This window comes from Murimonas intestini (assembly GCF_024622195.1).
Taxonomy (GTDB): domain Bacteria; phylum Bacillota; class Clostridia; order Lachnospirales; family Lachnospiraceae; genus Murimonas; species Murimonas intestini.
The window spans coordinates 57,672-115,342 of the sequence record NZ_JANKBI010000016.1 but is presented as its reverse complement, the minus strand read 5'-3'; the positions used below and the strand labels follow the sequence as shown (position 1 = coordinate 115,342).

At 44.7% G+C, this 57,671-nt stretch carries 53 protein-coding genes (2 of these 53 cut by a window edge); 13 read left to right on the top strand and 40 right to left on the bottom strand.

Annotated features, from left to right (window positions below; translation table 11 throughout):
• From NSB28_RS19410 to NSB28_RS19390, 5 genes are all read right to left on the bottom strand, one after another.
• Nucleotides 1-83 carry the start of a carbohydrate ABC transporter permease gene (locus NSB28_RS19410; protein ID WP_109748179.1) on the bottom strand. The gene continues 775 nt to the left of window position 1, outside the view, so the window shows 83 of its 858 coding nt (coding positions 1-83); it begins with the start codon at nt 81-83; its stop codon lies beyond the left edge, outside the window.
• The gene (locus NSB28_RS19405; protein WP_109748180.1) at nt 76-978 is read right to left on the bottom strand and encodes a carbohydrate ABC transporter permease; all 903 of its coding nucleotides are present in this window, start codon (nt 976-978) and stop codon (nt 76-78) included. The genes NSB28_RS19410 and NSB28_RS19405 overlap by 8 nt, the downstream gene beginning before the upstream one ends.
• 102 nt (nt 979-1,080) lie before the next feature.
• On the bottom strand, nt 1,081-2,379 hold the full coding sequence (locus NSB28_RS19400) for an ABC transporter substrate-binding protein (RefSeq protein ID WP_109748181.1): 1,299 nt from the start codon (nt 2,377-2,379) through the stop codon (nt 1,081-1,083).
• Nucleotides 2,380-2,619: 240 nt separating this feature from the next.
• Nucleotides 2,620-3,522 (bottom strand): AraC family transcriptional regulator, encoded by a 903-nt coding sequence (locus NSB28_RS19395; protein WP_109748182.1) that lies wholly within the window; start codon nt 3,520-3,522, stop codon nt 2,620-2,622.
• 15 nt (nt 3,523-3,537) lie between these two features.
• Entirely contained in the window at nt 3,538-4,464 is a 927-nt protein-coding gene (locus NSB28_RS19390) for an AraC family transcriptional regulator (protein WP_257497895.1), read from the bottom strand.
• A 225-nt stretch (nt 4,465-4,689) separates the two neighbouring features.
• Between NSB28_RS19390 and guaA the strand changes: the two genes are divergently transcribed.
• From guaA to NSB28_RS19370, 4 genes are all read left to right on the top strand, one after another.
• Nucleotides 4,690-6,231, top strand: a complete 1,542-nt coding sequence (guaA, locus tag NSB28_RS19385; RefSeq protein ID WP_109748184.1) for a glutamine-hydrolyzing GMP synthase — start codon at nt 4,690-4,692, stop codon at nt 6,229-6,231.
• A 200-nt stretch (nt 6,232-6,431) separates the two neighbouring features.
• Nucleotides 6,432-6,704, top strand: a complete 273-nt coding sequence (locus NSB28_RS19380; RefSeq protein ID WP_257497894.1) for a type II toxin-antitoxin system RelB/DinJ family antitoxin — start codon at nt 6,432-6,434, stop codon at nt 6,702-6,704.
• The gene (locus tag NSB28_RS19375) at nt 6,701-6,982 is read left to right on the top strand and encodes a type II toxin-antitoxin system YafQ family toxin (protein ID WP_109748186.1); all 282 of its coding nucleotides are present in this window, start codon (nt 6,701-6,703) and stop codon (nt 6,980-6,982) included. Before NSB28_RS19380 ends, NSB28_RS19375 begins: the two co-directional genes overlap by 4 nt.
• Nucleotides 6,983-7,801: 819 nt before the next feature.
• Nucleotides 7,802-8,599 (top strand): hypothetical protein, encoded by a 798-nt coding sequence (locus NSB28_RS19370; protein ID WP_109748187.1) that lies wholly within the window; start codon nt 7,802-7,804, stop codon nt 8,597-8,599.
• Nucleotides 8,600-9,030: 431 nt separating this feature from the next.
• Here the strand turns inward: NSB28_RS19370 and NSB28_RS19365 are convergent, their stop codons facing one another.
• Nucleotides 9,031-10,674 (bottom strand): P-loop NTPase family protein, encoded by a 1,644-nt coding sequence (locus NSB28_RS19365; protein WP_109748188.1) that lies wholly within the window; start codon nt 10,672-10,674, stop codon nt 9,031-9,033.
• A 290-nt stretch (nt 10,675-10,964) separates the two neighbouring features.
• Between NSB28_RS19365 and NSB28_RS19360 the strand changes: the two genes are divergently transcribed.
• Complete coding sequence (locus NSB28_RS19360) at nt 10,965-11,489, top strand: histidine phosphatase family protein (protein ID WP_109748189.1); 525 nt, start codon at nt 10,965-10,967, stop codon at nt 11,487-11,489.
• Here the strand turns inward: NSB28_RS19360 and NSB28_RS19355 are convergent.
• Together NSB28_RS19355 and NSB28_RS19350 are read right to left on the bottom strand one after the other, a co-directional pair.
• Nucleotides 11,470-12,462 carry a serine hydrolase domain-containing protein gene (locus NSB28_RS19355; protein WP_109748190.1) on the bottom strand — a complete coding sequence of 331 codons (993 nt, stop codon included), beginning with the start codon at nt 12,460-12,462 and terminating at the stop codon, nt 11,470-11,472. The two genes, NSB28_RS19360 and NSB28_RS19355, sit on opposite strands and share 20 nt — an antisense overlap.
• A 497-nt stretch (nt 12,463-12,959) precedes the next feature.
• Nucleotides 12,960-13,502, bottom strand: coding sequence for a DUF3795 domain-containing protein (locus NSB28_RS19350; RefSeq protein ID WP_109748191.1), 543 nt, complete (start codon nt 13,500-13,502; stop codon nt 12,960-12,962).
• 201 nt (nt 13,503-13,703) lie between these two features.
• On the opposite strand from NSB28_RS19350, the gene NSB28_RS19345 reads away from it, so the two are divergent.
• From NSB28_RS19345 to NSB28_RS19335, 3 genes are all read left to right on the top strand, one after another.
• On the top strand, nt 13,704-14,021 hold the full coding sequence (locus NSB28_RS19345; RefSeq protein ID WP_109748192.1) for a DUF6442 family protein: 318 nt from the start codon (nt 13,704-13,706) through the stop codon (nt 14,019-14,021).
• A 12-nt stretch (nt 14,022-14,033) separates the two neighbouring features.
• The gene (locus NSB28_RS19340; RefSeq protein ID WP_109748193.1) at nt 14,034-14,243 is read left to right on the top strand and encodes a helix-turn-helix transcriptional regulator; all 210 of its coding nucleotides are present in this window, start codon (nt 14,034-14,036) and stop codon (nt 14,241-14,243) included.
• Between the two features lie 170 nt (nt 14,244-14,413).
• Nucleotides 14,414-15,472 (top strand): helix-turn-helix domain-containing protein, encoded by a 1,059-nt coding sequence (locus NSB28_RS19335; RefSeq protein ID WP_109748194.1) that lies wholly within the window; start codon nt 14,414-14,416, stop codon nt 15,470-15,472.
• A gap of 124 nt (nt 15,473-15,596) precedes the next feature.
• Here NSB28_RS19335 and NSB28_RS19330 read toward each other — a convergent pair whose 3' ends face one another.
• On the bottom strand, nt 15,597-15,863 hold the full coding sequence (locus NSB28_RS19330; protein ID WP_109748195.1) for a helix-turn-helix domain-containing protein: 267 nt from the start codon (nt 15,861-15,863) through the stop codon (nt 15,597-15,599).
• A gap of 196 nt (nt 15,864-16,059) precedes the next feature.
• Between NSB28_RS19330 and NSB28_RS19325 the strand changes: the two genes are divergently transcribed.
• From NSB28_RS19325 to NSB28_RS19305, 5 genes are all read left to right on the top strand, one after another.
• Nucleotides 16,060-16,440: a hypothetical protein gene (locus NSB28_RS19325; protein ID WP_109748196.1), complete on the top strand. Its 381-nt coding sequence runs from the start codon at nt 16,060-16,062 to the stop codon at nt 16,438-16,440.
• Between the two features lie 87 nt (nt 16,441-16,527).
• On the top strand, nt 16,528-16,899 hold the full coding sequence (locus NSB28_RS19320; protein WP_109748197.1) for a VOC family protein: 372 nt from the start codon (nt 16,528-16,530) through the stop codon (nt 16,897-16,899).
• The gene (locus tag NSB28_RS19315) at nt 16,900-17,280 is read left to right on the top strand and encodes a hypothetical protein (protein WP_109748198.1); all 381 of its coding nucleotides are present in this window, start codon (nt 16,900-16,902) and stop codon (nt 17,278-17,280) included.
• A gap of 165 nt (nt 17,281-17,445) precedes the next feature.
• Nucleotides 17,446-18,762 carry an MFS transporter gene (locus NSB28_RS19310; RefSeq protein ID WP_109748199.1) on the top strand — a complete coding sequence of 439 codons (1,317 nt, stop codon included), beginning with the start codon at nt 17,446-17,448 and terminating at the stop codon, nt 18,760-18,762.
• A gap of 47 nt (nt 18,763-18,809) precedes the next feature.
• Entirely contained in the window at nt 18,810-19,145 is a 336-nt protein-coding gene (locus NSB28_RS19305; protein ID WP_109748200.1) for a TIGR04076 family protein, read from the top strand.
• A gap of 23 nt (nt 19,146-19,168) precedes the next feature.
• On the opposite strand, the gene NSB28_RS19300 is transcribed toward NSB28_RS19305, so the two are convergent.
• From NSB28_RS19300 to NSB28_RS19150, 31 genes are all read right to left on the bottom strand, one after another.
• Complete coding sequence (locus tag NSB28_RS19300; protein ID WP_109748201.1) at nt 19,169-20,494, bottom strand: MATE family efflux transporter; 1,326 nt, start codon at nt 20,492-20,494, stop codon at nt 19,169-19,171.
• 30 nt (nt 20,495-20,524) lie between these two features.
• Nucleotides 20,525-21,061, bottom strand: a complete 537-nt coding sequence (locus NSB28_RS19295; RefSeq protein ID WP_109748202.1) for a DNA-deoxyinosine glycosylase — start codon at nt 21,059-21,061, stop codon at nt 20,525-20,527.
• A 126-nt stretch (nt 21,062-21,187) separates the two neighbouring features.
• Complete coding sequence (locus NSB28_RS19290; protein WP_109748203.1) at nt 21,188-21,418, bottom strand: HPr family phosphocarrier protein; 231 nt, start codon at nt 21,416-21,418, stop codon at nt 21,188-21,190.
• A 200-nt stretch (nt 21,419-21,618) separates the two neighbouring features.
• On the bottom strand, nt 21,619-23,148 hold the full coding sequence (locus NSB28_RS19285) for a response regulator transcription factor (protein WP_109748204.1): 1,530 nt from the start codon (nt 23,146-23,148) through the stop codon (nt 21,619-21,621).
• Nucleotides 23,123-24,847, bottom strand: a complete 1,725-nt coding sequence (locus NSB28_RS19280) for a sensor histidine kinase (protein ID WP_109748205.1) — start codon at nt 24,845-24,847, stop codon at nt 23,123-23,125. Before NSB28_RS19280 ends, NSB28_RS19285 begins: the two co-directional genes overlap by 26 nt.
• A complete protein-coding gene (locus tag NSB28_RS19275; RefSeq protein WP_109748206.1) occupies nt 24,844-26,103 on the bottom strand; it encodes an ABC transporter substrate-binding protein in 1,260 nt (419 codons plus the stop codon). The genes NSB28_RS19280 and NSB28_RS19275 overlap by 4 nt, the downstream gene beginning before the upstream one ends.
• Before the next feature lie 329 nt (nt 26,104-26,432).
• Nucleotides 26,433-26,684 (bottom strand): sporulation transcriptional regulator SpoIIID, encoded by a 252-nt coding sequence (spoIIID, locus tag NSB28_RS19270; protein WP_109748207.1) that lies wholly within the window; start codon nt 26,682-26,684, stop codon nt 26,433-26,435.
• Nucleotides 26,685-26,744: 60 nt separating this feature from the next.
• Entirely contained in the window at nt 26,745-27,776 is a 1,032-nt protein-coding gene (locus NSB28_RS19265; RefSeq protein ID WP_109748208.1) for a translation initiation factor 2, read from the bottom strand.
• A gap of 11 nt (nt 27,777-27,787) precedes the next feature.
• Nucleotides 27,788-28,225, bottom strand: a complete 438-nt coding sequence (locus NSB28_RS19260) for a DUF4869 domain-containing protein (RefSeq protein WP_109748209.1) — start codon at nt 28,223-28,225, stop codon at nt 27,788-27,790.
• A gap of 210 nt (nt 28,226-28,435) precedes the next feature.
• Nucleotides 28,436-30,853, bottom strand: a complete 2,418-nt coding sequence (locus NSB28_RS19255) for a glycoside hydrolase family 3 C-terminal domain-containing protein (protein WP_109748279.1) — start codon at nt 30,851-30,853, stop codon at nt 28,436-28,438.
• A 78-nt stretch (nt 30,854-30,931) separates the two neighbouring features.
• Nucleotides 30,932-32,251, bottom strand: a complete 1,320-nt coding sequence (locus tag NSB28_RS19250; protein ID WP_257497893.1) for an ATP-binding protein — start codon at nt 32,249-32,251, stop codon at nt 30,932-30,934.
• Nucleotides 32,251-32,961: a LytR/AlgR family response regulator transcription factor gene (locus tag NSB28_RS19245; protein WP_109748210.1), complete on the bottom strand. Its 711-nt coding sequence runs from the start codon at nt 32,959-32,961 to the stop codon at nt 32,251-32,253. The genes NSB28_RS19250 and NSB28_RS19245 overlap by 1 nt, the downstream gene beginning before the upstream one ends.
• A gap of 217 nt (nt 32,962-33,178) precedes the next feature.
• Nucleotides 33,179-34,645: an MFS transporter gene (locus tag NSB28_RS19240; RefSeq protein ID WP_109748211.1), complete on the bottom strand. Its 1,467-nt coding sequence runs from the start codon at nt 34,643-34,645 to the stop codon at nt 33,179-33,181.
• A 3-nt stretch (nt 34,646-34,648) separates the two neighbouring features.
• The gene (locus NSB28_RS19235; RefSeq protein WP_109748212.1) at nt 34,649-37,228 is read right to left on the bottom strand and encodes a family 78 glycoside hydrolase catalytic domain; all 2,580 of its coding nucleotides are present in this window, start codon (nt 37,226-37,228) and stop codon (nt 34,649-34,651) included.
• 8 nt (nt 37,229-37,236) lie between these two features.
• On the bottom strand, nt 37,237-39,633 hold the full coding sequence (locus tag NSB28_RS19230; protein ID WP_109748213.1) for a glycoside hydrolase family 2 TIM barrel-domain containing protein: 2,397 nt from the start codon (nt 39,631-39,633) through the stop codon (nt 37,237-37,239).
• Between the two features lie 45 nt (nt 39,634-39,678).
• Complete coding sequence (locus NSB28_RS19225; protein WP_109748214.1) at nt 39,679-40,158, bottom strand: hypothetical protein; 480 nt, start codon at nt 40,156-40,158, stop codon at nt 39,679-39,681.
• A gap of 50 nt (nt 40,159-40,208) precedes the next feature.
• Nucleotides 40,209-43,358, bottom strand: coding sequence for a glycoside hydrolase family 3 N-terminal domain-containing protein (locus NSB28_RS19220; protein WP_109748215.1), 3,150 nt, complete (start codon nt 43,356-43,358; stop codon nt 40,209-40,211).
• 337 nt (nt 43,359-43,695) lie between these two features.
• The gene (locus tag NSB28_RS19215) at nt 43,696-44,145 is read right to left on the bottom strand and encodes a YaiI/YqxD family protein (RefSeq protein WP_109748217.1); all 450 of its coding nucleotides are present in this window, start codon (nt 44,143-44,145) and stop codon (nt 43,696-43,698) included.
• 76 nt (nt 44,146-44,221) lie between these two features.
• Nucleotides 44,222-44,467 (bottom strand): hypothetical protein, encoded by a 246-nt coding sequence (locus tag NSB28_RS19210; protein WP_330581442.1) that lies wholly within the window; start codon nt 44,465-44,467, stop codon nt 44,222-44,224.
• Nucleotides 44,464-44,916 carry a hypothetical protein gene (locus NSB28_RS19205; protein WP_109748218.1) on the bottom strand — a complete coding sequence of 151 codons (453 nt, stop codon included), beginning with the start codon at nt 44,914-44,916 and terminating at the stop codon, nt 44,464-44,466. The genes NSB28_RS19210 and NSB28_RS19205 overlap by 4 nt, the downstream gene beginning before the upstream one ends.
• Entirely contained in the window at nt 44,913-45,536 is a 624-nt protein-coding gene (locus NSB28_RS19200) for a metallophosphoesterase (RefSeq protein ID WP_109748219.1), read from the bottom strand. Before NSB28_RS19200 ends, NSB28_RS19205 begins: the two co-directional genes overlap by 4 nt.
• Nucleotides 45,533-47,293 carry a cache domain-containing sensor histidine kinase gene (locus NSB28_RS19195; protein WP_109748220.1) on the bottom strand — a complete coding sequence of 587 codons (1,761 nt, stop codon included), beginning with the start codon at nt 47,291-47,293 and terminating at the stop codon, nt 45,533-45,535. The genes NSB28_RS19200 and NSB28_RS19195 overlap by 4 nt, the downstream gene beginning before the upstream one ends.
• Nucleotides 47,290-48,822 (bottom strand): response regulator transcription factor, encoded by a 1,533-nt coding sequence (locus tag NSB28_RS19190; RefSeq protein ID WP_109748221.1) that lies wholly within the window; start codon nt 48,820-48,822, stop codon nt 47,290-47,292. The genes NSB28_RS19195 and NSB28_RS19190 overlap by 4 nt, the downstream gene beginning before the upstream one ends.
• 150 nt (nt 48,823-48,972) lie before the next feature.
• Nucleotides 48,973-49,818 (bottom strand): carbohydrate ABC transporter permease, encoded by an 846-nt coding sequence (locus NSB28_RS19185; RefSeq protein WP_109748222.1) that lies wholly within the window; start codon nt 49,816-49,818, stop codon nt 48,973-48,975.
• A complete protein-coding gene (locus tag NSB28_RS19180) occupies nt 49,815-50,702 on the bottom strand; it encodes a carbohydrate ABC transporter permease (protein WP_109748223.1) in 888 nt (295 codons plus the stop codon). Before NSB28_RS19180 ends, NSB28_RS19185 begins: the two co-directional genes overlap by 4 nt.
• Before the next feature lie 112 nt (nt 50,703-50,814).
• Complete coding sequence (locus tag NSB28_RS19175; protein ID WP_109748224.1) at nt 50,815-52,119, bottom strand: ABC transporter substrate-binding protein; 1,305 nt, start codon at nt 52,117-52,119, stop codon at nt 50,815-50,817.
• Nucleotides 52,120-52,275: 156 nt separating this feature from the next.
• Entirely contained in the window at nt 52,276-53,643 is a 1,368-nt protein-coding gene (locus NSB28_RS19170; protein ID WP_109748225.1) for an ABC transporter substrate-binding protein, read from the bottom strand.
• Nucleotides 53,630-55,231, bottom strand: coding sequence for a DUF2961 domain-containing protein (locus tag NSB28_RS19165; RefSeq protein ID WP_109748226.1), 1,602 nt, complete (start codon nt 55,229-55,231; stop codon nt 53,630-53,632). The genes NSB28_RS19170 and NSB28_RS19165 overlap by 14 nt, the downstream gene beginning before the upstream one ends.
• A gap of 19 nt (nt 55,232-55,250) precedes the next feature.
• Nucleotides 55,251-56,612: a DNA repair protein RadA gene (gene radA / locus NSB28_RS19160; RefSeq protein ID WP_109748227.1), complete on the bottom strand. Its 1,362-nt coding sequence runs from the start codon at nt 56,610-56,612 to the stop codon at nt 55,251-55,253.
• Nucleotides 56,613-56,750: 138 nt separating this feature from the next.
• Nucleotides 56,751-57,167 carry an endosialidase gene (locus NSB28_RS19155; RefSeq protein WP_109748228.1) on the bottom strand — a complete coding sequence of 139 codons (417 nt, stop codon included), beginning with the start codon at nt 57,165-57,167 and terminating at the stop codon, nt 56,751-56,753.
• A 128-nt stretch (nt 57,168-57,295) separates the two neighbouring features.
• Nucleotides 57,296-57,671: the final stretch of an ATP-dependent Clp protease ATP-binding subunit gene (locus NSB28_RS19150; protein ID WP_109748229.1), read on the bottom strand. 2,081 nt of this gene lie beyond the right edge of the window; 376 of the gene's 2,457 nt are visible here — the last part of the coding sequence; its start codon lies off the right edge, out of view — the gene reads right to left on this strand; its stop codon occupies nt 57,296-57,298.

Here is a 57,671-nt window from a genome sequence, read left to right as displayed (position 1 = left end):
GCCAGTGTGATCAGGAGTATGTACCGCAGAGTGCTTCCGGCAATCCTTCTGCTCTTTTTTGATTTAAATAATGTTTTACTCATCCTTCAACACCATCCTATACACTTTGCTGATTAAATAGCAGATGACGAATACGATAATCCCCCAGGCGGCGGCTTTACCGAATCGCAGGTCATTAAATGCAGTGCCGTAGATATTCAGGCTGATCAGGTCTGTGGCTGTACCCGGCCCGCCTCCTGTCATTGTGTATACAAGTGTATACTGTTTGAACCACCATACACTGTCCAGGATGATGGTAGTGGTAAGTACAGGCTTCAGACCCGGCACTGTTACATTCAGAAACTGTTTCCATTTGTTTGCCCCATCTATCCTGGCAGCCTCATACAGGTCACTGGAAATCCCCTGAAGACCTGACAGTATCATTGTCATGACAAGCGGATACCCCTTCCAGATACAGACAGCCACGACGGACGGAAATGCAAGCTGGGCTGAACCCAGCCAGGATATATTTGACGAGATTATCCCCAATGACTTGAGGATACTGTTCAGGACACCGTACATTGGATTCATTATCCATGTAAACAGAAGGGCGATTACAGTCTCCGGAAACAGCCATGGGAGCATGAAAATAACCCTGAATATTGTTCGTCCCACAAATTTTTTATTCAGAACAGAGGCCAGGATAAAGCCTATGATGAAATGTCCTGCCACTACAAGAATCATGAACAGGAATGTGAGGAGGACTGAAGTGTAAAATTCTGATTGAGTGAAAGCCTGCAGATAATATTTCAGTCCGACAAATTTCCACTTATTTACAAGGTTCGTATTATAAAAACTCAGATAAACTCCGTATATCATAGGATAGATAATCAATGCCACCATCATGATCACAGCCGGTGATATGAAGCGATAGCCCCCAAGCTGATAACGCCTCAGTTTCCGGGAAGTCGCAGGTTTTTCTTTGGTTGCAGCAGCCATAGCAGAACACCTCTCTTATATTGAATAGCAAAAGGCTGAGGGGGGAACGAATCCCTTCCCTCAGCCCGTCACAGCTTATTATTTATTTGTTATAAATATTTTTTAGTTATAGTCTTCCAGGAGCTCATCCAGAGCTGCCTTGAAGTCTTCCACTGCCGCATCATTTGTTTTCTCACCGCTGAATACTGCAGAATATGCATCTCCGAGAATACTCTTTAATCCGCTGATACCTGCAAAGTTCATAGGCGGAATGCATCCGGCCTTAATAGTATCCAGATATCCTTTATAATCATCGCCTGTGATGTATTCTGCTTTCTGGCCTTCAATTGTAGACGGGATCTTTCCGCTGGACTGCCAGAACTTAAGGTCCTTATCATGTGTACTGAAGAATTTCAGGAAGTCAACTGCTGCTGCCTTCTCTTCATCAGAGGCATAGCTGCAGAGCGCGTAGCCTTCAGCATTGAGCATTGTGCCAGGATGTCCTCCTGGAATAGGGAAGGAACCGATATTTCCTTTCAGATCCGGGTTGCTGGCGTAAGCCACGCCAATAGCATTACTTCCTGAAAGCATCATGCTTGTATACCCCATTGCGAAGTAATTGGCTGCTGTAGCGTAATCTACTTCTGTGATACCTGTAGGAACTACTTTGTATTCATTATTCATGTCCGTCCAGAATGCGAAAGAATCGTTGAAATTATCTCCCAGATCAGGAACCCATGCTTCTTCGTCTTCATCATAGCTGATCATATTACAGCCTGTGCTCCACAGGTAAGACATAAAACGGCTCTGTCCTGAACTATTATTTGAGCCAACCATAGAGAATCCCCACTGGTCTACTTCGCCGTCGCCATCTGAATCTTTTGTCAGCGCTTTGGCACATTCCAGAAATTCATCCCACGTTGTAGGAACTTCAAGCCCTGCTTCTTTAAAACGGTCCGTCCTGTAAAGCATAGCAGACGGCTGCACATCAATCGGGTAAAATGCAAGGGATCCGTCCAGTGTACAGGCTTCTGTAATTCCCTCCGCAAACATAGATAAGGTCTCTTCATCCAGATAGCCGCTCAGATCTTCCATCAGCCCAAGGTCATACAGAGTGGGCGCCTGATCCACGCTTGTAAAGAACATGGTGGGCAGGTCATCCGGTGATGTCACCATAGCTGCCAGCTTCGTATAAATATCATTGCTGCTGATTGCCTGTACTTCAATATTTATGTTCGGATTTTCCTTCATAAAATCATCTGCATACTGGTATACATACTGTCCATGGGGATCTTCACTGGCATACGCACACATGATCGTTACATTTACTTTATCACCATTATCTGCCGCCATTACACCCATAGGCAGAACAGAAACAGCCATAACACTTGCTAACGCAACAGCCAAACTCTTTTTCAACATTTTTAAGCCCTCCTAATATCATCATTATTCACAAACAACAGACCTTTTTACATGTTTTACCAAGAAATTTGCTGCAGCATTTTTGGTTTTGATTTTTTTCTGTTGTTCAACTTGGTGACTTTAGTATAACACCGGCTCTATGATTTTTCTCACCATTTTTCTAACGAAAATCACCATTTTTTTGATAGGGCTGTCAAAAATGATTATGTAATAGATATTATATACACAATTATTGTAACTTTAAAACTGGCGCCTGCTGTCTGAATCAGCCAGATACTGTTCAAATCTTTTTTTATACTGAAGCGGAGAAACATTCATCTTTTCCCGAAACTGGCGCAGGAATGTGTTGACGCTGGTATATCCCACCATCTCTGAAAGACTCGTAATGCTGACATTAGATTTTTCCAGAATCCTCACTGCATTTGTTACACGCACTGAATTAATATAGGCGTTTACATTTTTCCCAAAGACTTTGCTGAAGTTTTTACTTATAGTATTGGGCTGCAGATAGAAAAGGCTGCTCAGGGCGTTCAGGCTCAGCTCCTCAGAATAATGAAAATCTATGTAGCTCTTAATATCACTCATGATTTTGTATGTCCCGCTCACATCCTGCCTTTCCAGGTTAAGAAGACGCTTCAGAGCGATCGTCAGCTCCAGCAGCAGGGCATACACCATGTCCCCTCTCCCTTCCTCATCGCCAGCAGTCTCATCCCGAAGCTGCCATATAATGCCTATCATCCTCTTAAATACAGCGTCATCTATATTCTTCAGCTTCAGGGCGTCTTCCTGGCTCTGTGTCCTGTATACATTCATATACCCGTTAATTATAGGGAGCGACTGCATAAAAGCCGGAATAACTGCCAGTCCGTACCGCAGACATGGAACTTTTGTAAATTTTCTGGAATGGGGGTCTGTGCCTCCCACTACCAGTACATCATTCTTCCCAATATGATAGTAATTTTTCCCAATTCTGTACTCTGCCTCCCCCTCCTCTATAAAAAGGAGCTCGCAGGAATTGTGGACATGATAGATGGGATTTTCTGAATAATCGCCTGAATAGCTCACATATACATTCTGGTTATTCAGGGCTATAAAATGATCCTCCTCATTATAAGAATTTAAAAACTTCTTTGTATCCTGCATACCTTCACCCCTTCCTTATCTCTCAACAGTATCTTCATTCTCAAACAACTGACGTGTGTCTATATCCGCCATTGCCTGCTTCATCCTCTTCTTATACTGAAGAGGTGAGACGTCCATCTTCTCCCTGAACTGCCGAAGGAATGTATTTACATTAGAATAGCCCACCATTTCTGAGAGCTCCGTGATGCCGATCTCCTCCGACTCCAGAATGCGGACCGCATTAGTGATGCGGACGGAATTTATATACTGGTTTATATTTTTCCCCCAGACCTTCCGGAAATTCTTACTGATAGTGTTGGGCTGGAGAAAAAATCTTCTGCTCAGCTCTCCCAGACTCAGGTCTCCGCCATAGCAGAGGTCAATATGATTTTTGATCTCATTCATAGACTTGTAGGCCTCGCTTGTATTCTGGCTCTCCAGGTTTAACAGACGTTTCAGTATGACAGTCAGCTCCAGCATAAGGGCATATACCATATCTCCTCTTCCCGCCCCTGTCTCCTGCGTCTCCTCTCTCAGCTGCCAGAGTATCTGGATCATTCTTCCAAAAATCACATCATCAATGCCAATGAGTTTATGATGGTTTCTCAGACTCTGTGTCCTGTATACATTCATGTATCCATTTATGATCGGCAGAGACTGCAAAAACGAAGGCATCACCGTCAGACCGTATCTGATGTAGGGAACTTCAGTAAAAGTAAACCTGTGCCTGTCTGTGGCGCCGATAATAAGAACAGTATTTTGCTCTACCTGATATACCTCATCATTAACCTGATACTCAGCCCTCCCCTTTTCCACAAACAACAGCTCACAAGAATTGTGTACCTGCGAAAGTACGCTCCTCCTGTAATTGCCGCTGTAGCTGACACAGACATCCTGCCTGTCAAATGCCGCAAGAAGTTCTTCTGTTTTATAGTTGTTCAAATACCATTCCGCTGACTTCACTGTCATCCCCCCTGTATACACCAGAACTATGATCTGGTATAAAATCCGCTGTTTACTGCCATCCTGTCTATATAATCCTATTCTATCAAACAGCTGCCTTAATAGCCAGAATTTCCTGTCAGGCTGTGTTTAAAAAATAATATCTTGTAAAACAAACTCTGCTCCATTATAATAGGTGAAGTAAAAAATAAATTTTAATTTGTTAACACTATAGGAGGAACGTCTGTGAACAAAGAAATGGTCATAGTCCTCGACTTCGGAGGACAATATAATCAGCTGATAGCAAGGCGCGTCAGAGAATGTAATGTATATTGTGAGGTACATCCCCACAGTATGAGTCTCGATGCCATCAAAGCGATGAACCCTAAGGGAATCATTTTTACCGGCGGTCCCAACAGCGTATATAAAGAAGATTCACCAACATGTTCTAAAGAGATCTTTGAAATGGGAATCCCCATCCTGGGTATCTGTTATGGTTCCCAGCTCATGTCACATCTGCTTGGGGGCAGTGTGGCAACAGCGCCTGTCAGTGAATATGGAAAAACAGAGGTGGATATCGAAGAAGGAAGCTGTATTTTCGAAGGCATCTCTAAGAAAACGATCTGCTGGATGAGCCACACTGACTATATCGAATCAGCTCCCGAAGGCTTCACAGTCACTGCACACACACCAGTCTGCCCTGTGGCGGCTATGGAATGCACTGACAAAAAACTCTATGCAGTCCAGTTCCACCCGGAAGTGATGCATACCCAGGAAGGCATGAAGATGCTCTCCAACTTTGTATATAATGTCTGCGGCTGCACAGGTGACTGGAAAATGGCTTCCTTTGCAGAGACGACGATCAGGGAACTGCGTGAAAAGATTGGAAATGGAAAAGTCCTCTGTGCTCTCTCCGGCGGTGTGGATTCCTCAGTCGCTGCAGTTATGCTCTCTAAGGCAATCGGCAAACAGCTCACATGTGTATTCGTAGACCACGGCCTGCTCCGGAAAAACGAGGGTGACGAGGTGGAGGAAGTCTTTGGCCCCAAAGGCTCATACGAATTAAACTTTATCAGGATAAATGCCCAGGAGCGCTTCTACAGTAAGCTGGCCGGCATCGAGGAGCCGGAACAGAAACGTAAGATCATCGGTGAAGAATTCATCCGCGTATTTGAGGAGGAAGCTCAAAAAATCGGGTCTGTAGATTTCCTGGTTCAGGGGACAATCTACCCGGATGTAATCGAGAGCGGCCTTGGTAAATCCGCAGTCATCAAATCCCACCACAATGTGGGAGGGCTGCCCGACTATGTGGATTTCAAGGAAATTATCGAGCCTCTCCGCCTTCTCTTTAAAGACGAGGTACGTAAGGTGGGACTCGAACTTGGTATTCCTGAATATCTTGTATTCCGCCAGCCGTTCCCCGGCCCGGGCCTGGGAATACGTATCATCGGTGATGTCACTGCCGAGAAGGTCCGCATTGTACAGGATGCAGACGCCATCTACAGGGAAGAGATAGCAAAAGCCGGCGTAGATAAGACGCTGGGCCAGTACTTCGCCGCACTCTCCAACATGAGATCCGTAGGTGTCATGGGCGATGAAAGGACTTACGACTATGCCGTAGTCCTTCGCGCTGTCAGCACTTCTGACTTCATGACAGCAGAAGCTGCCCCTATTCCATGGGATGTACTGCATCTGGTGGCCAGCAGAATCGTAAATGAGGTAAAGGGTGTCAACCGTGTACTGTATGATTGTACGGGGAAGCCTCCGGCTACGATAGAATTCGAGTAAAATTATTTTTGCATATATTATTCTGAATGGCAGGTATTTATTTTGAGTATCTGCCATTTCTTGTATTATATACAAATGGTCATAATAGGAGCATTTTTTGTTGCCAATAATATAATAAACATTATATTCATTAAAATATTACAAACGATTGACGATGTAAACCGAAACTGGTACAATAGTACTAAAGGAAGGTGATGATTATGGCAACAGTACCAACACAAATTAGGATTGATGAAGAGTTAAAAAAACAAGCAATAGAGTTATTTGGACAATTAGGAACAGATTTATCGAGTGCTACAAATATGTTTTTAAGGCAGTGTGTATTAAGAGGTGGTTTGCCTTTTAATGTAGAACTTCCCAAATATAAACCAGAAGTTATAGAGGCGATGGAAGAAGCTAAAAAAATTAATCGAGATCCGGACACTAAGAAATATAATAGTTTTTCCGAAGCTTTAAAGGATATGGAATTATGACCTATCAATTAGTACTAACTGGTAAGTTTAAAAAGGGCTTAAAACGAGCGAAGAAACGAGGATTAGATATAGAATTACTGGATACCGTAGTAGACAAATTGATTCATGGACTTTCATTGGATGATAAGTACAGGGATCATGAACTAAAAGGAAGGTACACAGGATTTAGGGAATGTCATATCCAACCAGATTGGCTTTTAATTTATTTAATTGAACATGATATTCTAACTTTGACTTTAGTTGACACTGGAAGCCATTCTGATTTAATCGATATGTAACAAGGTTTCTGGCAACATATTGGCAACAGAAAATCAGTAAACCAGAATAAATGATGTAATTGAAGTAAAAAGGGCGTGTATCTGCACAAAGCTTAAACAAATATAGTTAGAGATAACAAAGAACACCGAATTCGAATAATAATGAAAATCCCCGGAAGCCGTTTAAATACTGGATTCTTTGATCCATTTTTGAGACCGTGATATTATTTTGACATTATAAGCTACAATAAAATATTTAAATTAAAAATGCTCCGGCATCTCAACTCCCCTGCCCCTCACTCATGAGGGGCAGACTTTTCTTTTGCCGATTTTTGTTACATAATATTCTCATGAACGTTATCCAGAAAATATTAAAAGACCATTATGAGATCATTCAATTTGATTTATCTGTCATTCTAAGTTTTATCCAACCTGCGCCGCCAGGTATTCCGATGAAAAGGCCACTGCCATGTTCCTTAAACTGCTTAACTGTACCCACAGGAATCTATCTGACCCTGGATCCATTCATTGTACCCACTAAAAGCGGGCAATTTTAATCTGGGGGAATCTTCCTTCGGAAGACTTTTGTTTTATAACTATTTGTTGTATAATCAGATAAAAGGATTTTGCGGCTGCGCTAAAATATTTCAATCAATTTGTTGCAGCTAATTCAGTTGCTATGTCTTACACGCAACTAACATTCACCTTTACAACAAATGATGGAAGTATACTCTGGAATTATATCACTGAAGAACAGGATAATATAAATCTCTTTTTAAACCTCTTGCCAAAAGCTGCTGTGATAAAAAAATAATAAATAACATAAAGGAGTGTATTGTTATGAAACTTAAACATTTATTTACCCCCTCACGCACCAAAAGTACTGTTCTATTGGCCAGTACCATCTTGACATTAACACCTGTTACATTTATTACAAGTTCAATGCCAGTTTATGCTACTGAAGCGGATACTACTGAAGTGGATGCTACTGAAACGAAAGAAACGCAGTTTTTCTTCAGAAATATTCCATGGTATTCAACTAAAAAAGAAACGGAAAAAATTCTTACAGATGGAGGAGCCAAAATACAAACAGCTGTATTTAAAGACAACATTCTCAGGATGGACGGAATAAACTATACTAATATAATCTCTGGTACTGACCGTGTTGATGGTGGCGGAATTGTTGGACGATACTCTGGAATTAATGTTGCTGGTTACGATGTAAGTGATACCTGTGCTTGCTATATATACAGTATTGACGAAAACGGTATAATTGATAAATCAGAGGACAATGCACAATTCTATTTCGGGTGGTATACTTTTGATTCTAATGATTATGTAGATGTGGAAGCGGTCTATAACGATTTGCTTCAGAAGCTTTCTTCTTTATATGGTACTGGAACCAGTAATACAGAAGATGATTATTTTTCAACTACTACCTGGCATGATTCATCAGATAACCAAATACGCCTCCTCATTGGTGCAAAAAATGAGGATTACACATATGTTACACTTGGGTATATGGTCTCAGATGCAGATGAGCGCCTTGATGAAATGCAGGTCGCTCTCGATAATGAAGCTATCGCCAATGAAGCGGAAAAACGTAAATCAAGTAAAGATAACGTTTCTGGGTTGTGAATATTCTTCTCCTGAAAAATCCATCTTATTTAAAGAGCCACTAACTGTGGATAGTAACTCATAGCTAATGGCTCTTTGTAGTTATTTTGGGAAGGTGATTTTCTTTGTCATTGTCATCTGCTAAGAGCATTTCTTTTACACACTCATACGGCCGGCAATTCATAAGCAGCCGTGGTCATAAGCGCAATTGCGTAAGGAACAGGTTTTATTGAAGCAATTAAAGCAAAAATATAATACTCTTCATAATGTGAACATAATCCATATGTTCCTCAATGAGCTGCCCTCCATTATCACAAATTTAAGAACGCCTTGGTGTTCTTGCTGCGAGACGCTAGTCATGCAAAGCATGTCACACTACATCTGCGAGCCTCTGCAATCCACCGGAGTCTTTATCTTCCTTAGTATTTATTACCAGTTTTCCTATGTGCTTATTATTCTTTTCTCAGTTCGTCCATCAATTCTTCAATTCTGTAAACAGCCATACAATCACAAGACTTTTCTAGTTCACCGCAGAACTTTAAAAACTTGTCACTATCTGTATGATAAAGTATATACATTATATTAAAGCAAGTATGATATTTCTTTTCATCCATTTCCTCCACAGGAAATGATTTTCTATCATACAAAATGTCAACAGAATTTTTTATAATATCTCGATAAGAAATATTATTAAAATATTTGCATAGCTTACATGAATACTCATATGCCTGATTTCCTTTTGTTGTCTCCTGCAAGTATTCAATATATTTTTTCACCAAGAATTTTCTCATATTGGTTTTCTCTTCAATAAATACTTGTTTTACTTTTTCAGAAGATAGGTGAAACATATCATAGCTGTAACTTAAAATTTCTTCTTTTCCGTCATGTATAATATTTTCTAGAATTTTCTGCAATCTAATTCTATATTTTTGCAAAGCACCAGTATTGTCTTCTTTGATTATATCGCTCCACACCATATATTCGTCAGCAAACTTATTTAGTTCAATAAGATTTTGAGCTTCCTCCATCTTGACAAGTAAATCTGGTAATAATCTTCTGATCTCCTCGTCTGTTTTATAATAATTTGGTTTGCATCCAGCTTGAAGAAACCCCTTATATTCTGCAATGATTATATCCTTGTCTAATACTATTTCATTCTTATAATATTGCAACAGCATTGATACTAAATTGCTGCTGCTTTTAATTCCTGCTAGATAATTCTTTATTCTATATTCCAGTTCATTACCAATTTTAACGTAACTATTATTAATACTGTCCTTTTCACTTTCTCCATCTTTTCTGTAATATAAGTTGTCAATAGATTCCACTACAATAGAAAAACATATTAATCTTATCTCATTTTTGAAATCTTCATTATCAATATCACTACAGTATGTATTTACATCATCATAAAATCTCTGTGCTTTTTCAAGAGTACGAAGATTTTTGACCTTATGCTCCGATAAAAATTCAGTGATAAACCCAGCATGTATATTTAGTTTACCCCAGTCCACATTATTGGGGCTTTCAGTAATATGATATATTCTATCAATTACCTTTTCACTGTATTTGTCTAATAATTCCTTGTTATTATCTTTTATCTCATCTAAATGTGCAATCAAAATTACCTTCACATAATTACAATGCTTTAGTTCTTCAACAATACCGAGAACTTCTTCCAAGCTTATCTGGGCACTTGCTCTTTCCAAATCATCTATAACAATAATATGGGGTGATTTAAACTCTTTAGATAATAATAAAAATAATTCTCTTTCTTTTGTTATGCTATAAATAATATCCTTTGCTTGACTGGCTTTCTTGCTAATTGATGACATGCTTTCTAGTATATCATTTACAATTTTACTCAACTTGCTGCCAATATTGTTTTTTAGTGCTAATTGGAACAATACCTCATGATATATTTTTTTAGCATCGTTAAGACCAAACATTGAAATTTTACAGACATTATCCCTATGTTCTAAGGCTTGGTTAACTGCATAAGATTTACCAATCCCCCACGTGCCGTCAAAAAGAATCGCTTTATATGGTAAATCATCTATCTTATCAACTATTACCTTAATGTAATCAGCGTTCATATTTATTCAATACTGCCTTTCTTTTCAATATTCTTTCTCTGCAATCTGCCGGCGGATATTTCACCGATGAGCAGCGATTGGATTCTTATCTTCCTTTACCATGAAATTATACCATATAAATCTATTTTATAATTCTTCTTTCATCAATATTTATTTAGAAGAGTTTGAAAAGATTGTTACAGTTTAGGCGCTCTCCTGTTCCCTGCTGGTAGTAAATTGATAAGTATGTTATACTGATAAAAACTAACTTCCACCAAAGAATGGCGGAAGTTATATCAGTGAGGTGCTAAATGACGGCTTTTTATTTAGTCAGACATGGGAAAACTGATTATTCCCAGAAGAACCGAAAGATTTATCAGGGTTTCGGCGTTAATTTATCTCCATTAAGCATGGATGGAATCAAAGAAATTCAAAATACATCAAAAGATAAACGTCTGTGTGATGCAGGTATTATTTTATCGTCCCCTTATACAAGAGCCCTTCAGACGGCGGCTATACTTTCAAAAGAACTACGGATAGGCATGATTGTTGAAACAGATTTGCACGAATGGATAGCAAATAAAAATTATATTTATGTAAGTGATGAAAGAGCTGCAGAGAGCTACCGTGAATTCGTCCAATTTAATGGAAATTACCCATCTGGCCGTGAAATGGATTGGGAGGACATGAACGCAATGAGAAAAAGGGTCCTGCCTGTTCTTGAAAAATACAAACGCTTTTCCAAAGTGATAGTTGTCTGCCATGGAATGGTGATTCAATCTCTCTGCAATGGATACCACCCACAAAATGGCGAGATTATAGAGTTTGAATTATAACAAGTGGTTCTATATATTTTTGTATAAAATCAACCCGGTCGAAAATCGTTGGTTTAAAAAATGATGTGACTGCTATCACTACATTTTCAGACGGATTTACATATATTACATTTCCACTATTTCCAATAGCCGAATATATATGCTTTTTTTCGTCTATAATCCACCAAAGACAGCCGTAGGACATATTTCCAAACTCTTCACCACATCTGTAATTTGGTTTTGTTATTTCCTCTATCCATTTAGATGACACAATTTGTTTTCCATTATGAATACCTTTGTCTAAGCAAAGCTGTCCTATTTTTGCCATATCAGCTGCAGATAAGCATAAACCATATCCGGCTGCGCCTATCCCCTTTGAATCACAAAACCATACATTTGTTTTTGGGGCTTTGCACATAGTAAAATGCTTATGCTCTTCGGCCGTTTCTGCGAAATAGTTAATATGTTTTTCTACTCCAACAGGTTCAAATAAATATTTATTTGCAAAATCAACAACCTTTAATCCGCTCATTTTAGATATAATACCTGTCAGGATATGTATACCTAATGTAGAATATTTAAATTCTCCGGTTAATCCTTTTCTTCCCCCCAGAATATCTAAAGCTGAAATTGTCCAGTCATCACTTGAACAGATTTTTGTCCAGGGCTCATACTTATATTTATAAGGTGCTGTCATAGTCAGCAAATGCCTGACTGTAACTTTTTGAATAGTTTTTTCTCCTCTCTTAATCTTATATTCAGGGAAGAAATCCAATACAGGCTGCTCTATACTTTTTATATAACCTTTATCAAGAGCAATTCCAATCAGTAATGCCACTATACTTTTCGTTGCAGACATAACATGACATGTATCTGTTTTTTTGTAATCATTCCATTCATCAGAAAATACTTCTCTGCCATCTTTAAAGCATGATATCTGGCAGATATTAGGCTGCTGCTTCTTAATAAAATCATGTAATTCTTTTTTATTCATACGATCCATCTCCTTTAAGAATTACTAGTATTCTACACCTTGACGTAAGGGGAGAGTCAAGGTGATAAGAAGCACAGCAGGAATTAGGTAAAGCCCCCAACTCTGCCCGGAACAATGAGACAAGTGAGTATACACAGCCCCAGGAAGACATACAGGAGCCGGAGTATGAGCAGGAGCTGGAACATACACAGCGCCGGCAGGCCACACCTGAAATTGAATATATCCATATCACATGCAGTCACTGTAATTACCTTGTATAATCAGTAAAACTGGTCTATAATAGCTTTATCAGATTACACACGAGGCTTTTTCTCCTTCTCACAGCTGCGGCAGTCAGAAGGAGCATTTAATACCCCGTGCATGAATCAATCATGAAGGGAGGAAATCACATGATTGCAGATTTTGCGGCTGCGGCCTTTCCATGGGTTGCATTTGGTATTGGCCTGGCACTTTTTATTTCTCACGCATCCATCAAAAAAACCAGAAACTGATTCCTCCTATTTTTTCCGGTTTAGTTTCAGTACAATGCCTCTCTTATCAGCCATGGTTCTGAAGAGTCCGGCAGCCTGGGCGCCCCGTTCCCTGAGCGGGGCATTTTCATCGTAATTTTCTTCAAGCTCATTCATCACCGTCTTTATATCCTCCAGTTCCAGCAGGTTCACAGCAAGACAGAAGAAGCTCTTGCGCCTCCCGTCATTATACTCTCTCAGCAGATAACGCAGTATTTCCACTTTTTCATCCAGAACAGCGCTGAATACTTCTATACCATCCCGGCGCAGACGTTCAAAGTCTCTCTGCACACTCCGGCAGGTAATAAATGAATCATAGGGTTCTGCCTTCGTATACTTTTCACATGGGTAATCAGGGCACAACCCGCAGTACTCCACTTTGCCATGCTCCTTTGCACATTTCACATAGACACAGGAGGGCCGCCCGCAGCCCGGACAGTGGTCGTTTTCGCTGATATGGTACATTGGGCACAGGCCGCAGCTCAGTCCGCAGAGGGCAAAGTGCGGGTACTCTCTCTTTTCATTTTTCATATGTATCCTCCATCTGGCATGTTTATTTTTCTTATCATACATCAGATAAACAGGAAATGCAAACTACGTTTATTATGTGGATTTTGCAAAGAAAACTTGACATATAATTTTAAAGGTATATAATAAATCTTGACAAGTACACTTGGCATCGCATTAAGCAATCGCCGCAAAATATACCAAATATAATACAGAGGTGGTCGTATGGAAAGAGATGAAATTCTGCGCAGAGCTCAAAGTAAAAAGCCAAATCAGCCCGATGAGATGGAACTTCAGATTGAACAGAAGGGATATGGTATCGCATCTTTCACTATGATAACATTATGTTTAATACTGATGATCATTAAAATGCTGGCCGGGCAGCCATGGTGGGATGTGTACGCTATATTCTTTTCAATGAAGACAGCACAGAGTGCCTACAAATATATAAAGCTGAAACGCCGGTCTGATCTCATAGTATCTGTACTGAACGGAGCTATGACAATTGCCCTGGTATTCTGTTATATTTATGAAGTCTTTTGACACAGGTGATATATGGACAATGATTTAGTATTGAAAAACCGGCTGAAAGCAGCCAGAGCAGAAAAAAATATTTCTCAGAGTGAGCTTGCAAATATGACAGGAGTCTCCCGGCAGACGATCAGTTCCATCGAGACAGGCCAGTTTAATCCTACAGCCAAACTGGCGCTTCTGATTTGCATTGCTCTTAATAAAAAATTTGAAGATCTCTTCTACTTTGAATAAATTAATTCAATCCTGCACGGTATTTAACTATACCGTATAAGCTGCCCGCTTAACCTCCGGTTAATTTTCTTGCCTGAAAGTTAACGCCGTTTCAATTGTCTGGCTTCTGTACAGTTGCTATAATAAAAGTATCGAAGTACTTCGCAAAACAACAAGGAGGTCATTTAAATATGAAAATCAATGAAATCATAAAGGAACGGCGCACAGCGCTTAACCTGACCCAGGAGCAGGTCGCCTCTTATCTGGGTGTGACAGCCCCCGCAGTAAATAAATGGGAAAAGGGAGGTACTTACCCCGATATTACCATACTTCCTGCACTGGCACGCCTGCTGGATACTGATCTGAATACACTGCTCTCTTTTAAAGAGGAGCTTACAAATCAGGAAATCAACTGTTTTTTAAACGAACTGACAACTGCTGCCTCTGAAAGAGGGATAGACGCGGCCTTTGATCTTGCCCGGGAAAAACTCCATGAATACCCCTCATGTGACAGTCTGACTCTGGGAACCGCCCTCACATTAGAGGGTACATTCATGCTTTACCAAAATGAATCTGTAAAACAGGAATACCTCAGCCTGGTGGAAACACTGTATGAACGGGCAGCCGGAAGCCAGGATATTGGCATCCGCAATCAGGCTATGGGAATGCTGGTCTCAAAATGTATGGAACGGAAGGAATACGACAAAGCAGAAAAAATGCTGATGGAAATCCCAGATGAAAATAGTTTTAACAAAATCGGGCTTCTGACAAAGCTCCATATGGCTAAAGGAGAATTTGCAGCTGCAGCAGAACTGACAGAGCGCAAGCTATTGTCCGAAGCATCTTTGATCGATTCCATGCTTTCCGTTCTGATCGATATTGCCTGGAAAGAGGGACGCACTGAGGATGCGCGGCAGATCGCCGATATTATCAGCCCTTTATCCAAACTCCTTGGACTATGGGATTACAATTCTTATCTGGGCCAGTTTGGACTCAGTGTTCTGGAAAAGGATGCCGATAATTTCATAAATACACTAAGTTCCATGCTTCCTGCTTTACTGCAGAAATGGGATATATCAGCTTCGCCGCTGTACAGGCACCTGGCCCAAAAGGAAGATTCCCAAAATCTGGGGAAAATGATGCTCCCCAAAATCATAGCAGATCTGGAAGACACTTCAGATCCAGAATATGATTTTCTCAGATCTTCTCCAAAATTCCAGGAATTTTTGAATTCTCTAAAGTCAAAGTGAAAATAAACTTAAAACAAAAATAGCCCCCAGCCGCAGGTGCTTTGATATTCCTCTTGTCCGCTTGACAAGGTAAATATCACTTCCTGCATAGCCGGAGGCTATTTATTATAATTCGGATCTTTGCTCATAATTCGGATTTCTGATTGTAATTCAGATCTTTGAACACTGTGTTAAAATCAGTCCGGAAAATTTCCACTAATGCAATCAATTCACCGACTCTTATACTGTAAGTGCCTGATTCCATCTGGGAATAAGCACTTCTTGTAACAGCAAAATTACGGAGCTGTAACTGAGCCGCCACTTGTTCCTGCGTCATCCTGGCTCCATTCCTCAGCTTTTTCAGATTTCCGCCTATGGAAAGCCCCTTTTCCTGTTTTATCTTCTGTTCCATAGAGTACTATCATACCTCTCTATCAATATTCCACACTGTTATCCCCATAATTAGTATTGATTTTAGTATAAAAATTAGGTACAATTGCAATAGATAGATTGCATTCTAAAATAAATACTCAAAATTTTGACCCGAACATGAATCTAAAAGTCACTCGATAATTTCTTTCACTGAATAGTATACAAAAAAAGAGGCAATGAAAAAAGTTCTTATTTTAGCACTATTACTTCTTATCATCAGCTGTACACCTCCGGATGCCGATCCTGGACCGCATTTCTCTATGGTCATATCAGCAGGAGACGAAATTATTTTATCTTACCGCAACGGTAAAGATGTTACGGAAGAAAACAAGCTTCAGCAGGCCAGGATTGAGAGCTCCATCAGCCAATTTCTCAACCGCAGCAGGTCAGATCTGGAATTTAAAGCATTCTGCATGCTGGAAGATGACGGAATGACAGTAGAAGTAACGCTCGATGACGTCTCATACACATTTATATGCAGTATGGCCGGGGACATCATCAATGTAGGCCGGACTGATAATAAAAGATTTGGTATTAGAGGTGGAATAAATACCTAGTTAGCCGTATAAAACATTACTACCTTGCCACCTTCTGGGTGACTTATGTTATAATATGCTTAGATATAGCATAAATGGAGGTACCACATGAATTGCAGCATAAGATCACTTTATCTGTGTGTCCTGAACATGGACAGAGCCATTTCTTTCTACGAAAAATTCTTTGAACGTCCAGTAGATGAAAAAAGTGAGCTATACAGTGTCTTTGACATTAACGGATTTCGGCTGGGGCTGTTTGCATTTGAAAAGATGAATGAACACCATATATTTGGAAGCAACTGCCTGCCCAGTATAGAGGTTGACACACCCGACATACTAAAAGAAAAGCTGAAAGGCCTGAAAATTGTTTTCCCTCTCACTCCGATTGGCAGTAACTGGGTTTCAGAATTTGAGGACAGTGAGGGAAACCATATCGAACTTACCGCCCCCATGAATCATGCTCACGGAGGAAACTGCTAAATGAATACACGGGAGTTTATCAATGATTATTGGAGATATGTGGCAGCTCAGGATGAACAGAACCTGCGGGGCTGCTTTCTGAAAGATGCCGTTGTCCAGTGGCATTGTACAAATGAGAAATTTACTGTTGAAGAATTTATAAGGGCCAACTGTGAATATCCAGGCAGCTGGAACGGTGAAATCGAACGTTATATACATATTGACAATATAGTAATAACAGCTGTCCGCGTATGTACAGACGATATGTCTTTCCATGTCTCTTCCTTCTTTTATCTTGAAAACGATAAAATCAGGACACTTGATGAATACTGGGGAGATGACGGGGATGCCCCTGAGTGGAGGCAGAAAATGAAGATAGGAAGCGTAATTAAGGAATCATAGAAAGAAGGTAATAATATGTTATGTCATTTGCGGGTAGATGAAAGCTCCCCACTCTGTACAAGATCCAATCAGGGGCAGATTTGTACAGAGTAATATAATTGCCCACATTGGATTTTGTACTTATAGGGATAAAAAAATTAATTAATCCTATGAGGAGATTTTCCAATGAAAACAAATACTTTTAAACGTTTTGTAATTTTCTGGTTCAGCCAGTCTGTTTCACAGCTGGGAAGCTCGATGACCAGTTTTGCGCTCATCATATGGTCTTATTCACAATCACAGTCAGCTTTGTCAGTTTCTCTGATGGCTTTTTGCTCTTATCTGCCATATGTGGCGGCAAGTATTTTTGCCGGTACACTTGTGGACAGGCACAGTAAGAAGGCCATTATGCTTCTGACAGATCTGGGTGCGGCGCTTTGCTCCGCCGGGATATTTATCTTATTGAATACAGGCGGATTGAAACACTTCTATATCTATGGTGTGAATTTATGTATCGGACTGATGAACTCCCTGCAGTCACCCGCCCAGTCGGTTGCCGTTGGCTTGCTGATACCTGAGGAGAAACGCTCACAGGCCAGCGGAATGGATTCCTTTGCCGGCAGCCTCATTACGGTAGTATCACCTGTCCTTGGGAGTGCACTCCTGGCTGCCGGAGGGCTGGGCCTTGTCTTAATCACAGACTTGCTGAGTTTCCTCTTTGCTTTCGTAGTCCTGTTTTTCTTTATCACCATTCCGGAGACACATACTGACAATATGAAGCAAACTGGAATATTTAAAGACAGTCCACAAGAGAGAAAGAAATCCGGCGGTGTTTTTTCTGGATTTAAGGAGGAAATCGTTTTTCTAAAGGAGCATAGAAGCATACGCAGCCTGATCCTCTCTATGGCCGCCATAAACTTCTTCTCATCACTGACATACGAAAATATACTTGGCCCCATGATTTTGGCCCGGAGCGGCTATAACAGCCATGTACTTGCTGCCGTCAATGCAGTACTTGGCATTGGCGGGATAGTGGGTGGTCTGATCGTATCGTTTTGGAGGGCTCCGAAAAATCCGCTCAGGATGATCTATTTTTCCTCAGCCATCTCTTTCCTTCTCGGTGACATGCTAATGGGATTTGGACAAAACTGTTTCTTGTGGTGCGCGGCAGGAGCTGCTGCCAGCCTCCCAATACCCTTTGTGATGGCAGGTCAGCACATGCTCCTGTATAAAGAGGTCCCTGTGGAAATCCAGGGGCGGATTTTCGCAGTCCGCAGCGCTCTCCAGTTTGGCACTATACCCGCTGCAATTCTTTCAGGAGGATTTCTGGCAGACTATGTGTTTGAACCCTTCATGCACTCAGGTTCAGCACCAGCCATGCTCCTGGAGCAGTTCGTGGGTCCAGGTCCGGGCAGCGGCATGGCTGTCATGTTCCTGTGTACAGGCATATGCGGATCTGCAATAAGCGTGCTGGCCTGTCACTGCAGCTGCAAGTTCAGATGAGCCTTATACATTTCTAAGATAAAAATCATATTCCGGAGGATAAAAGAATGAATGTACGTATAACAGTGTTAAAAACAGAACTCTACAAAGATATAGCCGATGAATATCTGTCAGAAGGCAGTCTGGCAGGTCCCTGTCCTATCCTGAAGGAAGGGGATTCCTTCCTGTACAGGTCAGACGAGGAGGCAGTTATGCCAAAAGGCTTATGCCCCTGGGCATGGATCGACCTCTATCCGGATATTGCCAAAATGTCCATAGAAAGAGCCGCCCGCAAACCAGGACAGGAGTATTGGTACAAATATGCCGATAAATCCATATCCTGCTGCAGGGACGGGGTACGGCCTGTCGTGTTCCTCCTGGAACGAACAGGGGACGAAGCGTAACATTTCAGCCTTCCTCTGTTCCGTCAGATCCTCTGCAGCTTCCATTTTCCCTTAATGTAGCGCACGGTAAAGCATATGGCCCTGAACAGCCAGTCTATTGTCATGGCTACCCATACTCCGAAGACTCCCATTCCCAGGAACTGTCCCAGCAGATAGCTGAATGCTATCCTGAAGGTCCACATGGAAATGATGGAGATGACCATTGTAAAACGCACGTCATTGGACGCCCTGAGGGTGTTTGGCATTGAAAAGGACATGGGCCATATAGTGACGCAGCAAAGGGCATGGTAAATAATGATCTGTGTGGTGATCCTGCCTGTGAGTTCCGACAGGTTATATATCTTTATGATAAACGGCAGAGCTGCCACCACAAGGATATTCATTCCCACCATGCATATGTAAACAAGCTTTATAAGCTTCTTCGTGTACATTTTAGCCTGATCATAATCATTTGCGCCCACACACTGTGAAACAACTGTGAGGATTGCAAATCCCACTGCCATACCCGGCAGTATCTGGAACATTGCTATCGTATTTGAGACTGCGTTTGCGGCTATAGATGCTGTCCCAAAGGTTGCAACCAGGCTCAGGACAAGGATCTTGCCCAGCTGGAACATGCTGTTCTCCAGCCCGTTAGGTACTCCTATATGCAGGATCTTCTGAATCATCCTTCTGTCCGGCTTCCAGGAAAACGGTTTGCTGATATGTACCTGCTGGTTCTGTCTGCGAAGAAGGGCCATGATCAGGGCTGCGGCCGCTATCCTGGATACGAGAGTCGGGATTGCAGCGCCTGCGACACCCAGCTTCAGGCCGAAGATCAGAACGGCATTTCCTGTGATATTAATGGCATTCATCATCATTGATGTCTGCATGGAGATTTTTGAGTTCCCCATAGACCTAAAAAGCGCTGCTCCGCAGTTGTACAGAGCAATAAACGGGATAGACGCCGTCACGATCAGCAGATATGTCTTTGCATGTCCCATGACATCAGCCTCTATACTTCCGAAAACTCCGTTCAGGATCAGGTTCTGCCCTGCGTACATGACAGCCATGACTCCCACTGACAAGATCAGTGTGAAGATCACCAGCTGGTCCGCCGCCCTGCAGGCATCCTCTTCCCTCCTGTGCCCTATGAACTGCCCTGCCACCACGGCTCCGCCTGTGGCCAGGGCAGCAAAAATGTTGATCATCAGCACCATCACAGTGTCAACCAGGGATACGCCGGAGACTGCCGCCTCCCCCACGCTGGCAATCATAACAGAGTCGGCCATCCCCACTGTCACTGACAGCAGCTGCTCGATTATCAATGGTATGATCAGCTGGCGCAGCTGTTTATTTGTAAACATCATTTCTTTTCATCCTCCAATTCTATGCTTATCCTATGGCTGTATCCGGAAACTCCCGGGCATATCATTTTCTTCCAGATGTTCCTTAATAACTGACCACTCTTCCTTCAGCCGTTCCAGAGAAAAAGCGGCATTGGCAGGGCTGGTGGACGGCAGCTTTATACAGCTTCGTCCCGCCGCGGGCAGTAAATATTTCTGATACAGCTGCCAGGCCTTACCTCCGTTTGCATATATCTGCCGGATATCCGCCTTCTCTAAAATGACAGACAGGTCTGCCGGAACTACATTTCTGATAGAACTGTCACTGGAACCTATGATGTCACAGCTGTCAATCACATCCCAGATACTGATCTTGCTGTCCTTTAAGAATCTTATCTTCTCTTCTGTGCCCACAGGCGTATCAGCTCCTGTAACAGCTGCCAGGACCTTCCAGAATCTGTTCTGGGGATGTCCGTAGTAAAATTCATTCTCCCTGGATTTGACTGACGGAAAGGTTCCCAGGATCAGGATTCTGGACTTGCCGTCAAACACTGGTTCAAATGTATGGTGCAAATGTTCATATTCTCCCATTTATTAATCCTCCTCCCAAAATTATAGCCCTTTTTAACAGGTGATGCAACAAAAGGCTGACAAAAAGGCACTGTCCGGCCATAGACCTGATACAGTGCCTTTGTCAAGAAAGACTGCTTTATATCCTTAAGCTGCCACGAATTTGGAAATTTCTTTCCTCAAGTCATCGCAGTTTTCTTCATAAACTTTTAATTCAATCTGGTTTTTGAGGCCAATACTCATGATTCCCAGTACAGATTTGGCATCTACGATGATCCTGCCTTTTTTCAGATCCATCGCATATGGATATTTTTCTACTGTATTAACAAAATCTAATATCTCTGACGGACTGTTAAAAACTACCTTTAAATTATTCATTATCTATATCTCCTTTTCAATCTAATATATAAGTAATATCCCCGATATTGTGTTTTATTCATCTGTTGTTGATAAAATACCATATCCTTTCCAGAAAAGGAGGAGTAAATATTTTAGATAAGTAGAAAATTTTAATCAGTTTCGACATAAAACCGCATCAGACGACGCAAAATGATACTCCGCCCCTGTGTCTACAGGCATCAGGTGTTCATTTTCCTGTATTCTGCCGGCAGCATCCCCGTCTCATCCCTGAATACTTTGCTCATATATTTAGGATCGGAGTATCCCGCCAGATCTGCTATCTGGTTCAGCTTGAGAGTGGAGTTCACCAGCAGCTCCTTCACCTTCTCGATCCTGCATTTCCTTATGGTCTCTGAAAAGGTGGTGCCTGTCTCCTTTTTAAACTGTGTACTCAGGTATTCCTCCGATACATGCAGCTTCCTGGCTATTTCCTCCAGGGTTACACCCTGGTTATAATAATCCTGTATCATCTGCTGCGCCCTCTGTACCATAGCGCTGACAGTCAGGCTCTCCTCCCCTTCTCCGGTTATCACCACCTTTACAAAAAACTGGCGCAGTGCATCTCCGATCTGGTACCAGGTCACTGCTCTTGAGATCGTCTGAAGCATATTCTGGGCAGAGAGCTCTTCCTGAAGATTCCCATATTCCTTTGCGGTATTTAAGACAGCAAAGCAGTATCTCAGACATGCCTCCTTGATCTCTTTGGGGTGGAATCTGCCCTGCCTGCATCTCTCCTTAAACTCGAAGTAGCTCTTTTTAAAAGTTTCCTCATCCCTTTTGATAATAGCCTGTCTTGCCTGTGTCTCCAGTTCCAGGGGATACTTCATAGGGGCTGTTTCCAGTTCTCTTATCCTGGCGGGCGTGATCAGACTGCCTTCTTCAATCACCAGATTCCATTCCAGGTCCTGGCGCATCTGCCTGATGGCTGTTTCCATCATTCCAAGTCCCCCGGCCTCCTGCCACATGCATACCACAGGCCTCTTTAAGCTGCCCCGCAGCATGGGGACTACAGCTTTCTCGAAGTAGGAACACAGCTTTTCCCCGTCCTCAGGTTTATACAGGACTGCCACGAATTTACAGCGGCTTGGAAATTCCAGAAGGTGCATAGAAAATTCACTGCTGTGCCTGCCCACCTCCTCCAAAAGCTGTCTTGCCTGTGCCTTCTGGGACTCATACCCTTCACCCAGCCACACAAGGAACAAATAGAGTCTGTCATTCAGCTTCAATTCATATTTGTCTTCTATCAGCCTTCCCATCTGCTCATCTATGGTCAGCTGTCCGGTAAGGCAGCCCATAAAAATATTGTCCAGGGTCAGGATGCTCTCCTTGCTCTGCTCTTTTTCAAGGGATGACCGGATCTGGCTGAGCGCCTTTTTTAGCTCCGGTATTTTTATTGGTTTTAAAAGATAATTCTCTATCCCCAGCTCGATCGCCCTCCTGGCATATGTAAATTCTGAATATGCGCTGAGCACAAGAGCCTTGCATGTGATCTTCTCCTTTCTGATTATCTCCAGCATCGTCAGGCCGTCCATATCAGGCATTTGGATATCCAGTATGACAAGATCCGGCCTTGTCTTCCTGATGACGTCCAAACCCTCCTTTCCATTTGAGGCCATTCCTGCCACCTCGTACCCGGGATCGATTTTTTTCAAGATCCGGCCCATACCCTCCCGTATAGGCGCTTCATCCTCTACAATCACTATTTTCATTCAGATTTCCCCCCATTTCTTCCAGAGGAATAAAGAGATGCACTCTTGTATACCTGCCGGCCCTGCTTTCAAAAAACATGTCAGCCCTGTCACCATAATACAGTTTTAATCTTTTCCTGACGTTGGCAACTCCCAGGTGCTCCCCTTCATCTCCTGTCTCTTTATTAAGTTCCTCCACCTTGTTCTTACTCATACCCCTCCCATTATCCTCTATAATGATATGCAGCTGTTCTTCCAGCTTTTTTATGGAAATTTTCAGTATACACTCCCCTTCTATATTGTACAGACCATGCTTGATAGAATTTTCCACAAATGGCTGCAGAAGCAGCTTATGTATCCTGCATTCCAGCAGGCCGTCCGGCACGTCTATGATCGTATTCAGCTTCCGCCCCAGTTTTGCACTCTGAAGAAGCATGTACTCATCCAGCCAGTACAGCTCCTTTTCAATTGTTGTCTCCCCGCCTGCATTTCTCACTGTGTAACGCAGGATATCAGCCAGGGCGCCCACCATCCCACTTATTTCATACTCTTCTTTTTCAATGGCCTTCCAGTTGATAGTGTCAAGTGTATTATACAAAAAATGAGGGTCGATCTGCGCTTCCAGGGCAGAGATCTCCGCATTCTTCTGTTCCACTACAGCCTGTTTTACCTGGCCCACCAGCGCATCTATCTGCTCCACCATCTCGTTGAATCCCGAATATATCTTTTTCATTTCACTCGTTATCCCCTGGTTTATAGTGAGCCTGGCGCCAAAGTCTCCTTTTTCCACGGTTTCCATGGCATCCACCACATTATCAAGAGATTTGAGTACAGGCCTTGTTGCAAAATAGACTATACCAAGGAGGGCTGCCATTATCCCCACCCCTATAAATACCCAGAAGAGCGCCTGCTCTCTCACTGTCTTACTGTACACATCGAGAGAGTGGAAGTTGTAGATGTTCCAGCCGCTTGTCTCATTCCTTCTGGATGTAACAAGCATATTTTTAGTTGGAATATCATTTATATTTTTTCCTATATCTTCATTATCAGGGGCGCTGATGATCATATTTCCCCGGCACAGGTATATACTCTTCCCTTCCCCGGGATCAAGCGCCTTTTCCAGGATCTCCTCATTGATGCTCATCACCACTGTTCCCAGCTTTTTATGTATATTCCGGTAATCCACCAGATTTCTTGCTATCTGGATAAGATAGATATTATCCTCATTCCTTTTCAGAGGGACTGTGACGGCATAATAATCTTCGGCCGCATTTATATCCGGTACCCTGACTTTAGATGCCCACTGGGCATTTGAGGAGGATGAAGCCAGCCTGTCATAGTAGATGACCTTCTCATCTCCTGCTGTACGCAGCGTGATCCCCACAACTCCGTCATTTCTGTTGCAGATGTGGCTCAGTTCCCGCCGCAGCTTTCCTGTATTAACGTCTTTATCATCCACGCCCTCGTTGACAGATTCCACAATCTCCACAATACTGTCATCCGTGCAGAAATCATACAGGATTGTTTTGTACTTATCCAGTACCATATCCAGCACCTGGTCTGCCTTCTCCAGATTGCTTTCAATCTGCATTTCAAGAGTCTCCTGCATATTTGCCTTTAAACGCAGAATGGAAAACAGCGCCATGAGCAGCATAGGCAGAACAACTACTGTAAGGAAGGCCGGGATCAGCACCTGTCTGAGCGTTATCTCCCTTTTCATCGGCTTTCCTCCCTGATGTCCCTTATCTTACGGGCTGCTTCTGCAAGTATCTCCCCCTGTTCTCTTTCGCCTATAATCACATTCTCCATGGTTTCTGCCAGGATAAGTGAGATCCTTGGCCACTCAGGTGTGATCTCCCTGGTCCTGGCAGTTTCTAACAGCTCTATACTCTTTTTCTGGAGAGGGTCGTTCTTAAACTGACCGCTGATTATATCTTTCCTGCACGACATCACCCCAAGACCATCAATATATGACGCCATCCTGTCCCCATCGTTCAGATACCGTAAGAACTCAACAGCTTCCTGCTGGTGTTCTCCCGGTGTCACTGCCAGTATCTCTCCCCCTGCTGCCGCCACATGCTGCCCGTCTGAGGGCACAAAAGTCACACCAAAATTCAGCTCAGGATTGGAATTCTCCAGCGCGCCTATAATAGAGGTTGTATTTATCATCATTGCAAGCTTTCCGTCTGCAAACTGGTTCTTCACATCTCCCAGGGTCATATTCATATTTTCCCTGCTCATGGCGCCGTCTTCTATAAGCTGTGCAATAAATGAGAAGGCCTTAGCGCTGTTTCTGGAATTTATATCAGTCACATGGCCTCCCATAGACCACAGTACGGGCAGAAAGCAGTAAACGCTCTCTTCACTTTTTACAGCAGCCATGCCAAATCCATAGTGCTCCTCATCTGTCAGCGCATGGGCTGCCCTGCGGAAATCCTCCCATGTTTCAGGGACATCCACATGTGCCTCCTCCAGCATGTCCTCATTGTAAAACAAAGCAGTACAGTTGAGTCCAAATGGCATCCCGTATATCCTGTTTCCCACTGTACAGGGCTTTAAGGCAACCTCCTGATAATCCTGAAGCCCTTCTATCTCATCTGTCAGGTCCACAAACGGCTGGGCATCATACAGAAACTGAAAATCTGATGAGTCCACGATAGCCACATCCGGAGCACGCCCGTCCGCCATAGCCAGCACAAGCTCCTTCTTAAAATCTTCATCCGGAATATATTTCACCTGCAGGCTGATATCTTCCCTGCTCTCATTAAACCCCTTCACAAGCCCGTCCAGAGTTTTCTGATGGCTTGGAGTATCCCAATAACACCACAGTACCATCTCTTCCTTCTCTGTCTCCGTCTGCACTGCTTCCTTTACACAGCCGGACAGGCTGCTGCAGCCTGCCAGCCCCGCCGAAGCCAGAACCGAAACTGCTGCCACTGCAATATATATAAGTCTTCTTATGTGTTTAACACTCATAAAGCGTTTACTCCTCTCTGTAAAACCAGATCTATTCCCGCTATATGGCTATTATAAATTGGATTGTATACAATTGCAATGTGAAATCCCTGGCGGCACTGCGCTTCATGTAAACAGCAAAATTCGCCGTTTCGCGCTGCAGCCCTCGGGATTTTCGTGCAAAATACGCACGAAAACACCTCGCGGGAATAAAAAAAACTGCCCATGGAATGCGGTATAAGCCTTCCGGACAGTATTCTTTTTTGTAACTATTCAGTACCCTTTGTCCTGCGAAGATATAACTATACACCGCAGAGCGGTAGCGCCAGGTACTGAACAGCTACTCTCTTTTAATGCTGGTGAAGATATTTCTCCCTTGTAGCCAGTCCCCCTCTTATATGACGTTCTGACTTATTGACCTCCAATACCTTCCTGGCTTCCCTTGCCAGTCCGGGATTCGTCTGTGAAAGACGCTCCGTTACATCCTTATGTACCGTACTCTTGCTGATTCCAAACTTATTCGCTGCCTGCCTCACTGTTGCTTTCGTTTCAATAATATAATTGGCAATCTCTACTGCCCGCTCTTCGATATAATCTTTCAAAGGATAAGCCTCCGAAGATGCTGTTTTTACAGTGTATGCTTGACAATTAGCGAATATGAATCAGACATTATCGTGCGAAACACGCCCATCCGTAAGGATGTCGCCATCTCCATGACAGGAATCCTTCCAATATAGATTTATATTTTCCATATTCTCCAAAATCCTATCAGCTATTTCAATATGGACATATACTTCATTTAATATATGCTTGCTATATCTTAAATAGGTACCTTGTGTTTTCTTCACTATAAGCTCTGTAAAGTACCTTTCCCAACTGAGATATTTACTGCTCTCCGCATAATCATATGGTGCATCTAAAAATGCTGGAAGCTCACTGTCATGAATGACACCTGATTTCAAAATCAGCCACTCAAATGATTCAGGCAGATACAGGACAATATCTTCCCGAATCTCCATCAGCTTTATCACTTTTTCCATTTCTGCACCAAATGCCGCCCCATCTGCAATGACCAAAATCTTACCGACATTATGCTTCGTGAGATATGAAAATATATTAGACTTCCCTTTCGCAGAAATGCATTCTAATCTCCGCTTTTTGCATATAGTATAAAAAAACTGATATCCCGAATTAGCATCTTCTGTGAGCACCGTATCTGGCCTAACCTCATTTAAAAAGTTACCTTTGCCATACAACTGGTACAATTCATTATATGTCTGTTTAAGTGATCCATATTTGCCAGAATTTCTAATACCATATATTTCATTCACACTATATGGCAGAGTGGAAAGACTTTCTCTGGTAACAATAACATAATAATTATCAGTCTTTTGAAGTTCTGACGCAAAATCCTTTGATGAAACAAATCCGCTTACCTCATCGATAAATACAATACTGTTTTTAATAGACGCTAATTGCATCTTCCAATTTCTTCCTTCCAGCACAACACAGCTCTTATTGCACTGCAATTTTATTCCACTTTCCACTCCATTTTCATAATATTCACGTACCATATCCACTAATACTGTCTTCCCAGTGGCACTGTCCCCGCGTATTATAGTAATATTTCTTTTAATTTCAAAATCATATCGAATCCTTTTGTTTTGGATTATAATTCTATATTTTCCTGTCATATATATATCACCTATACAAAATGTCCGGCAATCGGAATCAACTCTTTCATACTATGCACTATTTGATTCGTATTTAAAATACGAATTGAAAACACACCTTTGCCAAAATCCATCAGATGCCTGAGATTAATGGTGATATCCTGCTGTTCAGCTATCTTCAATATCCACTTGGCACAGTTGTCTCCACAAGCTGAAGCGTTAAACACCTTATATGGCTCATTCTTGATCAAAATTAGTGTCTTTACACCTCCAGACAAATTGGTTGCCGGTATCTTTCCCAATACCGGGCTGTCTATCACTCCGCTGTCCAGCACCTCCGACTTATCAATATCCAAGATCATCTCTTTTGCCTGAGCATCTGTAATCCAGTTATCTTCATATACATTTTTAAAATAAACCGAAGTATTGAAAATAGCGTCCGGCATATCGCCATAACATATGTTTAACATAACAACTCGCTCCTCTACACATTTTTATTTTCTAATCTTACAAAATTTTGGCAATTCATCCCTCAACCTGTAGAGGTGGGAGGATTCCTCAATTATTTTGTTGAACATAATTAGTATATCACCAATATCTGAAAATAAATAGACAAATAATCTGCAACCTGCTAAAAGCCGGTACACCCATTGGTATACCGGCTTTCGTAATTATCCTGTTCAAAGAATGTTCTTTTTCTTCCCCGTCTTCCCAAGCTTTGCCTCATACTCCTTATTAGCCTTCCTGTTTCTGAAGAATCCGCCGATCACCCTGCCGGCGCCTCTGAAGAAGTGTCCGTTTACTATGGTGAGCATTCCTTCTACCATTTCTCTGCTGACCATACCTCCTGTCATTTTTGCTATGCCGCGGAAGGGCATATTGTAGATGAAGAGAATATTCAGGTCTGGTTTTCCGGCTTCCTCACTCTTTTTCTTCATGGCTGTGAGACGATTATAGACCAGCCTTGCCAAAGCGCTTTTTGCATAAAACATCTGGCAGATGGCATCGTTTGGCCCAATCTCCCCTGACCATTTGCCTGACGGGATCCCATGGCCCAAAAGATTCCTGAATTCATCATCATGGATGCTCTGCACCAGTCCGGTATAGTAGTACGGAAGCTGGGCCGGGTTATACGGATATATATCTGTAGTCCCCTCAACGTGAAGTTTTCCTCTCAGGCGGATGTCACTCACGCTTGCTCCAGCCATGATATCGTAATCGCCCATCTCTATTTCCCATTGATCAGTCTTTACATTCCAGTAGCGGAAAGTCTTGTCGTCAAATGGAATCTCAACAGTCCTGCTCTCACCTGCTTTTAGATAAACTTTTTTAAAGCCTTTCAGCTCTTTTTCCGGTCGGAACACAATGGCATTGTGCAGTCCCACATACAGCTGGACAACCTCTGCCCCATCATATTTTCCTGTGTTTTCCACAGTGAGGGAAATACCCTTTTCACTGATCTTAAGATCAGAATATGTAAATTCCGTATAAGATAAACCAAAGCCAAAGGGATACTGCACCCGTACCCTGCTTGTATCATAGTAGCGGTAGCCAACATAAATGGACTCCCTGTATTCGGCCGTCCTTTCTGTACCTGGAAAATACCTGTAGGCAGGCGTGTCTTCATAGCGGATGGGATAGGATTCGCTCAATCTTCCCGAAGGATTCTCTTTGCCTGTGATCAGGTCCAGCATGGCGGATGCTCCCGCCTCCCCTGAAAGAAAACCGTGCAGAATAGCTTTGCAGCTGTTCTGCCATGGCATTTCAATAGCTGAACCGGCACTTAAGATCCCTATCACATTTTCATTCACCTTTACCAGGGCTTCTAAGAGCTCAATCTGGTTTTGGGGAATCCGCATATGCGCGCGGTCCATTCCCTCTGATTCACTGATTTCATCTAAACCGAAGCAGTATAAAACAGCATCCGCATTCCGGGCAATATCAAGGGCTTCCTTCTGAAGCGCCGCGTCCGCCTCGCCTGTGCGAATATAGCCTCTTGCCATGCCAACTGTCTGCAGTTCATAATTTTGGATGATTTTATCCATAGATTCCACATGGATGGCATTCACAACCGATGAACCTGCTCCCTGGTACCGGGGCTTTGCTGCAAAATCACCGATCAGAGCAACCTTTGTCTTTGCCGGCAAAGGCAGAATATTGTCTTCATTCTTTAAAAGGACTGCACTTTCCGCTGCCGCCCGTCTGGCCAGCCCGTGATGTGCCTTCTCATCAAAGGAGGTTTTTTTGCTCTTTGCCTGTTCCGTCAAATACAGCACAGCATCCAGCAGCTCATCCACACGGGCATCTACTGCCTCAGCCAAAAGCGTACCATCCTCCACAGCCCTTACGATCTCTCTTGCAGAATCCAGACCGGGGTTGGGCATCTCCACATTGGAGCCTGCCTCCACACCTTTTACATGGTCATTGGAGCCGCCCCAGTCTGTGACCACTATACCGTCAAACCCCCACTCATCGCGAAGAATATCCTGCAATAAATGGCTGTTCTCATTGGCATAAGTACCATTTACCTCATTGTAGCTGGTCATTATGGCCTTTGCCTTTCCTTCTTTCACGGCAATCTCAAATCCTGTCAGATATATTTCCCGGAGTGTCCTCTCGTCCAGCACTGCATTCATTGCCATACGCCTGAGCTCCTGGCTGTTTACTGCAAAATGCTTGGGACATGCAGACAATCCCTGGCTCTGAATGCCTTTTACATAAGAAGCCGCCATCTTTCCCGCCAGATAGGGATCCTCTGAAAAATACTCAAAATTACGCCCGCACAGCGGGCTTCTCTTTATGTTAAGCCCCGGCCCCAGCAGGATATTTACATCCTGCGCCAAAGCCTCTTCCCCCAGCGCCCGGCCTATCTCTTCGCCAAGGCTTTCATCCCAGCTGTTGGCCACAGATGCCGCCGTGGGAAAACAGGTGGCAGGAAGGGATTCATTCAATCCCAGATGATCCCCCGCCCCGGCCTGCTTCCGGATTCCGTGAGGCCCGTCCGAAAAGAAAACTGACGGGATATTCAGGCGCTTTAGATCCCTGCTCTCCCACTCACCTTTTCCGCTCAGAAAAGCGGCCTTTTCCTCCAGCGTCATTTTATTGATTATCTCTTTATACTTTAAATTTTTCACCTGTTTTCATATCCTCTGGTATCATCCACGTCCCGCACCATCTCATTCCCGGGATATCAGTATCCTCAGCTCAAACCATCCGTCTTTTGCCTGGACGGTGACGGAACCACTATATTTTTCAACAATTGTTTTAATGCTCTTCATGCCGTATCCATGAAATTTTTTATCCAGCTTTGTTGTCTTCGGCATTCCATTTTCAAATTCCAGGGTACCCTCATAGCAGTTTTCCACCTTGATGCGCAGAAAATTTTTCTGCCGTGACACTACCATGTGTATCAGCCTTTTTTCAGGATCCGCAATCTTTTTCACGCTTTCAATGGCATTATCCAGCGCATTTCCAAACAGCGCCGTGATATCCATAGGATGCATAAATTCAATTGCCTCTCCGTCCGCCACACATGTCAGGCTGATCCCCTGATTCTGGCACTGAAGCGTTTTCGCTGTCAGAATAGTGTCCAGAACCTTGTTTCCTGTCTTATTCTGTGCCTCATATAATTTAATCTCCTGCTCCATCTGATTCAGGTAGGTTTCCTTCTCCCTGTCATCTATGGATGAGCGCAGAAATGCGATCTGGTGCTTCAGATCATGATACTTCTGATTGACCAGGGCAATGCTTTCCTCAGAGATCTTGTAGTTTTCATACTGTGAGTGGAGCATATTCTGCAGATATGCATTTTCGAGTTTTACGTTTATTTCCTGTATCTGCATATGATATGCAAACAGGATCCCCACTCCTCCCAGATCCACAAGGGTGCGGATAGTAAACATCTCAGCCGGGAACTGGCTGCTGAAAGGCGTGTTTGAGAAAACATAGCTCATATTGCTCATCATATAAACAAGCAGCAGCAGAAAAACAGTGACCCTCAGTTCCCTGCCGCTTATATGCAGTTCTTCGTTTTCTTTCCTGTAACTCCGCTCCAGTAAATACATGACACCAAATACGCTGCCGTAGGAAACTGTCAGAAACAGCAGATTCCATACCATATTAAGCTCCAGCTCCCAGTTCATCAGGCCGAAATAAAACAGCTGCCAGTCAAGAGAAGCAGCAAGCTCTCCCAGGATAAATACCCTGGTGCAGAAGTAGGCTGATTTTTTCCAGTCCATATCACAGCAGGTATGGATAGACAGCCAGAGTATCCCTATCTCAGCCAGAACACAGGGAATAAACCACTTTACCGCGATCTGGTCGGTGGCGATCATAAAAACAAGCAGCAAAACGGCAAAGCCTGTCTGGGCTGCCGCACGTCTCTTTCCGGTCAGCCGCTTTTTATTAAGGCTGATATACAGGCTGCTGCTGAAAATATAGGCAAGGGCATAATAGATGCCCGGCGTATTATTTAAATCTGGCGTAACCTGCAGCACTATTTGCTCACCTCGTTCATATAATCATTCAGCGCTTCTAAAAACGCTTTTCTCTTCCCGCGGCTTACCTGGATCCACTCATTTCCAACAAGGGCATCGGAGTTCTGGACAGCCTCAACGTATTCCAGATTCACAAGATAACACTTGTTGCACCTGAAAAACCCGTGCTTTTTAAGATCATTTTCTACTTCAGACAGGGAGCCTTTAGTCATAAAATCCTCCTCACCTGTGTGATAAACAAGATCGTGGTCCTGTACCTCAATATATGTAATCTCCGAGATATCCAGTTTTTTCAGTCTTCCCCTGTTGGAGATGACCACATATTTCTTTGCACGCTTTTTCATTCTTGCCAAAGCGCGGTCCAGCCTCTGGGTAAATGCATAGTAGCTGACTGGTTTTAGCACATAGTCCAATGCGTCTACGGTATAGCCCTTTATGGCATACTGGGGCATATTTGTAATGAAAATGATCACCACCTCTGTATCCAGCTTCCTGATACTCTCCGCCGCCGTCATTCCATCCATAAAAGTCATTTCAATATCCATGAATATGATGTCATAGCACGCTTTATATTCTTCTGCAATTTCATCTCCGTCTGTGAATACGGAAATCTGGAATTTTTCTTTACTTTCCTGCTCGTATTTTTTCAGGTAACCTAACAGTTCCTGACGATACTGGGCGTCGTCCTCCACCAATGCGATCCTGATCATCTTCTTCTCCCTATTTCAAACTATACACCTCCGTGCATCCCATAATTCAGATCCCTGCGGATGGGCGTGCTTCGCACGATAAGGTATAAAATTTCGGCAGCGGCTCAGATTTCCTGCTGAGCCGTTACACGTTTCGCTTCACAGCTATTATACCAAAGATGACATTTTATATAAAGGACGATTTCCAGTTAAAGTTCACATACCATAACGGTTATTATTATGCCTTCTTCCTGGCGGCAATGGCTGCCTGCTCCTCCGGAAGTTTTTTCTCTATAGTGAAGAACAGGATCAGAACAGCACAGATCACATAGGCGATGGTTTCCACCCATATATAGCTGGCTGATATAGCCGTCTGGGCTGCTGCCGTCTGTCCTGCGATCCCCATGGCCACATCCACGTTCTGGTCATAGCCGCTCATTCCCAGGACGGCGCTGAAGATGGAATTGCAGATGGGGGTTCCCGCCACCATAATAGAGCTGTAGATGGACATGGTCAGGCCGTCTGTCCTGATGCGGCTCTTGTATTCAATATGGTCGATTACATCTGCAAGCAGTGCCAGTATCATATAACATGCTGGAGCAGAACCAAGACATTTCAGTCCCACACCGATGGCAACAGGTACGATCTGGCCATTTCCTATGATGGCAACGACACCTCCGGCAGCACCCAGGAGCATTCCGCCCATGCATACGATCCTCTTCCCATATTTATTGCACAGGGGAACAACAGCAATTGCCGCCAAAGCCATGGGAACAGCCCCCATGATAGAGAGAAGGGATTGGGAAGCTCCCCATGCATCAGCTGTCCCAAAAAAGGAATTGTCAAGGACCCATTTACAATAGTAAGACATGGAACCGTTTTTCATGGCTCCGCTCCACTGAAAGCCCACATAAAAAAACATAACGATCCACCATGTCTTTTCGCTGACAACAGCCTTAAGCTGGGTGGCCAGTGACGGCGCCGCCCCTTTTCCTTCTTCCTCTGCACCCTTTTTTTCCAGCTCCTCTGTCACACGCTCTCTTGTGAACATATACTGCAGATAGATGGTTAGTGCTGAAAAAACAGCAATTGCCAGCATGGCCATAAACCACAGATTCTGATCTTCCTTTAAAGCAAAGGAGACAAGAACCGGAAACACCATGGAACCTGCGCCCATGACACCAAGGCCCGCTACATTTGTAAATGACGCAAGGGCGCCTCTCTGCTTGCTGTTTCTTGTAGATAATGGTATCAACGTGGAATTTGCCGTATTATAGATCGGATAGGCCACGGCATAAAACAGATTATATGCAATTGCCACCCATACCATTTTGGCTGTACCTTCAAAGGGGACGATAAACATGAGAACGCTGGCCACTGACAGAGTAAGAGCCGACAAAAGTATCCACGGCCTTGCTTTTCCTGCCATTGTCTTTGTTCTCTCGATCAGCTGTCCCACTACAAGATTTGAAATAACGATAAATATGGTAGATACCAGCTGCAGGGTAGTTAAAAATGTCAGATTCAGTTTTAATACATCTGTAAAATAGTTCTGCAGAATACTGGTGAAAATACCGGAAGCCAGCAATGCTCCAAATGGTCCGATAAAATATCCCAACAGCATTTCCGGCATCTTTACACTGTCGGATTTGATTTTCGAGCTAAAAAAGGGCTTTTCCCATATACTCTTTTTCTTGCTTTTCATTGCTTATCTCTCCCTTTCTTGCCTGTCTGTTCCTGTAAGCCTGCAGTGTCTCTCATATCTGCCGCTCTCCAGTATTTCGGCTGTTCCATCCGGCAGCTTTAAGGTACACTGGCTCCCCACCGGCACCTCTGCATGGACAGTGAACTTATCACCTTCCCTTTTCCATTCCGAAACGATCCGCCCATAGGGCGTCTCCACGCTCCCTTTTGCAAAGGTAAGCCCATCACCTGGTACCGGTTCTATTTTAAAGCGCTTATAACCTGGTTTCCGGGCCTCTATTCCAGCTACCCGCCTGTAGAGAAAGTCTCCCACAGCACCGCTGGCATAATGATTATAAGAAATCATCTGGTCAGTCCCGTCATCTCCAATGGGGCATACACCCTTTTCATCCAGGCCGTCCCAGCGCTCCCAAATGGTAGTCGCTCCGCATTTTACCTCATACAGCCAGGAAGGACACTTCTCATTTAGCAGCATCCGGTACGCCTCGTCTGCCCTCCCATTGTCAGCCAGCGCAAACAAAATATAAGGCGTTCCCGGAAAACCTGTCCCGATGCAATAGTCATTTTTCTTTACCAGCCTCACCAGATTATCAACGGCCTTTTCTTTTGCCGGGCCGTCAAACATCCCGAAATATAACGGAAGTACATAGGCTGTCTGAAATTCTTCTTTTAATTTTCCATTTCCGTCTGTCAGAATGCTGCAGTATGCATCTGCTGTTCTTTTACTGATCTTCCTGTATTTCTCCGCATCCTGCCCCATTCCCAGAATCTCTGCAATGTCTGAGAGAATACCGCTTGTATTGCAGAGGCTTGCCGTTGCCGTCCATTTGCTGCGTTTCTGCCACTGGGACATCTGCGGCACATCAGGCGCCACCCAGTCCCCAAAATGGAGCATGGAAGGAGTATTCCAAATGTATCTGTGTTTTCCGGCGCTGAATAAACCTGCCCAGAATCTGCACGCGTCCACGTACTTTTTCATCATAGGATAATATTTTTCCAGAACATGCTTATCACCTTCTGCCTGATACAGCGCCCATGGAACTAAAATACATGCATCTCCCCAGAATTCAATGGCCATTGCCGGCATAGTTGCAGGAAAGCCATAGCCCTGGGCAGGAATAGTATTGGGGATTCCCCCTGTGGGAAGCTGCTCTGCCTCCATATCGGAAAGCCATTTATCCAGAAAACGGCTCATATTAAAATTCCAGCATGCAGTGGGCGCAAAAACAGCTATATCCCCTGTCCAGCCCATTCTCTCATCTCTCTGGGGACAGTCTGTAGGAATATCCATAAAGTTTGACTTTGCACTCCATGTAATATTGCTCTGCAGCCTGTTCAGCTTTGAAGAAGAACAACAAAATGTTCCCTGCTCCTCCACATCAGAATATAGAGCTTTTGCAGAAACCTCCACATCCTCCTGGGCGATCCCTTCGATGCAGATATATCTGAATCCCATGTAAGTAAGCTTCGGGGAGTATTTCTGTACTCCCTCCCTGCAGATATAGGTGGCCCTCGCAGTTGCAGTCCTTAAAAAATCTGTGTTTAAGGTGCCGTCAGGATTCAGTATCTCTGCATGGCTTACAATGATCTTCTGTCCTTTTTTTGCCCGAATTGAAAGCTCCACCACTCCTGCAAAGTTCTGTCCGAAATCGTAGACCAGCCCCTTCACTGTCCTGGAGCAGCTTTTGGGAAACAGAGTTTCGTGTGCCCTCACCGGAGCGCCGGAGGCTGCAAAGATCCTGGGCCTGATCTTTAACTTCTCAAGAGCTGCTTTTCTCCAGTTTATTTTATCCAGGCAGACTGTTGCGTCATATGTCTCACCATCATAAATATCTGCTTCCCTGTAATTTCCTTCTTCTGTCACTTCCCAGTTTGTATCTGTCCCTGTCACGGACACACTGCCGTCTGCATATGTGATACGAAGCTCCAGCAGGAGAGCCTGGCGGTCTGCGCTGATACGGTTCTTTCTTGTAAATACAAAGGAACCCACAGCCCAGCCGCCGCCTGCCACCACATTCAGTTCATTTTCCCTGGTAATATGCGAAGTAACGTCATATGTCTGGTACTGAAGCCTTGTTTTATAGGAAGTAAAGCCCGGCGCAAAGTATTCATCCCCCACCTTTTCTCCATTCAGGAGGATCTCATATATTCCCATGGCTGTGGCATAAATTCTTGCGCTCTTTACTTTTTTATCAGTTTTGAACCTGTAACGGAAATTCATGGGGACAGGAGATACCTTCTTTTCTGTAAAAGTATAACTGCCGTCTGTAATCCATCTGGCCTTCCAGGGGGTATCCATCCTTCCTGTCTCAAAGCTTATCCGGCTGTGGGCTGTTTCCCCGGCGTCATCCCGGACCTCAAGCAGCGCCTCATATGTGGTAAAGGGCTGTAATTCTTCCCCGGCATATGGAACTGCAATCTGCCGGGTGGTTTCCGTGGACCAGTTCCCTACAGTAAGAACAGCTTTCTCTAGCTTTGCCCCCTGCCTGTCACTATCCACAGAAAAGGAGAAGCATGGATGCGGCTCATCTGTGACACAGCCATATGTCAAATTTTCACATGTAAATTTTCTGACCTTCAGCATAAAGCTTCTCAATCCCTTCCTTTATCCACAATGGGGAGCTCCAGACTGTATTCCCCGTTTTTATCCGTTACTGTTACCTTTACTCTTCCATTTTGACCGGCGCGGATAACTGCAAGCGCCTCGCCATAATAAGTCTTTGTGTTGTTCTTCCAATAACCGTCTTCATTATAAGAGCATGCATTTCCAAGCCCTTCCAGAGTCCCGTTTTCCACTGTGACCTTTATATGATGCTTTTCCATTGGCTTCCAGATGCCTTTTAAGTCCGTGTATCGCAGCTGTATAAATCCCAGGCCGCCCGCATGTATTTTCTCCTGCTCCGGCAGCACAGACAGCTTTGTATCATCTGCCGCAGTACACAGAGAGTGCTTTCCAGTTATTTTCCCATTTTCGTCATATGCCACGGCTGTCAATTTCCCCTTCTGGTATGGGATCCGGAAAGTTGTGCTGCAGCTTTTTTTCAGTTTCTTTTTGCCTGCACATTTTCCGTTTATATATAATGCCACCTGAGACGCTCTTGCATATACCTCAACTGCTGCCTTCATGCCCTCACATCCCGGCCATGTCCAGCTTTCCATGGCGTCTGTCATCTTCCATGCCGAGGGGGAATGTTTCCCTCTCTGGTAAACCGGCTTCACTGCAATAAGAGGTCCTTTTTCTTTTTCCAGGGCGACTCTTGTGTAGGCTGCCTCACCATTGGGAAAGCCCAGTATATTGATCCGGCCGCTTCCTGCTGTAAGCCATCCCCAGCTTTCGCCGTCAGCCGGAGCATAATCGTCGTACTCCCATGCCCCGATCCCGGCTTCTCCCATGTAATCCATCCCTGCCCAGACGAAATCCCCCACAATCCTTGGTTCACGCTTAGCCAGTTCATAGAAATCATACGCATCCCTGCAAAAAGTCTCGCTTCCCAAAATCAGCCGCTCCGGATATTTTTTCAGGTCATGCCTGTAGCGGAATATACCATAATTATATCCGGCCACATCCATATTTGCATATGCATCTCTTGTCTTTACATCGCACATATGCAGGGTGGCCCCAATCTTCATTGCCTTGTCTCCCAGAAGTCCGGCCATGGTATTATAGAATTCGCTTCCCACGGTTTTCTTCCTGGCTTTTTCCGCAGCAGCGCTCTCCGCCTCTTTTCTGGCCTTGTCATCGCTGTAGACTCCCAGTCCCATAGAATACAGAAAATTAAAGAAGATATTGATCCCGCATGTTACCGGGCGTCCCTTATCTAAAGAATGCAGATACCTGGTCATCTGCCCGGTGAGCTGTATTCCCTTTTTCTGGCCTGTTTCAGCCACTTCATTTCCGGTAGAATACATGATGACACTGGGGTGATTATAATCCTTTTCCACCATATCCTTCAGATCCTGCTTCCACCAGTCCTGCATGTATGCTGCATAGTCATATTCGTTTTTGTGGATATACCACATATCCGTATACTCATCCATAACCAGCATCCCAAGCCTGTCACAGGTCTCCAGCAATGCTTTTGAACATGGATTATGTGCGCTTCGGATGGCATTGTAGCCGTTTTCCTTCAGGATACGGATCTTGCGCTCCTCCGCTTCCGGGAAAGCACATGCTCCCAGAACGCCATTATCATGGTGGATGCAGGCTCCCTTCAGGATCACATGCTCACCATTTATAGTGATGCCGTCCTGCCCGTCCCACCGGAGCATACGGATGCCAAATTGTTCCCTCACCTCATCCCTGCCGAATTTAACAACACAAGTGTACAGGTACGGTGTTTCCGTGCTCCAGAGCTTTGCATCTGATATCTCTGCCTGGAAAATGTGGTGGTGTCCTTCGGCAGCCACCCTGCCGTCCGGGTCCAGGATTGTGATTTCAGGCTCACCCGGCAGAGAGGTGGCTGCTTTAATCTCGACCCGGGCTGTTTTTTCTTTCCTGCTATATCCTGTTGTGCGGATTTTTACTCCGTTGACAGGAATATACATATCCTCTGCCACATACATCCACACCGGCCTGTATACCCCTGAGCCTGTATACCAGCGGCTGTTAGGCTGGTCTGCATTTCTTGCGATCACACGGATTTCATTATCCTGCCCGAATTCAAGAAAGGGTGCTATGTCCACATAAAAATTTGTATATCCATATGGCCTGTATCCTGCTTTTTTCCCGTTGATATAGACCTCTGCATTATGGTAAACACCCTCAAATTCCAGGAGTACTTCCCCGTTCTCATATTCTGCGGGCACTGAAAAATGCTTCCAGTACACATAATCAAAGCTCTCAAACCAGCCGATGTTATGCTGCCCCCTGCTCTGCTCTGAACGCCTTTCAGCGCACATTGCATCGTGGGGAACAGTCACCTTTCTGCCTGTTCCCGATTCATTTAAACGTTTATAATACCAGTCATTGTTAAAATCCAGTTTTTTCATATTTTCCTACCCCAGAACATTGGTGTGTACTGTGAATAATATCTGCTATGCTTCCTCTTTTTTGAGGCTGAAAAACGCTGCCGCCATCCCGAATACTGCTGCTGCAGCCAGCAGGACGATGTTTGCAATTGCCCCGTGTGCAGAAGAAAGATTTGCTGCTGTCTGCACCTCATGCAAAACCTCTTCATTTGACATATAGATGAAAGCAAATCCCTCTATTCTGCTGGAGACAAGTGTCATAGCTGCCGCCACTGCCGCTGCCGGAGCTGCGATCTTTACTGCGCCTGCCGCAAGGTCCAGGACCAGCCCGGCGATCCCCTTCATATTCACCTGTGCCAGAATAACTATAACTGCCAGTAAGACAATAGTTACGATCATGTAAGTAACTGCTTTGGGCACTGTGCTGTTCTGAAAATATCCTTCACCATTTACATTTACGTTATATACAATTAATGACACAACAGCCAGGACCAGTGTTATTAAAGTGATCCAGCTTCCCGCTGTCTGTTTCTTAATCAAGTTCATATTTTCCTCCTTCTCGCCCCCCTTTGGGGGGCATAATGGTATGCCCTGCTCTAATCTTCTTTTTTCTTCTTTGGGGCAAGTGTAAAACCAAGCCAGCAAAGGACAGCTGCACCGGCGAGGATTCCGCTGATTATCTTAATCACGTTTAATGCTGTATCCCACCATACATCAACTCTTTCTGTAGATACATTCATAACCGCACTGTTGGCAAAGGTATATAGCTGATACTTCAGGTTTTCTCTTGCCTGATTTACAAGTGTGGCATCATTTTCCACCGTATCCATTGAGATGTATGGCCATACGGAGTCAACACCGCCGTCGCCAAGATTAATATGATTGTCATCGCCGCCGAAGTCGGCAACCTGTGTTACCGTAGCCATGATCATAGATTCCGGCGTAAAATAGTAGGAATTGTTCATCATATCTGTCGAAATAACACCCGTATAGCCCCATTCCTCACGAAGGATGGTCTTGAGCATTCCCACATGGTGGGAAGCGTTTGTCGCACCTATACGGTTGAAGGCAACCATTACTGCCAGGCCGTCAGCATCCTCCAGTGCACCCTGGAAACCTCTCAGATCCGTCTCACGGAATTTCTGTTCATTCATATAAGCAGCCACACCATTGCGGTTATGCTCCTGGTCGTTAAATCCAATATGCTTTGGTCCGTTTAAGATACCTTTTTCTGTACATCCCTTTATAATGCCGTATCCTATTCTGTTTGTCAGCATCGGGTCCTCAGAAATATACTCATAGTTACGTCCGTTGTAAGGAGTCCTTCTCTGTGTAAGTCCTGTTCCCCATAAATCATAGCGCTCAAGCCACAGTCCTGAGTTTCCTTCAACGATTCCCCACTCATATGCAAGCTGCGGGTTAAAGGAGGAGCCCAGCAGTGTCTGGGAATTTACATTGAAGTGATACTCTTTTCCTGTTGCCTCATCTTTGTATGCTGTTGTAAATCCATTGACACCCTCATTCTGAAGTACGATAGGGTTATCTACGTTTGTAAGTGTATCTGTCTGGCTTCCGCCGTGGATCACGGCTCCTACAGCCTCGTCAATAGTAATAGAAGAAACTAAGGTATCCCAATATGGATCTTCAATATTGTCCAGCTGTTCATACTGAATATCCTGTGTGCTGAACCGCACGTTGTTGTCTTTTCCCTCTTCTGCCGGCTCATCTGTCTTAATAACATACTGGCGTCCGCGAAGGGCTGCAATCCACTCTTCCGCTTTAGAACTGTCAGAAAGATTGATTTCTGCATCTGTATTGTAGTTGATCGGATAAGTTGCATCCCAATCCTGTCTGGAAAGATATGTAACTGTGTCCTCACCAGTCCAGTAATTCAGATCCGCGTCATCTGCAACATTTGTGACCTTAGTATTGTTGGAAATTGAAAATGTTGCCGTATCAAGCTCTTTATTTTCATTCCATACGACCGCTGTACCTGCAGCATCCGCATCCATGCCGTCCGCTGCCGTCTTGCCCTGTGCTCCAAGGAAGTTATTTACTGCTTCATGAGAACCGGCTGCGGCGGTAAAGTAATAATCTCCTTCATCAAGGATATATGTCTTTGCGTTTGTGTAATCATAGCTTGCAAGATACTTCGTGGGAACTGTTATGGTAACTTCCTCTGAAGCGCCTGCCGCAACATTTACTTTTGCGGAATTCAGGAACATAACTGCTGATTTTTCCACATTGTTTTCTTTGTCATATTCTGTATAGGGCTGCTGAACGTAAAGCTGTGTGAGGAAATATCCGTCCTTATCACTATTGTTCTTTACTTCAATAACTGCTGTGATCTCCCCGTCCTCAGACTTATCCACGTCAACACTCTTAACTGTCTGCTCATAATCCAGATAAGAAATGGAATGTCCAAAGGGATATACAACTTCATCGCCGTAATTCCAGGAATCTCCCTGTGTGGCTCCTGTCACAGCTGCAGCATTGGAAGAAGGATTCATAATAGAATCAAAATATCTCGTCTCATAGTATTTATATCCCACGTAGATTCCTTCTGCTTCAACTATGTACTGCCCTGCACTGTAGGTTGCACTTCCGCCGCCAAATGAACTTGCGCCGCTTTCGTTTGAGATCTCTGTTTTCGGGTAACGGTCATCGTATCCATTCTTGGCATTTGCTGCAACGATGTCAGCATCTGCATAATAATCACCGCCGAAGTTCTGTACAGCCGGAATAGAGGCGCTGTCTGCAACATATGTATCTGTAAGAGCTCCCGTAGCATTTACCTTGCCTGTAAGTACATTTGCGATACCGGTGCACTGATAATCATTGATACATCCGATGTATGCAATACCATCCACCTCATGTGCCCCGCCTTCGGCAATCTCTTTGATCTCCATGGCGTTTCCGGAGTTAATTAAAACTACAACCTTAGAGCATGTTTCTTTTGCCGCATCTATGACTGCAAGCTCGTCCTCAGATAATGCCAGAGGATCCTCACCTGTTTTTTCTCCTGCAAAATTAACTGCTGATCCGGGTGCATAAGTATTCGATTCCCCGCCAGGACGGGCAAAGACACAGATGGCAGTGGTGCTGTCTTTGTCGATCTGTGACTTCCAGTCTTTAGGAGCGCCAAACTCTTCATATTTTTCTGGGGGAATCTCAGTGATGGCGAAATCTGCCATATCACCCACAGAAGTGTTGTATATATTATCATATCCAATAGAAACTTCTTCTGCTCCTGTCCACTGATTCTGTGTTACCACCTCATGTGCATTCAAAAATTTGTTAACATAGAATTCTTCAACTGTCTCATTTACCTGAACTCCTGCCTCCTTCAGTGCCAAAAGCAGATCAACCGAGTCCTCGTTCCCGCCTCTTAAGTCTCCGGCGTTATAGGGATATGGGGCATACGCCGCCAGGCCGAACAGAGCGACACTTTCTGTGTTCAGAGGAAGTACATCATTATCATTTTTCATGATAACAGTTCCTTCTTCGCCTTCCCGCACTGCAATGTCTTTTGCTGCCGCCGCCATTTCCTCAATTGTGCCATAATCACTTACAAAGCGTGCATTGTCCTTATCGTTTGATATAACATAGCTTGTGGTTCCGAGTACGTCATCAAGGTTTTTTCTGTAAGAATCCGCAATACTTGTGCCAAGGATTGACAGAGTAAGCAGGGATGCTGTTACAGAAGCAACACCTCGCATGGCGTTTGCCATTTTCTTGTTCCTCATTTCTTTCCCTCCTGGTTTCTTATGTATCTAAGATGACACAAGTTTACCACATGATTCTGCCCTGTGCACACCGCCTGCGCAAAACGCATTTTTTCATACGTAATCTGCATTTTGTTTGACTGTTAATTTTTATGACACTGTGGAAAATGAAAAGATAAAGTTTGCCGTGATCATCTCACGCTACAAAGATATGTGGGTATTCTGCAAGCATAAGCAGCGGGATACCCGCAGATCCCGCCGGCCCATCCTGCCTAAGAAGATATGTAAATTACTGATAGAAATGGAAAAACCCTGGAATTTGGAAATGACTCAGGCGATGGATTGACACAGCTGTTCCTCACATGGGCTGCATCTTTTGCACAAGCTTTTCAAAAGACTCCAAAAAGCGCTCATCGTCCTCCCTCGTCCGTTTAGCAGGTCCTTTCAGATGATTTTTAGAGGAAGCGCGTCTGGCCTGTTTGGCCAGATGGCGCTCCATGAGCAGCTGGCTGATATTCTCATCCGTATACCAGCGCCCGGACTGATGGATGGCGGCTGCCCCCCTGCCCAGGGCCATCGCTGCCACCCCGTAATCCTGGGTCACAACGATATCTCCCTTCCTGCACATGTTGATGAGTGCAAAATCAACGGCATCCGCGCCTGCGCCAATGATCTTCACCTCACTGTAATCAGACTGAAGCACATGGTTCGTATCACAGAGCAGCGTCACATTGATGCCATACTTCTCTGCTGTCCTCTCCACCTGCCTCACCACCGGACAGGCATCCGCATCCACATAAATCTGCATAATCTTTCTCCTTTTCCACAATTTCAATATACTTATACACTTTCATTATCTTCACGCTACAGTCTCGGGACGCGCACTACCACTCTTTTTTTATCTCTGCCTCTGAAATCCCGTATGTCTCCATGAATTCATCCAGATCATGTTTCCCTGATATCAGCATGACTTCTTCGAACTTTCCCGTGTCTTTATCCTTGAAGCCCGCGACTTTCTCGCCAGTGCAGATACTGGCCCGAAGTACAGGGATCTGCCTTTCCCGGTCAAATTCTCCTGTCTCCTGTTTCTTTTTTATATCTTTCTTTTTAGAATGGAACAGCCCCATCATACACGTTTCTCCTTGTCAGAAAAAATGATATATTCTTCCTTATAGTTCCCCCACCATGTACTTCTTTCGCCCGCAGCTCCTGTAAAGTATATTGTGGAGAACAGCATCCCGGCTGCATTCAGTTTAGTAACTATGGAAAGCAGCGTCTCGTCCAGCGGAAATATAATGTCATCTTTTTCTGTCTGGCCGCCCGCGCCAATCTGTCTTAAATATTCCCGCTCTCTGTCAGTCAGGATCTCATCCACTTTTTCCCTGGACTCATCTGAAAGGACATAATAATAGAAGTCCGCATAAACACCTGTCTTCCCTCTTTCCTCCCACAGCCGTCCGATCTCATCCGCAGCCTCCAGACTGCCCATATATCTGCTTTCATAGGAATACTTGTCAAAACCATCTGTTATCCGTTCCAGGCAGATGGCTCCCAGCTCCTTTAATTCCGTCATATTCATTTGCTTCCTCCCCTCCGCCTCTCATCCAGCGCGATCCACTCATCCAGGCTCAAAGGCGTATAATCTGAAAATTTACAGAAACAATTTATCATATTGCAGGGTATAGGCTTTTCCTCACTGCTGCCTATCTGTTTCTTCACTGATGCCCTGGTGATGGAAATAAATTCATCCACAAGGCGCTCATCAAAGGTATCATGCACATGGCCATACAGCATGTAAGTCCTGGGACTGCCCTCATCATCCGTCTTATATTGTCCGTTATAGCAGAAAATGGGATAATGGCTGAGCACGACCTTACGCTTATTATCATGCAGCTCTGCGTAAGGCTTTATCCACTCAAACCTGTCCGCATGGAATTCTTTATCTTTCAGGTAGCGCTCATGGTTCCCCTCTATGAGATACAGCTTCCCCTTCAGCTGCCGTAATATTTCATTTGTCTCCTCCCCCTTCCCGAAAGAGAGATCTCCCAGTATCACTACTTCATCCTTCTTATGCACTTTCTTATTCCACTGGCTGACCATATACGCATTCATTGTCCCCACATCCGGGAACCCGCGCATGTCCATGTGGTCATTTAGCCCTCCGTGAAAGAAATGCAGGTCTGCTATATAATATCTCATGCCTTAAACTCCTCTGCCGGAAAAATTATGGTTACAGTTGTTCCTTCATTTATTGTACTGTCTATGCTGATGCCGTACTCGGCCCCATAGACCAGCTTCAGCCTGTCATCCACATTATTTACGCCTATGCCGGTAAAATGCTCTGTCTTTGTCCTCTTTCCTTTCAGATCATTAAGGCGCCCCTGATCCATGCCTACGCCGTCATCCACAATCTGTATCCTCAGATTGCTTCCATCTCTCTCCGCAAAGACTTGTATATGGCCGGGCATCTCAGACGGAAAGCCATGAAAAAACGCATTTTCTACAAACGGCTGCAGGATCAGCTTCAGAATCATACAGTTCTGGCAGCCAGGCGCTACAAAATACTCTGCCTTGATCCTGTCCCCATATCTTGTATTATTGATCAGCACATAATTTTTCAGGTTCTCTATCTCCTGGCCCACTGTGATAAACTCGTCAGAATTGCTGATAGTATTGCGGAGCAGCATAATAAATGCATCTATCGTCCTGGTGGATTTCTCCGTATCCCCTTCATAGATCAGCCACTTAATGCTTGCCAGAGTATTATAGATATAATGGGGGTTGATCTGCATCTGAAGGGCCGATATCTCTGCCTTACGCTTCTCCTTCTGTATCTCCATCAGTTTCGTGATATAACTGTTCAGGTCGTCCAGCATGCGGTTATATGTCCTGGCCAGCTCCTGCACCTCTTCGGACCCTGTTATATCCATATGCTCCTTCAGGTCCTTGTCAATAGCTCCTGACATTTTCCTGACCATAACTGACAGCGGCCTTGTGGTCTGCCGTACTACCAGGAGTGTTATCACCATGACTGCCGCTCCGATAACTGCGCAGATCAGCAGAATCTGCGGTGCATTGTACAGTTTATCCAGAGCCTTTCCATTGTCAATGACACCATAGGCCCTGCATGCAAAGTAAGGCATATCTGTATTTAAGACCGTCAAAAGCCTGCCGTCTTCTTTCGTCTGGTATCTCAGCACCCCCGCCTCCGCAGCTTCTGCCAGGTAATCCTTCTCTTCCCTCCTGCCTATCACTTCCTTATCGTTTGAAGATATCACTTCTCCCGATGAATCGATCAAATAAAATTCTGCTGCGTCTGAGGTAAAAAATTTATAAAATTTTTCAAAGTCTTCTTCTTTAATAGTTATAAATACAAGGCCATAAGGCTCCTTAGATTCCAGAAAGCATAAAGCCTTTACAGCCATAAGGACCCTGCTCTCCTTTGTTGTGGACGTATAGCCGTTCTCAGCCATATAATACTGGATGGAGTCAGGATTATCCAGTGCCTTCACGGCCGCTTCACCGGCAAGTATTTCCCCCTTTGGGGTTGTAATTGTCTCTGCCCTGTTTATATAGCTCTTCTGGTTCATCCCAATTACCATGACACTGATATCATTAATATTTGAAGGAATCGCCTTTTCCAGATCCGAGTCCATCTGATATACTGTCTGAAAGGAGAGAGCCGGCTCCTGTTCCCCGTCCTCCAGATACAGGTGAAAGGCCCAGCTGGAATCCACGGCATTTACGATTTTCATAAGATTTTCGTGAAAATCATTCAGATCATTTTCAATCTGCCGGAACACCTGTTCCTGTGACTTTCCATACGTATCCACAAAAATATCTGTAGATATATGAATTACAATTGCACTGATGATGGCGGCGGCAGACAGCACCCCCAGGGCCACTGTACACAATATCCGCACTACCATGCTGTTTAGATGCAGTCCTCTCCTCATCGCACCTCCCTGTTTCTGCTGCGCCTGTATGCACTTGGTGTGACGCCGGCAAAACGTTTGAACACCCTGCAGAAATAACTGTGGTCTGAATACCCTACCATGCCGCTGATATGAGAAATAGGGCAGTTTCCTTCCTCCAGGAGCCTGCATGCTTTTTCTATCCTGATCCTGTTCAGGTACTCACTGAAACCTTCTTCAATATGTGAATTAAAATAGGCAGAGAAATAATTATAGTTGAATCCAAATACTCCTGCCACATCCGCAAGATCCAGGTCCTTTTCATAATTTGCCTCTATATATTCCAGTATCCTGCTGATCGTAGAATCTGCATCGTCCTTCTGCCTTCCCCTGGCCAGCTCCTCTGTCAGCTGCTCAAAGACTGCCCTGAACTCCTCCGCATAATCCGCGCCTTCTATCTTTCTGAAGTACTCATTTCTCATCCTGTCATACTGCTGCCTGTCCCCTGACATACTGGAAAGCACGTTGTAAAGCAGATTCTTTGTAAGGTTTTTAAGTTTATACTCCGGCACACGGCATTCCAGGGCATGGATAATATAATCGTGCAGCATAAAGACTGCCTCCTCATACTGTTTTCCATTCAGCCTGTTTGCAAATTTATTAAAATCAAACCTGTCCGGTTCCCTCTGCGTCCCGTTTTTCTCTCCCGCCAGTTTCAGAGGTTCACCCCTGAAATAAAAGCCCTGGTCAGCTCCCGGGAAAATATCCTTTACATAATCCTCCTTAAGATCTGCTATCTCTGTACGCTGCCTCCCCAGAACTGCGAATACTTTTCTGTGCACCAGGGCCAGCCTGTTCATCATATCCCTGATATCCTCTTTCACTCTTGCAGCATCCCTGGCACTATAGTTAAATACAATACACAGAAAATCTTCTTTTAGCAGCAGCTTCATACTCCTGCAGTAATCCATTTTTTCCAGACAGTCCTCTGTCTTTTCATACAGCAGCCTGGACATGTCCTGATTCCGCTCAGACCGCAGCGCCAGTGAAAAACCCAGCAGGCAAAAATAAGTCTCCGTAAAAAACACTCCGGCCTCCGCAGATTCAAATTTCTCTTCATACCCCAGAAGATATCTCTCAATTGCAGATTCCAGGCTGGAGGCCTTCCTCCTCTTCAGCTGCAGGCCGGGAATCCGCTCAGCCGCTTTCTGTATAGATTTCAGAAGGTCCCGGGGGCTTAGCGCCGGTTTAAGTATATAATCCGCTGCCCCATTTAACAGTGTTTCCTTTACATATTTAAAATCATCATATCCGCTCAAAATAATGATCTGCATATCTGCAAATTCTGTATGAACTATTTTTACCAGATCCAGTCCATCCATAACAGGCATCACAATATCGCAGAGAAGGATGTGGGGCTGGGTCCTCCTGATAAGTTCCAGCCCTTCTTTCCCATTGGACGCCTCGCCCGCTATCTCAAACCCTTCTTTTTCCCAGTCCAGCATATGCTTGATCCCCTGGCGCATTATAAATTCATCATCCACAATGGCGATCCTGCATAAATCCCCCACGTCACTCACCTCATCCCAAATATTTATATTTATTAAACTGCTTTTTACACTGTAAGTCAATCCCAAAGTAAGTCAGGGGCAAAAAGGATGGCATCTGTGACGCCCATCTTTTCGCCCCTGACTGTAGTCAAGTTTATATCCGCAATATTGTTAACCTTTCACAGACCCTGTCATACCTGCCACGAACTGCTTCTGCATCAGGAAGAATATGAGCGCTGTGGGCAGAGTAGCGATAACTACTGCTGTCATCATCATACCATAATCAGGCGTATAGGATGACCCCATTGCCGAGATGATGAGCGGCAGGGTCCTCTTCTGCGGGGACTGCAGTGCTATCAGGGGCCACAGGTAATTATTCCAGCTGGTCATAAATGTCACAACAACAGCTGCCGCGTAGGTAGATTTCATTGTGGGCATAAATATCCTGGTAAATATCCCAAACTCACCCAGTCCGTCTATCCTGGCTGCCTCTATCAGCTCCCTCGGGAATGTCTTTGTATTCTGCCTGAAAAAGAAAATAAGGAACGCTGTGGCAACAGCAATTATAACTACTGCTCCCGGCGAATTTAATCCTACCAGTTTCAGCCCCGGAATGTTTCCGAATTTAGAAAATAACCGGAACAGCGGTACCATGAGCGCCGCAAACGGAACCATCATGGAGAGCAGGATAATATTGAAAGCTCTGTCTTTCCCTTTTGATTTATATACTTCAAAAGCATAACCGGCTGCCGAGGATACCAGCATTGCAAGTACCGTGGTAACGACTGCAATGACAAGTGAATTTTTAAATGCATTCAGGTACTGGAGATCAGAGGCCAGCAGCGCCTTCAGGTTCTCAAAGAAATATGTACCCGGTATCAAAGTCCCTTTTGTCACATCCACTGACTTGTTGGTAGCTGCAATGATCATCCACAGAAAAGGAAATACTGAAACAACTGACAAGATCGTCAGGATCACATACTGGACTGCATTTGATGCTTTTGCTTTCTTACTCATTCTTTGTCGTCACCTACTTTCATCTGAATAAAGGACAGAATCACGATCAATACAACTATGACATATGATACAGCTGCCGCATAGCCGAAGTTGGGCTGGTATTTGAACAGCAGATTATAGATATACTGGGAAATTGTGATCGTGGCATTCGCAGGTCCTCCGTTTGTGATATTCACAGTCTCGTCAAACAGCTGCAGGGTTCCGATGGTGGAATTAATTGTAGTAAACAGGATAATCGGCTTTAACAGCGGCAGGGTAATTGATTTAAATTTCTGGAATCCATTTGCCCCGTCTATGGAAGCTGCTTCATAAATTGAATCATCTATGCTCTGCAGGCCTGACAGATAAAACACCATATTATATCCTGTCCACCTCCATGTTATTGCGATAATGATAAGTACTCTGGCAAAAACAGGATCTGTGATCCAGGCTATGGGATTGGAAATAATATGCAGGTTCATGAGGATGGCATTTACAAATCCATCTGTGGCAAACAGGCTCTTAAAGATAATAGAATATGCCACCAGAGATGTCACACATGGAAGAAAAATGGCTGTCCTGAAAAAACCTCTGAACTTCAGTTTCTTATTGTTCAGCATAGAGGAAATGACAAGGGCCAGGATAATCATGATCGGAACCTGGATGACAAGATAAAGCACTGTGTTAAACAGGGCCTTTTTAAAGGTGGAGTCTGTCAGAAGCCTCTCATAGTTTGCAGCTCCGGAAAAGCTCAGATTATTTGCCATTCCGGTCTGGAGCGATGTAAAAAATGCCTGAACCATGGGATAGAATACAAATGCAATGATCAGGGCCATACTTGGAATGATAAACAGCCAGGATCTGCGGTTTTGACGCATCTGTACACTGCTGTGTGATTTATACATAATGGCTTTCTCCTTCTGAAATTTCAAGAATGCCTCTGCAATCCGCGGGAGGCTTTATCTGCTTTCAAGATAAAAGGGTGCGCCGTTTCGGCGCGCCCCCGCTATATTATTTCTACTGTGCTACTGCTGCCTCTGCCTGGATCTGATAATCTCCCAGGACGGAGTCCATATCAGCTCCTCCAACGATAGCCTGTACAGCTTCAGTCATAATGTCTTCAATAGCATAAGTGTGCATTCCATAGTTAACGCTTGGCACTTCTTTTGTCCAGTTAGAGAAATCATCAAAAATCTTCTGTCCTCCGAAGAACTCTGAGCCTTCTGAATAGTTCGGGGCTTCTGATGCCGTATTCAGAGTGCTGACCAGCGTAATATCCTTAACAAGCTGGTTCATAAGGTCTACGTTGCCTGCAAATGTCTTTGCCAGGAAATCTTTTGCCAGCTCTTCATGTCCAACGTTTTTCAGCACATACCATCCTGCACCGCCTATAGAAGAAGCATTGATGGAAGCATCGTTGATCTCCATTTTCGGGAATGGAGCTACTGCCCATTTTCCGCTCTGGTCTTCTGCCTTCTGGATAGAAGGTGCTATCCAGCATCCTGTTACAACTGAAGCCACTTCCCCGTTATTAAATGCTCCTACGAACTGATCCCAGTCAGCTACCTGCTTTGTAATGCCTGCATCTACCAGATTCTTGTATTCTGTAACAGCATCCTTGAGGGCCTGGTTATCTTCGATAGATACTTTCCCCTCCGCATCTGTGTACCAGCTTCCGGCGCTCTGCATCATCATACGTATCTGTCCGATATCGCTGGGATCTAATGTACACATATCTACTCCGCATTTTTCCTTGACTGCTTTACCTATCTCAATATATTTTTCCCAGGTAAGATCCTGCATATCTTCCTGTGTATATCCTGCCTCTTCAATATAATCTGTCCTGTAGAAGGTAGCTGCGACACCGCTGTCAAAGGGGATTCCATACATCTTGCCGTCTGCCTGGTTAACTCCTGTCTTATAGGCTGCAAAATCATCCGGCTTTGCCACGTCATCCAGCTCCGCAAATTCATCTGTATAAGCGGTCAGGTAACCCTGTGCCTTGTAGTCTTCAATCAGTACAATATCAGGAAGTCCGTCATACGACTGTGAGGAAAGGCTTGTATTAAGTTTTGCCACAATATCATCCTGGGCCATAGTCACTACATTTACCTCTGCATCAGGATTCTCTTTCTGATAGATCTCTTTTGCCTCATTTGCCGCCACAATATTAAATGCTTCATCCCAGGCCCATATTGTGAGGGTCTTGTCTGATGCATCATCTGCAGCCTTTACTGTTCCGAGCCCTGCATCAGAACACACTGCAATACCCATTGCCATTGTACCTGCCATCATGACTGCCAACACTTTTTTAACCTTCATTTTTGTCCTCCTTTTAAAAACCAGAAATTTCATCTGCACCTTAGTGCTCTTTGTTTTGTTGAAATTATCTTATCACAGGGGGGTTGTTTTTCTTTAGGAATATGTTTGCAGAAATTTTTAATATTTTAAGAATCTGGAATTAGTACTAGAAATATTTTAAGAAATTTGGGAAATTTTAAGGGGATGCCCTGCGGCATCCCCTATAATGCTTACAACTTTGATCTGTACCCTGTGCAGGGCTTCATCCACATCACTGCCGTTTATGATGGACTGCAGTTCCGAGGAGAGCTGTTCCTCTGCGTCATAAGTGTTCAGTCCGTAATTTACGCCCGGCACTTCCTCAGCCACTTTTGCAAATGTCCTTAAGATCACTTCGTTACCAAAGTATTCGTTCGGTGTCTGATAATTTGGAAGGCTTCCGGCGTCCTTTCTGGTGCTCACAAGATTGATCTCACCAACAAGCTCATTGAGGAATTCCTTATTTTCCCCAAATGTGCCTGCCATAAATTCCTTTGCCTCCTCCACATTGCCTTTATTTTTCAGCAGGTACCAGCTGCTCCCGCCTATATTGGAAGCATTCACTGATTCAGGACAGCTGCCCATTTTGGGGATCCTGGCCACTCTCCAGCAGCCAGCCTGTTCTTCGGATTCCTGGATGGTTGACGCGATCCAGCAGCCCGACACTACGCTGGCCACCTTCCCGCTCTGAAATGCTGAGACAAATTCATCCCACCCCAGGGCAGTACACGCCACTCCCTCATCCAGAAGCTTCTTATAAATACATATGGCATCCTTGAGGACCTGATTTCCCTCTATATCCACGTCTGTGCCATTTGGTCCCACATACCACTTTCCCGCACTCTGGAGCATGATCCTGATGATCCCCAGATCCTTAGGCTCAACTGTCAGCAGATAGGCGCCTGTCTTCTCCCTGACTGCTTTTCCAATCTCAATAAATCTCTCCCATGTCAGGTCTTCCATATCCTCTTCCTTATACCCTGCCTTCTCAATCAGGTCCAGCCGGTAAAACATGACAGCAGCGCCGCTGTCAAAGGGGATGCCGTAGCATCTGCCCTCCCTGGATACAAGACTTGTCTTATAATCCATAAACTCGCTGTAATCCAGAACGTCCGACAGTTCCGCGAATTCATCTTCATATTTCAGGAAAAATTCCTGTATCTCGTAATCCTCCACCAGCACAATATCCGGTAGGTTCTCATAAGCCTGTGCCGCCAGGCCGTAATCCAGCTTCCCGACTATCTCATTTCTCTCCCTGGAAACAACCTCTATCTCTACATCCGGATGTTCCTTCTCATAATAGTCCTTTGCCAGCTTTGCCGCCTTCACATTGAATGAATCATCCCAGGCCCACATGGTAAGCTTTGTCTTTTTTGCTACCTGCCCTGTTTCCCCCGGCGCCTGGGACACGGCCGACCCAGCTCCCGCACATCCTGTCATGGCCAGCGCTCCTGTCAGAATGGCAGAAACCAGGATTCTTCTTTTCTTAGACTTACTTTTCTCCATTTTTCCTGTCCTTCAGATAATAATAGGACGTGCATTCATACCTGCACACGCCGTCCAGCCTCTCATCCCAGCGCTCTCCTTTGTATTTCTCAATAAATCCCTGGAACTCATTCTGGAAGGGTATGTTGTCACAGATGTGGAAACGGCTGACACTTGTGATCCCGTTTCCGTCAATGGGAACTTCGTTCTGGACAGCGTAGGGGCTGTCAAAGGCCGCATGTGGAGGTTCTGCCGCCCATGCGTATCCCACATAGTCTTCGCTTCCTGTACCGAAGGTAGAGGGAAATTTCTCCCCGTCCACAAAAAATTTCTCATCTCCTTCACCCCACCACCAGTCTACAGTCTTTTCATCCATCTCGCCCCACCACCAGCTCTTTGCCTGCTCTGCCGGGGCTTTCCAGGTGTTTTCCACCATGAGGTTCATCCCGCAGAACCTGCCTGTCCCTTTTGCCAGCAGTACAGGCCAGTCAGGCCACCTGTCACCACCCGGCTGGAAACGTGTATATGGAAGGCCTGCTTTCTTTAACTCTTCTGTCCCGTCTCCCGTGTGGGTCTTACAGCAGAAGCGCATGGCGCTGTCTATCCACTCCGGCTCCTCGTCCCTCTGGACCAGGATGAGTTTAAAAATAAGCGGCTCTGACCCGTTATTCTTAAGGGCTATGTCAAACATCCTGTACGGCATATACCAGTATGCGGCTGCCTCCTCCGGCCCCACCATTACAGGATAGGAGCGAAATTCAGACGCACCGCCCGGGCTGGCATAAAAATTTCCAAGCCTGCACTCAATTGACGGCTCCTCCTCCCTGTCCCAGTAAATACTCAGGCCCGTCTGTCTAAAGAGCTGTAAAAGGTCTGTCCCGCCGGGCAGAGTTTTTACAGCAAGACACGTCAGGGCACCCGGAACCTTCTCTCTTCCCTTCCATCTCTCACCAGGATTTATCCTCAGCTTCAGTTCCTGTACCCTCTCCCCCTTATCCATCCTGTACGGATATTTTCCTTTAGATGACAGCTGCCTGTCTGTGACCGCCAGGGGAATCCTCATATCACGCATGAGCTGCATATCAAAGGAAGGCAGCATAGTCTCTTTCGGAAATACACTGTACGTAAAATGGTAATACATTCCCCAGCCTTTATTCAAAAGGATCCTGCAGCGTTTCTGGAAGGGTATGGGGATAAACCTGTTCTTCCCTCTGGAGAGCGTCATCATCATCCCCGGATAATTGGCAGGCATTGGCTCGTCACAATATTTCTCAAAGAAATCCCTGAACTCCATATCTATCTCCGGCTCCCTGCGGTCATCTATAAATATTCTGATATGGCCCTTGCCCGGCATGGCAGACCAGACCCTCCAGACGACGCCCGGCCCTTTTTTATCAAACACTACATAGGAGCCCTTCTCCTCACTTATGCAGCCAGTCCCGTCCTCATTTGCTCCCCAGTCTATATACCTGTCTTTTCTTCCATCATATCTGGACCTCCTGTCAAAGCTGGAGAAGCATCCTCCCTGCTCACCCTTCCTGGGCGCTATGGCCAGTCCCCTTAAATCAGTCATTTTCTCCAGCAGCTGCTCGTATGTATAATTTTCCATCAATCAGCACCTCCCCCTATTAAATACATCTGACTGCATCCTTAACTGTGCTTACCCCTATGATTTTTATGCCCTGCAGCTTTTCCACAGACTTCAGGCAGACCTGCGGCAGGATCACGGTCTCAAATCCCAGCTTTCTGGCTTCCGCCACTCTCTGTTGGACCATGCTGACAGCCCTCACCTCACCGCTTAAGCCCACTTCGCCAAAGGCTATGGTTTTCTCGTCCACAGGCCTGTCCTTATAGCTGGACACGATAGCCAGGACAATGGCCAGGTCAATGGCCGGCTCATTCATCCTGATCCCGCCTGCAATATTCACATATGCATCGCAGGCAGACAGATGCATTCCCAGTCTCTTTTCCAGCACTGCCATGAGCAGGTTCACCCTGTTATAATCTGTTCCCGCCGCCGTCCTCCTGGGCATAGCCAGATTGCTCTGGCAGACGAGCGCCTGCACTTCCAGCAGGATCGGCCTCGTCCCCTCCATGGAGCATGCCACGATGGACCCGGAAGAGTTCTCCGGCTTCCCGCTCAGCATATATTCAGAAGGATTTGCCACCTGCTCAAGCCCTGTATCCCGCATTTCGAACACACCTATCTCATTTGTGGAGCCAAACCTGTTCTTGACCCCTCTTAAGATGCGGTAGGCAGCATGCCTGTCCCCCTCGAAATAAAGGACGGTATCCACCATATGCTCCAGCACCCTGGGCCCTGCCACCACGCCTTCTTTTGTCACGTGCCCCACGATAAAGATAGAGATCCCAATCCCCTTCGCCAGCTGCATCAGAACTCCTGTAGATTCCCTCACCTGAGAGACACTTCCCGGCGCTGAAGACACAGTCTCATTATACATAGTCTGAATGGAATCGATCACTACCACATCCGGCTTCCTGGCCTTTATGACTTCGCTGATCGTATCCAGATTTGTCTCACACAGCAGGAGCAGGCTCTCCCCGAACTCTCCTATCCTCTGGGCGCGGAGCTTGATCTGCTGCAGTGATTCCTCACCCGAGATATACAGGACAGATTTATTCAGCTCCGTCAGATTTTTGCACACCTGGAGCAGCAGGGTGGATTTCCCTATGCCCGGGTCACCGCCCACCAGCACCAGGGAGCCGGGCACGATCCCTCCGCCCAGCACTCTGTCAAGCTCCTCCATGCCCGTAGTGATCCTCAAAGCCTCACTTGTGTCCACTTCTTTCAGGGACACAGGCTTCAGATTTTCCCTTTTCTTAACAGCCTCCCTGGCAGATACGCCCTTCTGGACTACCTCCTCCACAAATGTATTCCACTCCCTGCAGGACGGACACTGTCCCGCCCATTTAGAAGATTCATATCCGCAATTCTGGCAGTAAAATACCGTTGTCTTACCCTTTGCCATAAATTTCTCCTTCTGTCTATTGTTTTCTCAACGTGTGCAGCCTTTAGTAGAAAAAGACCGCTGGAACCTCTCGTCCCAACGGCCTCCTCCTCTGGCACAGGCATAAGCCCATGCTTTACTGTACTCTGCAGGTAATGGTCAGTTACCTTTTACGATCTTGATTGCAGCGTTCCTGCCCGGATCCAGCTCAACACTGAGTACGAGCTTTCCTCCCATGTTTGCCTTGACGCTTCCTGCGTCCGCTCCGTCTATGTATACGCTGTACTCAGCACCGTCTTCCATCTGCACTGTAATCTGGGCATCTTCCGAGCCTTCCACCTCAAATTCCATCGTGTCTCCTGTCACAGAGAGCCCGTGAACTGCAGTTCCCGGCACAGACTCATAGACAAACATCCCATTACGTTCCAGTTTCGTGATTTCCCTGTAGGTCTTCACCTTATATAAATCGCCTTCATGCTCGTATCCATCCATCTTTTCTTTCTGAATCAGTTCATAATTCCCGAAACTAATGGTACCATCTGCTTCTGTGCGTATTAACTCTGTTACAACTGACATTTTAATGCCCTCCTAAGATCTTGTTGTGAACGGGAAAAGGCGGTCTGCGCTTTTCCCGCCGCATTTGTAATTTCAAATTTGTTGGCTAAATTCTATCACAAAATAGAGAAATATGCTAGATATTTATCTTATTTCACAAAAAATTTAATTTTGTCTCCGCTTACGCCCACACTTACAGTATCGCCCTCTTTTATCCTGCCCTCCAGTATCTCTTCTGCAAGGGCATCCTCTATCTTGTTCTGGATAGCCCGCTTCAGGGGTCTTGCACCGTATTTCTGGTCATAGCCCTCCTTCGCGATAAAATCCCTGGCCGCCGGACGTACATTCAGGGTGATATTCATCTGCTCCCTGCAGCGCTTAGCAAAGCCCTTTACAAGTATATCCACGATCTCACGGATATTTTCCTTTGTAAGTGAATGAAATACAATGATCTCATCAATACGATTTAAGAATTCCGGTTTGAAGAGACGCTTTACCTCTTCCATGACGCTACCCTTCATCCTG

Coding starts and splice junctions, on each gene's coding strand:
- NSB28_RS19405 (WP_109748180.1), bottom strand. CDS start 978: ATGGCTGCTGCAACCAAAGAAAAACCTGCGACTTCCCGGAAACTGAGG.
- NSB28_RS19400 (WP_109748181.1), bottom strand. CDS start 2,379: ATGTTGAAAAAGAGTTTGGCTGTTGCGTTAGCAAGTGTTATGGCTGTT.
- NSB28_RS19395 (WP_109748182.1), bottom strand. CDS start 3,522: ATGCAGGATACAAAGAAGTTTTTAAATTCTTATAATGAGGAGGATCAT.
- NSB28_RS19380 (WP_257497894.1), top strand. CDS start 6,432: ATGGCAACAGTACCAACACAAATTAGGATTGATGAAGAGTTAAAAAAA.
- NSB28_RS19375 (WP_109748186.1), top strand. CDS start 6,701: ATGACCTATCAATTAGTACTAACTGGTAAGTTTAAAAAGGGCTTAAAA.
- NSB28_RS19370 (WP_109748187.1), top strand. CDS start 7,802: ATGAAACTTAAACATTTATTTACCCCCTCACGCACCAAAAGTACTGTT.
- NSB28_RS19365 (WP_109748188.1), bottom strand. CDS start 10,674: ATGAACGCTGATTACATTAAGGTAATAGTTGATAAGATAGATGATTTA.
- NSB28_RS19360 (WP_109748189.1), top strand. CDS start 10,965: ATGACGGCTTTTTATTTAGTCAGACATGGGAAAACTGATTATTCCCAG.
- NSB28_RS19355 (WP_109748190.1), bottom strand. CDS start 12,462: ATGAATAAAAAAGAATTACATGATTTTATTAAGAAGCAGCAGCCTAAT.
- NSB28_RS19350 (WP_109748191.1), bottom strand. CDS start 13,502: ATGAAAAATGAAAAGAGAGAGTACCCGCACTTTGCCCTCTGCGGACTG.
- NSB28_RS19345 (WP_109748192.1), top strand. CDS start 13,704: ATGGAAAGAGATGAAATTCTGCGCAGAGCTCAAAGTAAAAAGCCAAAT.
- NSB28_RS19340 (WP_109748193.1), top strand. CDS start 14,034: ATGGACAATGATTTAGTATTGAAAAACCGGCTGAAAGCAGCCAGAGCA.
- NSB28_RS19335 (WP_109748194.1), top strand. CDS start 14,414: ATGAAAATCAATGAAATCATAAAGGAACGGCGCACAGCGCTTAACCTG.
- NSB28_RS19330 (WP_109748195.1), bottom strand. CDS start 15,863: ATGGAACAGAAGATAAAACAGGAAAAGGGGCTTTCCATAGGCGGAAAT.
- NSB28_RS19325 (WP_109748196.1), top strand. CDS start 16,060: ATGAAAAAAGTTCTTATTTTAGCACTATTACTTCTTATCATCAGCTGT.
- NSB28_RS19320 (WP_109748197.1), top strand. CDS start 16,528: ATGAATTGCAGCATAAGATCACTTTATCTGTGTGTCCTGAACATGGAC.
- NSB28_RS19315 (WP_109748198.1), top strand. CDS start 16,900: ATGAATACACGGGAGTTTATCAATGATTATTGGAGATATGTGGCAGCT.
- NSB28_RS19310 (WP_109748199.1), top strand. CDS start 17,446: ATGAAAACAAATACTTTTAAACGTTTTGTAATTTTCTGGTTCAGCCAG.
- NSB28_RS19305 (WP_109748200.1), top strand. CDS start 18,810: ATGAATGTACGTATAACAGTGTTAAAAACAGAACTCTACAAAGATATA.
- NSB28_RS19300 (WP_109748201.1), bottom strand. CDS start 20,494: ATGATGTTTACAAATAAACAGCTGCGCCAGCTGATCATACCATTGATA.
- NSB28_RS19295 (WP_109748202.1), bottom strand. CDS start 21,061: ATGGGAGAATATGAACATTTGCACCATACATTTGAACCAGTGTTTGAC.
- NSB28_RS19290 (WP_109748203.1), bottom strand. CDS start 21,418: ATGAATAATTTAAAGGTAGTTTTTAACAGTCCGTCAGAGATATTAGAT.
- NSB28_RS19285 (WP_109748204.1), bottom strand. CDS start 23,148: ATGAAAATAGTGATTGTAGAGGATGAAGCGCCTATACGGGAGGGTATG.
- NSB28_RS19280 (WP_109748205.1), bottom strand. CDS start 24,847: ATGAAAAGGGAGATAACGCTCAGACAGGTGCTGATCCCGGCCTTCCTT.
- NSB28_RS19275 (WP_109748206.1), bottom strand. CDS start 26,103: ATGAGTGTTAAACACATAAGAAGACTTATATATATTGCAGTGGCAGCA.
- NSB28_RS19265 (WP_109748208.1), bottom strand. CDS start 27,776: ATGACAGGAAAATATAGAATTATAATCCAAAACAAAAGGATTCGATAT.
- NSB28_RS19260 (WP_109748209.1), bottom strand. CDS start 28,225: ATGTTAAACATATGTTATGGCGATATGCCGGACGCTATTTTCAATACT.
- NSB28_RS19255 (WP_109748279.1), bottom strand. CDS start 30,853: ATGACGCTGGAGGAAAAGGCCGCTTTTCTGAGCGGAAAAGGTGAGTGG.
- NSB28_RS19245 (WP_109748210.1), bottom strand. CDS start 32,961: ATGATCAGGATCGCATTGGTGGAGGACGACGCCCAGTATCGTCAGGAA.
- NSB28_RS19240 (WP_109748211.1), bottom strand. CDS start 34,645: ATGAAAAGCAAGAAAAAGAGTATATGGGAAAAGCCCTTTTTTAGCTCG.
- NSB28_RS19235 (WP_109748212.1), bottom strand. CDS start 37,228: ATGCTGAAGGTCAGAAAATTTACATGTGAAAATTTGACATATGGCTGT.
- NSB28_RS19230 (WP_109748213.1), bottom strand. CDS start 39,633: ATGAAAAAACTGGATTTTAACAATGACTGGTATTATAAACGTTTAAAT.
- NSB28_RS19225 (WP_109748214.1), bottom strand. CDS start 40,158: ATGAACTTGATTAAGAAACAGACAGCGGGAAGCTGGATCACTTTAATA.
- NSB28_RS19220 (WP_109748215.1), bottom strand. CDS start 43,358: ATGAGGAACAAGAAAATGGCAAACGCCATGCGAGGTGTTGCTTCTGTA.
- NSB28_RS19215 (WP_109748217.1), bottom strand. CDS start 44,145: ATGCAGATTTATGTGGATGCGGATGCCTGTCCGGTGGTGAGGCAGGTG.
- NSB28_RS19210 (WP_330581442.1), bottom strand. CDS start 44,467: ATGATGGGGCTGTTCCATTCTAAAAAGAAAGATATAAAAAAGAAACAG.
- NSB28_RS19205 (WP_109748218.1), bottom strand. CDS start 44,916: ATGAATATGACGGAATTAAAGGAGCTGGGAGCCATCTGCCTGGAACGG.
- NSB28_RS19200 (WP_109748219.1), bottom strand. CDS start 45,536: ATGAGATATTATATAGCAGACCTGCATTTCTTTCACGGAGGGCTAAAT.
- NSB28_RS19195 (WP_109748220.1), bottom strand. CDS start 47,293: ATGAGGAGAGGACTGCATCTAAACAGCATGGTAGTGCGGATATTGTGT.
- NSB28_RS19185 (WP_109748222.1), bottom strand. CDS start 49,818: ATGAGTAAGAAAGCAAAAGCATCAAATGCAGTCCAGTATGTGATCCTG.
- NSB28_RS19180 (WP_109748223.1), bottom strand. CDS start 50,702: ATGTATAAATCACACAGCAGTGTACAGATGCGTCAAAACCGCAGATCC.
- NSB28_RS19175 (WP_109748224.1), bottom strand. CDS start 52,119: ATGAAGGTTAAAAAAGTGTTGGCAGTCATGATGGCAGGTACAATGGCA.
- NSB28_RS19170 (WP_109748225.1), bottom strand. CDS start 53,643: ATGGAGAAAAGTAAGTCTAAGAAAAGAAGAATCCTGGTTTCTGCCATT.
- NSB28_RS19165 (WP_109748226.1), bottom strand. CDS start 55,231: ATGGAAAATTATACATACGAGCAGCTGCTGGAGAAAATGACTGATTTA.
- radA (WP_109748227.1), bottom strand. CDS start 56,612: ATGGCAAAGGGTAAGACAACGGTATTTTACTGCCAGAATTGCGGATAT.
- NSB28_RS19155 (WP_109748228.1), bottom strand. CDS start 57,167: ATGTCAGTTGTAACAGAGTTAATACGCACAGAAGCAGATGGTACCATT.